55 protein-coding genes, 2 tRNA genes and 2 pseudogenes (2 of these 59 running past the window's edge) are annotated in these 54,930 nt (G+C 66.7%); 17 read left to right on the top strand and 42 right to left on the bottom strand.

Annotated elements, in window-relative coordinates:
* From QO058_RS26530 to QO058_RS26495, 8 genes are all read left to right on the top strand, one after another.
* On the top strand, window positions 1-1,788 hold the 3' portion of the coding sequence (locus QO058_RS26530) for an acyclic terpene utilization AtuA family protein (RefSeq protein ID WP_284169205.1). 36 nt of this gene lie to the left of the window's left edge; 1,788 of the gene's 1,824 nt are visible here — the last part of the coding sequence; its start codon lies beyond the left edge, outside the window; it ends in the stop codon at window positions 1,786-1,788.
* Entirely contained in the window at window positions 1,785-3,281 is a 1,497-nt protein-coding gene (locus QO058_RS26525; RefSeq protein ID WP_284169204.1) for an acetyl-CoA carboxylase biotin carboxylase subunit, read from the top strand. Before QO058_RS26530 ends, QO058_RS26525 begins: the two co-directional genes overlap by 4 nt.
* A 2-nt stretch (window positions 3,282-3,283) precedes the next feature.
* Entirely contained in the window at window positions 3,284-3,781 is a 498-nt protein-coding gene (locus QO058_RS26520) for an acyl-CoA carboxylase biotin carboxyl carrier protein subunit (protein WP_284169203.1), read from the top strand.
* Window positions 3,782-3,785: 4 nt separating this feature from the next.
* On the top strand, window positions 3,786-5,393 hold the full coding sequence (locus QO058_RS26515; RefSeq protein WP_284169202.1) for an acyl-CoA carboxylase subunit beta: 1,608 nt from the start codon (window positions 3,786-3,788) through the stop codon (window positions 5,391-5,393).
* Complete coding sequence (locus tag QO058_RS26510) at window positions 5,393-6,013, top strand: 2-hydroxychromene-2-carboxylate isomerase (protein ID WP_284169201.1); 621 nt, start codon at window positions 5,393-5,395, stop codon at window positions 6,011-6,013. The genes QO058_RS26515 and QO058_RS26510 overlap by 1 nt, the downstream gene beginning before the upstream one ends.
* On the top strand, window positions 6,010-6,669 hold the full coding sequence (locus QO058_RS26505; RefSeq protein ID WP_284169200.1) for a transglutaminase-like domain-containing protein: 660 nt from the start codon (window positions 6,010-6,012) through the stop codon (window positions 6,667-6,669). The genes QO058_RS26510 and QO058_RS26505 overlap by 4 nt, the downstream gene beginning before the upstream one ends.
* A gap of 280 nt (window positions 6,670-6,949) precedes the next feature.
* A complete protein-coding gene (locus QO058_RS26500) occupies window positions 6,950-8,668 on the top strand; it encodes a Na/Pi cotransporter family protein (RefSeq protein ID WP_284169199.1) in 1,719 nt (572 codons plus the stop codon).
* A gap of 124 nt (window positions 8,669-8,792) precedes the next feature.
* Window positions 8,793-9,851, top strand: a complete 1,059-nt coding sequence (locus QO058_RS26495) for an NAD(P)H-dependent flavin oxidoreductase (RefSeq protein WP_284169198.1) — start codon at window positions 8,793-8,795, stop codon at window positions 9,849-9,851.
* On the opposite strand, the gene QO058_RS26490 is transcribed toward QO058_RS26495, so the two are convergent.
* The 6 genes from QO058_RS26490 to QO058_RS26465 all read right to left on the bottom strand — a co-directional run bounded on the left by QO058_RS26490 (window position 9,837) and on the right by QO058_RS26465 (window position 14,145).
* On the bottom strand, window positions 9,837-10,529 hold the full coding sequence (locus tag QO058_RS26490; protein ID WP_284169197.1) for a DUF2161 domain-containing phosphodiesterase: 693 nt from the start codon (window positions 10,527-10,529) through the stop codon (window positions 9,837-9,839). The two genes, QO058_RS26495 and QO058_RS26490, sit on opposite strands and share 15 nt — an antisense overlap.
* A gap of 259 nt (window positions 10,530-10,788) precedes the next feature.
* A complete protein-coding gene (locus QO058_RS26485) occupies window positions 10,789-11,715 on the bottom strand; it encodes a lipid kinase (protein ID WP_284169196.1) in 927 nt (308 codons plus the stop codon).
* A gap of 115 nt (window positions 11,716-11,830) precedes the next feature.
* Window positions 11,831-11,921 (bottom strand) — tRNA-Ser (locus QO058_RS26480).
* A 95-nt stretch (window positions 11,922-12,016) separates the two neighbouring features.
* Window positions 12,017-12,211, bottom strand: a complete 195-nt coding sequence (locus tag QO058_RS26475) for a hypothetical protein (RefSeq protein WP_284169194.1) — start codon at window positions 12,209-12,211, stop codon at window positions 12,017-12,019.
* A gap of 126 nt (window positions 12,212-12,337) precedes the next feature.
* Window positions 12,338-13,450, bottom strand: a complete 1,113-nt coding sequence (locus QO058_RS26470) for a branched-chain amino acid ABC transporter substrate-binding protein (protein ID WP_284169193.1) — start codon at window positions 13,448-13,450, stop codon at window positions 12,338-12,340.
* 251 nt (window positions 13,451-13,701) lie between these two features.
* Window positions 13,702-14,145 carry an SRPBCC family protein gene (locus tag QO058_RS26465; protein WP_284169192.1) on the bottom strand — a complete coding sequence of 148 codons (444 nt, stop codon included), beginning with the start codon at window positions 14,143-14,145 and terminating at the stop codon, window positions 13,702-13,704.
* A 118-nt stretch (window positions 14,146-14,263) separates the two neighbouring features.
* On the opposite strand from QO058_RS26465, the pseudogene QO058_RS26460 reads away from it, so the two are divergent.
* Together QO058_RS26460 and QO058_RS26455 are read left to right on the top strand one after the other, a co-directional pair.
* Window positions 14,264-15,484 (top strand): annotated as a pseudogene (locus QO058_RS26460) (helix-turn-helix domain-containing protein).
* A gap of 38 nt (window positions 15,485-15,522) precedes the next feature.
* On the top strand, window positions 15,523-16,149 hold the full coding sequence (locus QO058_RS26455; protein WP_284169191.1) for a Vgb family protein: 627 nt from the start codon (window positions 15,523-15,525) through the stop codon (window positions 16,147-16,149).
* Window positions 16,150-16,285: 136 nt separating this feature from the next.
* On the opposite strand, the gene QO058_RS26450 is transcribed toward QO058_RS26455, so the two are convergent.
* The 12 genes and pseudogenes from QO058_RS26450 to QO058_RS26390 form a co-directional block, all read right to left on the bottom strand.
* On the bottom strand, window positions 16,286-16,780 hold the full coding sequence (locus QO058_RS26450; RefSeq protein WP_284169190.1) for a hypothetical protein: 495 nt from the start codon (window positions 16,778-16,780) through the stop codon (window positions 16,286-16,288).
* A 7-nt stretch (window positions 16,781-16,787) separates the two neighbouring features.
* Window positions 16,788-17,267 carry a hypothetical protein gene (locus QO058_RS26445; RefSeq protein ID WP_284169189.1) on the bottom strand — a complete coding sequence of 160 codons (480 nt, stop codon included), beginning with the start codon at window positions 17,265-17,267 and terminating at the stop codon, window positions 16,788-16,790.
* On the bottom strand, window positions 17,218-18,420 hold the full coding sequence (locus tag QO058_RS26440) for a DUF4150 domain-containing protein (protein WP_284169188.1): 1,203 nt from the start codon (window positions 18,418-18,420) through the stop codon (window positions 17,218-17,220). The genes QO058_RS26445 and QO058_RS26440 overlap by 50 nt, the downstream gene beginning before the upstream one ends.
* Window positions 18,420-19,466, bottom strand: a complete 1,047-nt coding sequence (locus tag QO058_RS26435) for a DUF2169 family type VI secretion system accessory protein (protein ID WP_284169187.1) — start codon at window positions 19,464-19,466, stop codon at window positions 18,420-18,422. Before QO058_RS26435 ends, QO058_RS26440 begins: the two co-directional genes overlap by 1 nt.
* Before the next feature lie 6 nt (window positions 19,467-19,472).
* On the bottom strand, window positions 19,473-20,717 hold the full coding sequence (locus tag QO058_RS26430; protein WP_432211982.1) for a type VI secretion system Vgr family protein: 1,245 nt from the start codon (window positions 20,715-20,717) through the stop codon (window positions 19,473-19,475).
* A 97-nt stretch (window positions 20,718-20,814) separates the two neighbouring features.
* A pseudogene (locus tag QO058_RS31535) lies at window positions 20,815-21,744 on the bottom strand (type VI secretion system Vgr family protein); the annotation flags it as partial.
* Window positions 21,745-21,924: 180 nt separating this feature from the next.
* Complete coding sequence (locus QO058_RS26415; protein ID WP_284169183.1) at window positions 21,925-23,031, bottom strand: helix-turn-helix transcriptional regulator; 1,107 nt, start codon at window positions 23,029-23,031, stop codon at window positions 21,925-21,927.
* A 49-nt stretch (window positions 23,032-23,080) separates the two neighbouring features.
* Window positions 23,081-24,157, bottom strand: coding sequence for a helix-turn-helix transcriptional regulator (locus tag QO058_RS26410; protein WP_284169182.1), 1,077 nt, complete (start codon window positions 24,155-24,157; stop codon window positions 23,081-23,083).
* A gap of 44 nt (window positions 24,158-24,201) precedes the next feature.
* A complete protein-coding gene (locus tag QO058_RS26405) occupies window positions 24,202-24,747 on the bottom strand; it encodes a hypothetical protein (protein ID WP_284169181.1) in 546 nt (181 codons plus the stop codon).
* Window positions 24,748-24,854: 107 nt separating this feature from the next.
* Entirely contained in the window at window positions 24,855-26,795 is a 1,941-nt protein-coding gene (locus QO058_RS26400) for a hypothetical protein (RefSeq protein ID WP_284169180.1), read from the bottom strand.
* Between the two features lie 183 nt (window positions 26,796-26,978).
* Complete coding sequence (locus tag QO058_RS26395; RefSeq protein WP_284169179.1) at window positions 26,979-27,605, bottom strand: transglutaminase-like cysteine peptidase; 627 nt, start codon at window positions 27,603-27,605, stop codon at window positions 26,979-26,981.
* A gap of 317 nt (window positions 27,606-27,922) precedes the next feature.
* Window positions 27,923-28,393 (bottom strand): MgtC/SapB family protein, encoded by a 471-nt coding sequence (locus QO058_RS26390; RefSeq protein ID WP_284169178.1) that lies wholly within the window; start codon window positions 28,391-28,393, stop codon window positions 27,923-27,925.
* Between the two features lie 106 nt (window positions 28,394-28,499).
* On the opposite strand from QO058_RS26390, the gene QO058_RS26385 reads away from it, so the two are divergent.
* The gene (locus QO058_RS26385) at window positions 28,500-28,784 is read left to right on the top strand and encodes a TilS substrate-binding domain-containing protein (RefSeq protein ID WP_284169177.1); all 285 of its coding nucleotides are present in this window, start codon (window positions 28,500-28,502) and stop codon (window positions 28,782-28,784) included.
* A 269-nt stretch (window positions 28,785-29,053) separates the two neighbouring features.
* Here the strand turns inward: QO058_RS26385 and QO058_RS26380 are convergent, their stop codons facing one another.
* The 6 genes from QO058_RS26380 to QO058_RS26355 form a co-directional block, all read right to left on the bottom strand.
* The gene (locus QO058_RS26380) at window positions 29,054-29,296 is read right to left on the bottom strand and encodes a hypothetical protein (RefSeq protein ID WP_284169176.1); all 243 of its coding nucleotides are present in this window, start codon (window positions 29,294-29,296) and stop codon (window positions 29,054-29,056) included.
* A 361-nt stretch (window positions 29,297-29,657) separates the two neighbouring features.
* A tRNA-Phe gene (locus QO058_RS26375) sits at window positions 29,658-29,733 on the bottom strand.
* A 697-nt stretch (window positions 29,734-30,430) separates the two neighbouring features.
* Complete coding sequence (gene yacG, locus QO058_RS26370) at window positions 30,431-30,640, bottom strand: DNA gyrase inhibitor YacG (protein WP_284169175.1); 210 nt, start codon at window positions 30,638-30,640, stop codon at window positions 30,431-30,433.
* The gene (locus QO058_RS26365; protein ID WP_284169174.1) at window positions 30,630-31,454 is read right to left on the bottom strand and encodes an SDR family NAD(P)-dependent oxidoreductase; all 825 of its coding nucleotides are present in this window, start codon (window positions 31,452-31,454) and stop codon (window positions 30,630-30,632) included. Before QO058_RS26365 ends, yacG begins: the two co-directional genes overlap by 11 nt.
* Window positions 31,455-31,578: 124 nt before the next feature.
* Window positions 31,579-33,006, bottom strand: coding sequence for an L-lactate permease (locus QO058_RS26360; protein WP_284169173.1), 1,428 nt, complete (start codon window positions 33,004-33,006; stop codon window positions 31,579-31,581).
* 22 nt (window positions 33,007-33,028) lie between these two features.
* Window positions 33,029-33,679, bottom strand: coding sequence for a Maf-like protein (locus tag QO058_RS26355; RefSeq protein ID WP_284169172.1), 651 nt, complete (start codon window positions 33,677-33,679; stop codon window positions 33,029-33,031).
* Window positions 33,680-33,957: 278 nt separating this feature from the next.
* Between QO058_RS26355 and QO058_RS26350 the strand changes: the two genes are divergently transcribed.
* Window positions 33,958-34,335: a hypothetical protein gene (locus QO058_RS26350; RefSeq protein ID WP_284169171.1), complete on the top strand. Its 378-nt coding sequence runs from the start codon at window positions 33,958-33,960 to the stop codon at window positions 34,333-34,335.
* On the opposite strand, the gene QO058_RS26345 is transcribed toward QO058_RS26350, so the two are convergent.
* The 3 genes from QO058_RS26345 to QO058_RS26335 all read right to left on the bottom strand — a co-directional run bounded on the left by QO058_RS26345 (window position 34,332) and on the right by QO058_RS26335 (window position 37,857).
* Window positions 34,332-35,189, bottom strand: coding sequence for a CDP-alcohol phosphatidyltransferase family protein (locus tag QO058_RS26345; protein WP_284169170.1), 858 nt, complete (start codon window positions 35,187-35,189; stop codon window positions 34,332-34,334). The two genes, QO058_RS26350 and QO058_RS26345, sit on opposite strands and share 4 nt — an antisense overlap.
* 167 nt (window positions 35,190-35,356) lie before the next feature.
* Window positions 35,357-36,103, bottom strand: coding sequence for a phosphatidylserine decarboxylase (locus tag QO058_RS26340; protein WP_284173032.1), 747 nt, complete (start codon window positions 36,101-36,103; stop codon window positions 35,357-35,359).
* 98 nt (window positions 36,104-36,201) lie between these two features.
* Window positions 36,202-37,857 (bottom strand): FAD-binding dehydrogenase, encoded by a 1,656-nt coding sequence (locus QO058_RS26335; protein WP_284169169.1) that lies wholly within the window; start codon window positions 37,855-37,857, stop codon window positions 36,202-36,204.
* Window positions 37,858-38,001: 144 nt separating this feature from the next.
* On the opposite strand from QO058_RS26335, the gene QO058_RS26330 reads away from it, so the two are divergent.
* The gene (locus tag QO058_RS26330) at window positions 38,002-39,003 is read left to right on the top strand and encodes an SDR family oxidoreductase (protein ID WP_284169168.1); all 1,002 of its coding nucleotides are present in this window, start codon (window positions 38,002-38,004) and stop codon (window positions 39,001-39,003) included.
* A gap of 112 nt (window positions 39,004-39,115) precedes the next feature.
* Entirely contained in the window at window positions 39,116-39,508 is a 393-nt protein-coding gene (locus QO058_RS26325; RefSeq protein WP_284169167.1) for a hypothetical protein, read from the top strand.
* Window positions 39,509-39,569: 61 nt separating this feature from the next.
* Here the strand turns inward: QO058_RS26325 and QO058_RS26320 are convergent, their stop codons facing one another.
* From QO058_RS26320 to QO058_RS26295, 6 genes are all read right to left on the bottom strand, one after another.
* Entirely contained in the window at window positions 39,570-40,073 is a 504-nt protein-coding gene (locus QO058_RS26320; protein WP_284169166.1) for a hypothetical protein, read from the bottom strand.
* A gap of 81 nt (window positions 40,074-40,154) precedes the next feature.
* Window positions 40,155-41,045, bottom strand: a complete 891-nt coding sequence (locus tag QO058_RS26315; RefSeq protein WP_284169165.1) for a DMT family transporter — start codon at window positions 41,043-41,045, stop codon at window positions 40,155-40,157.
* A complete protein-coding gene (locus tag QO058_RS26310) occupies window positions 41,042-41,695 on the bottom strand; it encodes a class I SAM-dependent methyltransferase (RefSeq protein ID WP_284169164.1) in 654 nt (217 codons plus the stop codon). The genes QO058_RS26315 and QO058_RS26310 overlap by 4 nt, the downstream gene beginning before the upstream one ends.
* The gene (locus QO058_RS26305) at window positions 41,692-42,546 is read right to left on the bottom strand and encodes an AraC family transcriptional regulator (RefSeq protein ID WP_284169163.1); all 855 of its coding nucleotides are present in this window, start codon (window positions 42,544-42,546) and stop codon (window positions 41,692-41,694) included. The genes QO058_RS26310 and QO058_RS26305 overlap by 4 nt, the downstream gene beginning before the upstream one ends.
* A gap of 92 nt (window positions 42,547-42,638) precedes the next feature.
* Complete coding sequence (locus QO058_RS26300) at window positions 42,639-44,549, bottom strand: ABCB family ABC transporter ATP-binding protein/permease (protein WP_284169162.1); 1,911 nt, start codon at window positions 44,547-44,549, stop codon at window positions 42,639-42,641.
* A gap of 211 nt (window positions 44,550-44,760) precedes the next feature.
* On the bottom strand, window positions 44,761-45,363 hold the full coding sequence (locus tag QO058_RS26295; RefSeq protein WP_284173031.1) for a nucleoside triphosphate hydrolase: 603 nt from the start codon (window positions 45,361-45,363) through the stop codon (window positions 44,761-44,763).
* A 200-nt stretch (window positions 45,364-45,563) separates the two neighbouring features.
* Between QO058_RS26295 and QO058_RS26290 the strand changes: the two genes are divergently transcribed.
* On the top strand, window positions 45,564-45,896 hold the full coding sequence (locus QO058_RS26290) for a hypothetical protein (RefSeq protein ID WP_284169161.1): 333 nt from the start codon (window positions 45,564-45,566) through the stop codon (window positions 45,894-45,896).
* Between the two features lie 110 nt (window positions 45,897-46,006).
* Here QO058_RS26290 and cimA read toward each other — a convergent pair whose 3' ends face one another.
* From cimA to cysS, 3 genes are all read right to left on the bottom strand, one after another.
* Window positions 46,007-47,614 (bottom strand): citramalate synthase, encoded by a 1,608-nt coding sequence (cimA, locus tag QO058_RS26285; RefSeq protein ID WP_284173030.1) that lies wholly within the window; start codon window positions 47,612-47,614, stop codon window positions 46,007-46,009.
* A gap of 248 nt (window positions 47,615-47,862) precedes the next feature.
* Entirely contained in the window at window positions 47,863-48,417 is a 555-nt protein-coding gene (locus QO058_RS26280; RefSeq protein WP_284169160.1) for an endonuclease domain-containing protein, read from the bottom strand.
* Window positions 48,414-49,883, bottom strand: a complete 1,470-nt coding sequence (gene cysS / locus QO058_RS26275; protein WP_284169159.1) for a cysteine--tRNA ligase — start codon at window positions 49,881-49,883, stop codon at window positions 48,414-48,416. Before cysS ends, QO058_RS26280 begins: the two co-directional genes overlap by 4 nt.
* Window positions 49,884-50,264: 381 nt before the next feature.
* Here cysS and QO058_RS26270 point away from each other — a divergent pair, with 381 nt between their 5' ends.
* Window positions 50,265-50,594 carry a hypothetical protein gene (locus QO058_RS26270; RefSeq protein WP_284169158.1) on the top strand — a complete coding sequence of 110 codons (330 nt, stop codon included), beginning with the start codon at window positions 50,265-50,267 and terminating at the stop codon, window positions 50,592-50,594.
* Between the two features lie 6 nt (window positions 50,595-50,600).
* Here the strand turns inward: QO058_RS26270 and QO058_RS26265 are convergent, their stop codons facing one another.
* Complete coding sequence (locus tag QO058_RS26265) at window positions 50,601-51,296, bottom strand: hypothetical protein (protein ID WP_284169157.1); 696 nt, start codon at window positions 51,294-51,296, stop codon at window positions 50,601-50,603.
* Window positions 51,284-51,802, bottom strand: coding sequence for a CreA family protein (locus tag QO058_RS26260; protein ID WP_284169156.1), 519 nt, complete (start codon window positions 51,800-51,802; stop codon window positions 51,284-51,286). The genes QO058_RS26265 and QO058_RS26260 overlap by 13 nt, the downstream gene beginning before the upstream one ends.
* A 114-nt stretch (window positions 51,803-51,916) precedes the next feature.
* Here QO058_RS26260 and QO058_RS26255 point away from each other — a divergent pair, with 114 nt between their 5' ends.
* Entirely contained in the window at window positions 51,917-52,459 is a 543-nt protein-coding gene (locus tag QO058_RS26255; protein WP_284169155.1) for a GNAT family N-acetyltransferase, read from the top strand.
* Between the two features lie 66 nt (window positions 52,460-52,525).
* Here the strand turns inward: QO058_RS26255 and QO058_RS26250 are convergent, their stop codons facing one another.
* The 4 genes in view from QO058_RS26250 to QO058_RS26235 are tightly spaced (at most 34 nt apart) and all read right to left on the bottom strand, a layout consistent with a single transcriptional unit that may run on beyond the window.
* Window positions 52,526-52,918, bottom strand: a complete 393-nt coding sequence (locus QO058_RS26250) for a lysozyme inhibitor LprI family protein (RefSeq protein ID WP_284169154.1) — start codon at window positions 52,916-52,918, stop codon at window positions 52,526-52,528.
* Window positions 52,919-52,920: 2 nt separating this feature from the next.
* Window positions 52,921-53,454 (bottom strand): hypothetical protein, encoded by a 534-nt coding sequence (locus QO058_RS26245; protein ID WP_284169153.1) that lies wholly within the window; start codon window positions 53,452-53,454, stop codon window positions 52,921-52,923.
* Window positions 53,455-53,488: 34 nt separating this feature from the next.
* Entirely contained in the window at window positions 53,489-53,710 is a 222-nt protein-coding gene (locus QO058_RS26240) for a DUF2783 domain-containing protein (RefSeq protein WP_432211981.1), read from the bottom strand.
* Window positions 53,707-54,930: the 3' portion of an FAD-dependent oxidoreductase gene (locus QO058_RS26235; protein ID WP_284169152.1), read on the bottom strand. It continues 345 nt past the right edge of the window; 1,224 of the gene's 1,569 nt are visible here — the last part of the coding sequence; the start codon falls outside the window, past its right edge — the gene reads right to left on this strand; its stop codon occupies window positions 53,707-53,709. Before QO058_RS26235 ends, QO058_RS26240 begins: the two co-directional genes overlap by 4 nt.

Raw genomic sequence — 54,930 nt, 5'->3', positions numbered from 1 at the left:
TTCTGGGGCGACAGCCCGGAGGGGCCGCGCCAGCTCGTGCGCCAGGGCGGCATCGACTATCTCGTACTCGACTATCTCGCCGAGATCACCATGTCGATCCTCGCCCGGATGAAGGCGAAGAACCCGGCACTCGGCTACGCCACCGACTTCGTCTCGCTGGTGATGAAGCCGCTCGCACGGGAGATCGCCGAGAAGCGCATCCGCGTCGTCACCAATGCCGGCGGCGTCAATCCGGAAGCCTGCCGCGAAGCGCTGCTCGCAGCGTTCAAGGAGGTCGGGGTCGACCTCAAGGTTGCGATCGTTACCGGCGACGACCTTTCGGGCGAAGCCGAGCGTCTTCGGACAGCCGGCGTCACCGAGATGTTCTCCGGCGTGCCCTTCCCCGACAGGATCGCCAGCATCAACGCCTATCTCGGCGCCTTCCCGATCGCGGCGGCGCTCGCAGCGGGCGCCGATGTCGTGGTGACCGGGCGCTGCGTCGACTCCGCTGTGGTGCTCGGCCCGCTGATCCATGAATTCGGCTGGGCGGCCGAGGATTACGACCGGCTCTCGGCCGGGAGCCTCGCCGGCCACATCCTCGAATGCGGCGCGCAGGCGACCGGCGGCATCGTCACCGACTGGCGCGAAGTCGCCGGCGACTGGGCCGATATGGGCTTCCCCTTCGCCGATTGCCGCGCCGATGGCAGCTTCGAGATCGGCAAGCCGGAGGGCACCGGCGGGCGCATCAGCCCAGCCACGATCGCCGAGCAGGTCGTCTACGAGGTCGGCGATCCCGCCGCCTACATGCTGCCGGATGTCACTTGCGACTGGTCGCAGGTGAGGCTCGATGCCTCAGGCCCTGACCGCGTCCGGGTATCCGGGGCGCGCGGACGCGCACCGTCCGCGAGCTACAAAGTCAGCGCCACCTATGCCGACGGCTACCGCTGCGCGGCAACGATGATGATCGTCGGCGATGACGCGGCCGAGCGGGCCGAGGCGGTCGCGAAGGCCATCCTCGCCCGCTGCGGCCGGCTGATCCGCGAGGCCGGTTTCCCGGATTTCGCCGAGACCTCGGTCGAGACGCTCGGCGCCGAAGCGAGCTATGGCGCCCGGAGTCGGGCCCGGGCGACGCGCGAGGTCGTGCTCAAGATCGGCGTGCGCCATCCCAGCAAGGAAGCGCTGCAGATCTTCGCCCGCGAGATCTATCCGGCCGCGACCGCGATGGCGCAGAGCCTGACCGGCTTCGCCGGCGGCCGGCCCGAGCCGCAACCGGTGATCCGGCTGTTCTCCTTCCTGATCGACAAGGCCGAACTGCACCCGACCGTGAGCCTCGGCGAGACGAACCTGCCGATGCCAGCGCATATTCCTGCGGCGGCCACCAACGCGCCCTCACCTGCCAGCGCAGGCGTGGATATCGCGGAGGCAGCCGATGAGACCGCCACCGTCCCGCTCGTCGCCCTCGCCTTCGGCCGCAGCGGCGACAAGGGCGACATCGCCAATATCGGCGTGATCGCGCGTGAGGCCGCTTTCCTCCCCTGCCTCAGGCGGGCGCTTACGCCGGAGGCGGTCGGCCAGCACTTCGCCCACCATGTCGCGGGCAATGTCGAGCGCTTCGACTGGCCGGGCCTCAATGGCTTCAACCTCGTCATGCACCGGGCGCTCGGCGGCGGCGGCATCGCCTCGCTGCGCCATGACCCGCAGGGCAAGGCGATGGCGCAGGTGCTGATGAGCCTACCGGTGCTGGTGCCCGTTGCCTGGCTCGCACCAGGCGGCCCCCTCCACGGCTTCAAGACCACGGACGACGCATGATGGCTCCGGACGACAACCCGCCGTTCCGCAAGGTCCTGATCGCCAATCGCGGCGAGATCGCCTGCCGGGTGATCCGGACGCTGCGCGAGATGGGCATCGCCTCGGTCGCGATCCACCATCCGGTCGAAGCCCGCGCCCGACATGTGCGCGAGGCTGATCAGGCGATCGAGATTTCCGGCGAGACGCCGGTCGCGGCCCATCTCGACATCGCCCAGATCATCGCAGCCGCCCGTGCGGTCGGGGCCGATGCGATCCATCCGGGCTATGGCTTCCTCTCCGAGAATGCCCGCTTTGCCCGCGCCGTCGCCGAGGCCGGGCTCACCTTCATCGGTCCCGACGCCGATACCATCGCGCTGATGGGCGACAAGATCTCGGCGCGCCAGTTCGCCGCCGATCACGGCGTCCCGGTCGCGCCCTCGGTGATGCCGACGCAGGACCTCGCCGAGTTCACCCGCCAGGCGACGGCAATCGGCTTCCCGCTCCTGATCAAGGCTGCGGCGGGCGGCGGCGGCAAGGGCATGAGCATCGTGCGCTCGGCCGAGGAGCTGGAGGGCGCGGCGCGCCTCGCGGCGAGCGAAGCGCAACGCTATTTCGACGATGGGCGCGTCTATGCCGAGGTCTTCGTCGAGCGCCCCCGCCATATCGAGGTGCAGGTCTTCGGCGACGGCAAGGGCGGCGCCATCCACCTGTTCGAGCGCGAATGCTCGGTGCAGCGCCGCTTCCAGAAGATCATCGAGGAGGCGCCAGCCGCGAACCTGCCGGCGGACTTACGCGACGAGATCTGCGCCTCGGCCGTCAGGCTCGCGGCCGCCTCGAACTATCGCAATGCCGGCACGGTCGAATACATCCTCGGCGCCGATGGCCGCTTCTTCTTCCTGGAGATGAACACCCGCCTGCAGGTCGAGCATCCCGTCACCGAGATGATCACCGGGCTCGACCTCGTCAGGCTACAGATCGAGATCGCCGCCGGACGCGACCTGCCCTTCGCGCAAGACGCCGTCACTGCCAACGGCCACGCCATCGAATGCCGGATCTGCGCCGAGGATCCCGAGCGTGACTTCCTGCCGGAGACCGGCACGATCCTGCATCTCGAGGCACCGCAAGCGGCCTATCTGCGCTTCGAGAACGCGCTCGATCGCGGCCAGCGCGTCACTGCCGATTTCGACCCGATGCTGGCCAAGCTCGTCGCCCATGGGCCGGATCGCGCCGTGGCGACGGACCGCGCCATCGCGGCGCTGCACGAGCTCGCTCTGCTCGGGGTCAAGACCAATATCGACTATCTCGCCCGGGTGCTCGGCCATCCCGCCTTCGCCGCCGGCGAACTGCACACCGGCTTCGTCGTCCAGCACAAGGCGGCGCTCGCCGCCGCCGAGCCGGATGATGCGACGCGCGACAAGGTCCTGATCGCCGCGGCGCTCGGCCTGCGCGATTTCCGCGACCTCGTCCTCGGCGTGCCCGAGCCGCATGCCTCGATCGGGCACTGGAGGAACTGAGCATGGTCCTCAAGCTCGATCTCGACGGCACGGTGCATCACGTCACCATCCTGGCGCGCCGGCCGCACCTCGTGCTCTCGGTCGATGGCCGCCAGCATGTCGTGGAAAGCCTCGATGAGGCCGGCGACGGCAGCCGCGCGCTGACGCTCGATGGCGGGCCCGTCGCCTTCGCCCGTGCCGGCAGTGCCGACGGCGTCATCGTCCGATTGGGTGGGCGCAGCTTCGCGCTGTACCGGCGCGATGCCGCGGCCGATGCCTCCGCCGCCGGCGGCGCGAACGTGGTGCGCGCGCCGATGCCGGGCACGGTCATCGTGGTCCACAAGCGCGTCGGCGACAGCGTCCAGCGCGGCGAGACCATCGTCACGATCGAAAGCATGAAGCTGCAGATGAAACTCGATGCGCCGCGCGACGGCGAGATCGCCGAGATCGCGGCGCGCGAGGGCGAAGGCTTCGACAAGGACACCGTCCTCGCCCGTCTCGTCGCTCCGGCGGAAGGCTGACCCGATGTCCAGACTGCAATCGTCGATCAACACCTCCTCCGCCGATTTCCGCCGCAACGAGGCTCATAACCGGCGTCTCGTCGCCGAGTTCAAGGCGAAGCAGGAGGCGGCGCGCCATAGCCGCCCGCAGCGCGATCTCGACCGGCTCGCCCGCCAGCAGAAGATGCCGCAGCGCAAGCGCATCGAGATGCTGCTCGATCCCGGCACGCCATTCCTGGAGCTGTCCTCGCTCGCGGCCAACATGGCCTATGGCGGGGAATCGCCTTCGGCCAGCTCGATCGTCGGCATCGGCATGGTCTCCGGCCGCGAGGTCATGATCCGTGCCGACGATCCGACGGTGAAGGGCGGGGCCTGGTATCCCCTCACGGTCAAAAAGATCGTCCGCGCCCTCGACATTGCCATGGAGAACCGGCTGCCGGTCGTGCATCTCTGCGATTCCGCCGGCGGCTTCCTGCAGCTCCAGTCGGAGCTGTTTCCGGATCGCTACATGGGCGGGCGTATCTTCCGCAACCAGTCGATGCTGTCGAAGATGGGCGTGAAGCAGCTCGCTCTGGTCTTCGGACATTGCACAGCCGGCGGCGCCTATATCCCCGGCCTCTCCGATTACAGCGTCATCGTGCGCGGCACCGGCGCGGTCTTCCTGGGCGGTCCGCCTTTGGTGAAGGCGGCGACGGGCGAGGACGTCACGGTCGAGGAACTCGGCGGCGCCGAGATGCACACCAGCGTCTCGGGCACCTGCGACTACCCGGCCGACAGCGAGGAGCACGCGATCGAGATCGGCCGCGACATCGTCGCGCAATGGGACCGGCAGCCACGCTGGGAGGCGCAGCGCGAGGCGCCGGAGGAGCCGTTCTACGATCCCGCCGAGATCTACGGGATCGTGCCCGACGACATCAAGAAGGCCTTCGACATGCGCGAGATCATCGCCCGCATCGTCGATGGCAGCCGCTTCCATGAATACAAGCCGGCCTATGGCACGACGCTGGTCTGCGGCTTCGCCAATATCTGGGGCTTCAAGGTCGGAATCCTCGCCAATAACGGCGTGCTCTTCAACGACTCGTCGATAAAGGGCGCGCACTTCATCGAACTCTGCAACCAGAACAACACGCCACTGGTCTTCCTGCAGAACATCACCGGCTACATGGTCGGGCGCGAATACGAGCGCCGCGGCATCACCAAGGATGGTGCCAAGATGATCATGGCGCAGAGCTGCTCGCGGGTGCCGAAGTTCACCGTGATGTGCAACGGCTCCTTCGGCGCCGGCAATTACGGCATGTGTGGGCGCGCTTTCGACGGGCGCTTCCTGTTCTCATGGCCGAACCATCAGATCGGCGTGATGGGCGGCGACCAGGCGGCGAACACGCTGGCCGAGGTCAAGGCCAACCAGATGAAGCGCAATGGCGGCTCGGTCGATAAAAGCGAGATCGACCGGCTCTGGGACGAGACGCGCAAGGCCTATCAGGAGCAGCTCTCGGCCTATCACTCGACCTCGGAACTCTGGGACGACGGCATCATCGACCCGCTCGACACCCGCAACGCGCTCGGCGTGGCGATCTCGGCCTCGCTCAACGCCCCGCTCGGCCCGCCCGGCTACGGCGTCTTCAGGTTCTGATGGCGATGCCGGGAGCGATCCGCCTCTATCTCGATTTCGCCTCGCCCTATTCCTATTTCGCGCTCGGCCCGCTGGCGCGATTGGCCGGGGAGCATGGCCGGGCGCTGGAGCTCCGGCCGATCCTGCTCTGGGCGGTTTTCAAGCAGCAGGGCGTCGTCAATCCGCTGGAGACGCCAGCGCGGCGACGCTATTTCCTCGAGGACGTGACCCGCTCGGCCGAATTCTTCGGCCTGCCGTTCCGTATCCCTGAGCCGCTGCAGATCTCTGCGCATCTCGCCGGCCGGCTGTACCATGCCTGGACCGCGACACGGCCGCAGGACGGACTGCGGCTGGCGAGCGATATCTTCGAGGCCTTCTTCGCCAGAGCAGACAACATCGCCGACCCGGCCGTGCTCGCCGCCCTGCCCTGCCTCTCAGCCGAGACTCCCGAGACGATACGCGCCATGATCGATGGCGCCGAGGGCCGCCAGCGCCTCAGCGAGGCAGTGGATGAGGCCAACGCCGCCGGCGTGACCGGCGTGCCGTTCGTGACGCTGGACGGCGAGAGCTTCTTCGGCGCCGACCGCCTGCCGCAGATCGCCTGGCGGCTGCAGCAAGACGTGAACAGGAGGGTGCGATGAGCGACGACAGGCTCGCCGGGGCTCTGAAGGCCACGCCCTTCATCGACGCCAATGCGCCGGCGATCCGCGCCTTCGTCGAAGACCATGCCGGCACCGGCCCGGACCGCTACCGCGCCGTCAGGCTCTATTACGCCGTCCGCGACGCGATCCCTTACGATCTGCGCTATTTCGGCATCGAGCGCGACCTCTTCGTCGCCTCGCGCTGCCTGGAAGCGAAGGGCTCGTTCTGCGTGCCCAAGGCGGTGACGCTCGCCGCGGTCTGCCGCGCCGCCGGCATTCCCGCGCGGGTCGGTTTCGCCGATGTCCGCAATCACCTCGCCTCGCCGCGCATCCTCGAATTGATGGGCAGCGACGTCTTCCGCTGGCACGCCTATACGCTGCTCTATGTCGAGGGCCGCTGGGTCAAGGCGACGCCGGCCTTCGACCTTGCCTTCTGCTCCCGCTTCGGCGTCGCGCCGCTCGATTTCGATGGAAGCACGGATTCGATCTTCCAGCCCTTCGACGCGGAGGGACGCAAGCACATGGACTATGTGCTCGACCGCGGCAACCATGACGACATGCCGTTCGAGGCCTTCCGTGACGCGATGCAGGAGGCCTATCCGCGCCTGATCACGGCCATGGCGGCCGAACGCGCCGCCCTTGCGGGCAAATCCTAGCCGAAGCCTGCTCCGGCCGCTTAGCCATCAGCCGCACAGGCGGTGATCGTAATTCTTCCACACTGACCGGATACGAAGGCGACTTCGCCAGCGTCGTCGTGGATCGCCACGGCCGCTGGCTGCTGCGCTTTTGGGTGCGATGGCCGTTTTCCGTTCGAGAGCACATGCGAGAGACGTAGACCATTTCCGCCGCAGATTTTATAAGACGGCTAACGATTTTGGCGGCATAATCCGCCGCTTCATTCCTTCGATTCCCGCCTAAAGGAGCGCCCTCCCCACGATGAACGCCGCCGAGAGCACCACCGCCATCCTGATCCACCTCGCAGGCTCTGTGGCGCTGCTGATCTGGGCGGTCCGGCTGGTGCGAACGGGTGCGACCCGGGCGTTCGGATCGTCGCTGCGGCAGGCCATCGCGCGCTTCACCGGCAACCGCGTTTCGGCGATGGCGAGCGGGGCGGTGGTCACGCTGATCCTGCAGAGCTCGACAGCGACGACGCTGCTGCTCTCCTCCTTCGCCGGCCAGGCGCTGATCGGCCTGCCTATGGCCTTCGCCGTGCTGCTCGGCGCCAATGTCGGCACGGCGATGGCGGCGTTCGTGATCTCGTTCGACCTCGGCTGGATCTGGGGCGCGTGCCTCGCCATCGGCGTGACGCTCTATCTCGCCAACGAGGCGATGAACCGCGCCCGCAATATCGGCCGCTTGATCGTCGGCATCGGGCTGATCCTGCTCTCGCTCGCCGAGCTCAAGACCGCCTCGGCGCCGCTGGCGCAGTCGCCGGTCTTCCGCACCGTGTTTGAAGCGCTGGCCAGCGAGCCCCTGCTTGCCATCGCGCTCACCGTCGCCGCGACCTGGCTGACCCATTCGAGCCTCGCCATCGTCCTGCTGATCGCCTCCTTCTGGGCCGGCGGGCTGTTCCCGGCGCCGACAGCGCTGATCCTGATCGTCGGCGCCAATCTCGGCAATGCGCTGGTGCCGGTGATCGACCAGCTCGGCGCGCCGGTCGTGCAGCGTCGTGTCGCGCTCGCCAACCTGCTGACACGCATCATCATCGCGCTCGTCGTGATCCCCTTCGCCAAGCCGCTCGCCACCTGGTTCTCGCAGCTGTCGCACGATCCCTCGCGCCTGGCGGTCGAAATCCATCTGGCGCTCAATATCTTCGGTGCCCTCGCCTTCCTGCCCTTCACCGGTCCGATCGCCGCGCTGGTCACGCGCCTGACCCCGGCCGCGCCCGAAGCGGAGACACGCACGCAGCCGCTCTATCTCGACCCCAGCCTGCTCGACAGCCCGCCGGAAGCCCTCGCCAGCGCGATGCGCGAGACGCTGCATCTCGGCGACCGCGTCAGCGCCATGCTGAAGGACCTGCTGATCCTGCTGGAGCAGGACAAGTTGGCGCTCTCGCGCGAGATCGCTGCGGCCGATGACGGCGTCGACACCATCCACGAGGCGATCAAGCTCTATCTCGTCCAGCTCTCGCGCCGCCCGCTCTGCGAGGAGGACAGCCGGCGCCTGTTCGAGATCATCACGGCGACTACCAATCTCGAGCATATCGGCGACATCATCGACAAGAACCTGCGCGAACTCGCGGAGAAGAAGATCCGCAAGCGCTACCGCTTCTCGGAAGAAGGCCTCGCCGAAATCCGCGATTTCCACGCCAGGGTCAGCCACAGCCTGCAGCTTTCGCTCAACGTGCTCGCCTCGCGCGACATCACCCTCGCCCGCCAGCTCTTCGACGAGAAGAGCGCGATGCGCGTGGCCGAGCGCATGGCAACCGAGAAGCATTACGAGCGCCTGCGCAGCGGGGTCGCTCAGTCGCTTGAGACCTCGTCGATCCATCTCGACGTGCTGCGCGACCTGAAGCGCATCCACGGCCACATCACCTCGATCGCCTATCCGATCCTGGAAGCTGCCGACGAGCTCAGCGAGACCAGGCTGCGCAAGGCCGAGGAGCAGCCTGCGGATGAACGCTACGGCCTCGCTCTGCCGCATAAGCCGGCCTGACCGCGAGACAGGCCCGCACCCGGCGCTGGATGGTTTCTGCACTCCGGATGGGCTGACCTTCGCCTTGCAATCACCGGGCGGAGCCGGAGAGTAGCCGTCGAACCGGCCCGCGTGAGGAACGACGATGACCAGCACCGCACAAGCGCGACTGCTCGACCTGTTCGGCATCGAATTGCCGATCATCCAGGGGCCTATGGCCCTGGCGTCGACACCGGAGATGGCCATCGCCGTCAGCGAAGCCGGCGGACTCGGTTCGCTGGCGGGCGCGCAATATAACGAGGCGGGGCTCAGGGCCGCACTCGACAAGGTGCGGGCCGGCACGCGCCGGCCGATCAACCTCAATTTCTTCTGCCATACGCCCCCGGCCGACGACCCGACCCGCCAGACGGCTTGGCTGAAGCACCTCTCCGGCTATTATGCCGAGGCCGGGCTCGATCCGGACATGCCGAAGACGCCGAGCGGCCGCACGCCCTTCGACGCCGCCCTTGCTGGTGTCGTGGAGGAGTATCGGCCGGAGGTCGTCAGCTTCCATTTCGGCCTGCCCGCGCCCGAACTGTTCGAGCGGGTCAAGCGTAGCGGCGCCAAGGTGATCGCCTCGGCGACCACCGTTCCCGAGGCGCGCTGGCTCGCCGAGCACGGCGTCGATGCCGTCATCGCCATGGGCGCCGAGGCCGGCGGCCATCGCGGCATCTTCCTGAACGACCGGATCTCGGAGCAGGTCGGCACCTTCGCGCTGGTGCCGCAGGTCGTCGATGCCGTCTCTGTCCCGGTGATCGCCGCCGGCGGCATCACCGACCGACGCGGCGTGGAAGCCGCCTTCGCGCTCGGAGCGTCCGCGGTCCAGGTCGGCACCGCCTATCTGTTCACGCCGGAAGCGAGCATCTCGCCGATCTACCGCAAGGCGCTCGGCATGGGCGAGCGGCCGACCGCGATCACCAACCTGTTCACCGGCCGGCCGGCGCGCGGCATCGTCAACCGCGCCATGGCGGAGATCGGGCCGCTCTCCGAGCTCGCCCCGGCCTTCCCGACCGCCGGCACGGCGCTGGGGCCGCTGCGCAGCGCGGCCGAGGCGGCAGGCCGCGACGACTTCACCCTGCTCTGGGCCGGGCAGGCCTACCCGCTCGCCAGGCCGATGTCGTCGGCGGAGCTGACGCGGATGCTCGCTGGGCTAGGCGGCCGATAAACCACCCCGATCGGGCTCGGCTGGAGCAAGGGTCGGCTCCCACCGCTCCAGAGCGCTCCGGCCGGCCTCGGTCAGCCCGTAGACGCCGCGCTCGGCCTTCTCGAACCAGCCATAGACATTGCGGTGCAGGATCTTCTGCGCGTCGGGGCATGACGGCCTGAGGTCGCGCGGGCGCCTTGGCTCGGCGCTCATCGCCGCGGCGCAGGCGAGCGCCTGCTGGCGATAGGCGGTCATGATCGGCTGGCGCGTGCTGCCGCCGGCCGCCGGATCGCCCTTGCGCCGCCGATGCTCGTCGACCAGTCGCGAGCGAGCCCGCGGGTTCTTGCGCGGCGTCGGCGCGGTCGGCGAAACCAGCACCTCGACGCGGCCAGTGCTGCTTACGCCGAGCAGGCCGAAGCCGAGACGCCGGCAGAGATCGCGATAGCGCGGATCGCTCTCCCGCCCCTTGCCCCTGGCCGAGAGCTGCGCCGCCAGCCAGATCTCGTCGCCGAGACGCAGCCTGTCGACGCCCTGCAGGATGAGCTCCAGGTTGAAGGCGAGCTTGAGCTCGCCGATCACCACCACGGTGGCATCGCCCTCCCGGAGGCCGACGAGATCGCAGCGGCCGATCTCGCCCTTCACGACATAGCCGAGCTCCTCGAGGAAGCGTTTTACGGGCGGATAGAGCAAGGTTTCCAAGCAGAATCTCCTGGCAGCTGCGCAGGAGCGTAACGCCGAGAGGTTTCCGAGAGCCGAACAGGCGGACGCCCTGCCTGCCGGTCTGCAGCAATCTCAGAGCCCGTTTGGAAATTCTCTCAGCCCTCATCCTGAGGAGCCGTTCCGCGAGGAACGGCGTCTCGAAGGACGCTTCAGGAGGTTCTGGAGACATCTGGAGCATCCTTCGAGACGGCCCATTCGGGCCTCCTCAGGATGAGGGCTCTCATTCCCGAACGGTCTCTCAGCGGTGATACAAATGCGGCCGCGCCGCCGCATCGCCCGCCCCGCTCGGCGTGAAGATCGAGATCGCCTTGGGGTGGACCTTGAAATGGGCCGGGGTCGCGGTGACGATCTCGCCATCGGTGTTCACCGGCATCGGACGCTTGGTCTCGATATCGAACTCGACGCAGCGCGCCGTGCGTACCTCGCGCCAGGCGCCATGCGTGCCCGACCTGAACGAGCGCAACATCAGCGCCAGCTTCCAGAGATTGCTGATCTCGAGGCTGTAGAGATCGAGATGGCCGTCATCGATCTCGGCCGTTTCCTCGACGACATTACCGCCGCCATAATGCCGGCCGTTGCCGATCGCGACCTGATAGGTCTCGACCTCGGTCGCCGTGCCCTTCTCGGTGATCTTCGCCCTGAAACGCGCCGCCCGCGTCATGACCTTCATCGCCGCGAGCGCATAGCCGAGCCGCCCGAAGCGCTTCTTCATCGCCGGATCGAGGCTCTGGGCCAGATCGCTGCTCAGCCCGATGCTGGCGACATTGAAGAAGGCGTGGCCGTTGACCGTGCCGACATCGACCGGCCGCGTCTCGCCACGGGCGATCACCTCGGCAGCGGCGACGAGGTCGGACGGGATGCCGAGCGTCAGCGCGAGGTCGTTGGCCGTGCCCATCGGGATGATGCCCATCGGCAGGCCGCTCTCCATCGCCGCGAGCGCCGCCGACGAGACCGAGCCGTCGCCGCCGCAGACGATGACGAGATCGGCGCGCTCGCGCAGCCGCACGATGTCGCGGGCGATCTCCGGCAGCGCCTCGAAGGTCTCGATGGTGACGTCGAGACCACCGACCTCGAGCCGCTGCAGGAGCGGCTCGATCGACTCACTGCCGCGCCGCGCCTTGGGATTGCGCAGCAGCAGAGCGCGCTTGCGGGTGGGTTGAGTCATCAGGTCCTGCAGCAAAGCGTGATCGGCTCAGGCAGGTGGGGACGGGACAGGCCTGTTTCAATCGCGCGGCTGTCTGCGGCTGCGCCGGCGAAGGGCCGATTTCACAGGAAATGAATGGCGGAGACGGAGGGATTCGAACCCTCGATACCCTTGTGGGGTATGCTCATTTAGCAAACGAGTGCCTTCAGCCTCTCGGCCACGTCTCCGTTGGAAGGCTCTATGCCCGATCGCGACCCGCTTTGACAAGCCGTCAAGACGTGCGATCGACAGGGATCGGGCAGATCGCCCCGATCGGGCCGTTTCAATGGCCGCGGGCGCGGTCGATGCGCTCGATCCAGGCCATGGCTTCGCCCAGCGTCGGAAAGACCGGGCCCGGCATCGCCGCATCCTCGGCCTCGTTCAGGCCGAAGCGGATGCCGTAGCCGTCGACCTCGCGCCGAATCGCGATCAGGGATGGCTTGGCGAGGACTTGCGTGGCGGGTTCGGCGGTTGGCATGGGCAATTCCCGTTCGATCGCCGGACTGAACGGCCCGGCGCCTGAACAGTTCCCGAACGGCGCGTTCATACGAAAAAGGGCCCGCGACAAGCCGCAGGCCCTTCCCTTCCGTCCGATACGGCTTCGTCAGTCGGCCGCGACGATCTTGCCGGCTTCCCACTTGTACATCGAGAAGCTCGGCGAGCTCAGATCGCCGGTCTTGCCATAGGTCAGCGTGCCGATCGCGGTCTTGACCTCGAGACCGGCCTTCAGCGCCTTGGCGACCGCATCGGCCTTGGCGTCCTTGCCGGCCTTCTCGATGCCGGCCTTCAGCACCTCGACGGCGGCATAGGCGTTGAGCGTGAAGGCCTCAGGCGGGATGCCCTTCTCCTTGAGCTGGGCCACCGCCTCGGCCGAGGCCGGGTTCTTCAGCGCGTCGGTCGCGTTGGTGAAGAGCGTGCCGGCCGCGGTGTCGCCGCCGATCGCCCAGAGCTCGGTGTTCGAGAGGCCCTCGCCGCCGATGATCGTCGCCTTGACACCGGCATCGTGCAACTGGCGGGCAAGCAGGCCGCCTTCCGGGTGGTAGCCGCCGAAATAGATCAGCTCGGCGCCGCCCGACTTCAACCGGGTGATCACCGCCGCGAGATCCTTGTCGCCGGGGTTCAGGGTGAGATAGGCGACCTCGGTGATACCGCCGGCATTGATGCCCTTCTTGAAGGAATCGGCGAGGCCTTTGCCATAGGTGCCCTTGTCGTGGACGATGGCGACCTTCTTGGCCTTCAGGTTCTTCAGGACGTAGTTGGCGGCGACTTCGGCCTGCTGGTCGTCGCGGCCGCAGGTGCGGAAGACGTTGCTAAGGCCGCGATTGGTCAGGGCCGGCGAGGTCGCGGTCGGCGTCACCATCAAGACGCCGCTCTCGGCGAAGACGTCGGAGGCGGCCATGGCGACGCCGGAGGTCACCGGACCGACGACGAAGCGGACCTTGTCGCCGACCAGCAGGTTGGCGGCCGAGACGCCCTGCTTGGGATCGCCGGCATCGTCGGCGAGCTTCAGGACGACCTTCTCGCCGGCGATGCCACCCTTTTTGTTGATAGCGTCGACGGCGGCCTGGGCGCCGTTCTTGACCTGGTCGCCATAGGCTGCGACGGCGCCGGTCAGCGGCGCGAGCAGGCCGATGGTGATGTCGGCGCGCGCCGGGGCGCCCGCGAACACCGCCGCGGCGAAGGCTGCTCCGATGAGGAATCGGGCTTTGAGCGTCATGTGCGTCTCCTCTTTAGCCATACACTTTTTGCGTGCGACCCGACCCACGGATCGCCTGCGACCTGTATAGGCCAGCGCGAGGCGGCGCGGCACTGCGTGGCGCGTTTCTGAGCAGATGCAAAAATGCATGGCAGACATGGCGACCGCCGCCGCCACCGTTGGATCCGCCAAACTGCCCGCACCAACAAAAACCGCGGTGGCATGGGGCCACCGCGATTATGCTGAGAATGCTCCGGTGCGAGCCGGGCGCGTCAGTTCCAGTCGTCGATCTTCACGTCGTTCGGGTAGGGCGCGCCCCGGCCGGTTTCGACCAGCGACTTCATGCTGAGCAGGAACACGCCCCATTTCGTGCTGCAATGGTGCATGAACTCGATCGGCTCCTTCCAGCCTTCGTGCTTGAAGAGCACGATCGTGTATTCGCCCTCCTGCTTGATATCGAAGGCGACCTTCGTGCCGATCCATTCGGCGGGACCATCGACGACCTGCCAGAGCACGCGCTTGCCCGGAGCGAGTTCGACCACTTTCATGTCGAAGAAGCCGCGCTCGCCGAACTGGAAGTGGACGACGCCGTCAAGCTTGCTGTCGCCGCGCGTTTCGTCCGTCCACCAGTGCGAAAGGCCGTCGATGGTGGCGAGCGCCTTGTAGACTGCCTCGGGGGAAGACTTGATTCCGACTCTGTGCAGGATGTCCGGCATGATGATCTCCTCTTGTCAGGTGCCAGCGACGTGCCGTCCGGCCGTCGTGAGGAGATGAACTAGAGGCAGGGCGACAGGGAGCGGGAGTGACAAGTTTGGCGGGATTCGAAAGCTCGGCATGGACTCGCTGATCATCGCTGCCGGGCGGGCGCTGGCCGCGGGCGATCCGTTCGCCGCGCTCAACCGCATCGCCCTGCGCGAGGATGCGCCGGCGCTGGCGCTGCGCGGTATCGCCATGGCGCAGCTCGGTGATCTCATGCGCGCCAAGGCGCTGCTCAAGCGCGCCGGTCAGGCCTTCGGGACCCGCGAGCCCTGTCGCGCGAGCCCGCTGCATCGTCGCCGAAGCCGAGATCGCCCTGGTCTCGCGCGATCTGTCCTGGCCGGTGAAGGCGCTCGATGCGGCGCGCACGACGCTGGAAGCGCATGGCGACCGCCTCAACGCCGCCCATGCCCGCACGATCGAGGTGCGCCGGCTGCTGCTGATCGGCCGGCTCGGCGAGGCCGAGCGTGTGCTCGCCGGCTTCGACGGGAAACCGCTGCCGCCAGCGCTGGAGGCGGCGCGGGCCTTGGCTGCGGGCGGCATCGCGCTGCGGCGGCTGCAGGCGGAGCAGGCCAGCGCGGCCTTTGCGCAGGCGGCCGAAGCGGCAGAGCGCGCCCGTATTCCGGCACTGGTGGCCGAAGTCGAGGCCGCTGCGCGCGTGCTGGAGGAACCCGCAGCACGATTGATCGCCCAGGGTCAGGAGCGCCCGCTGATGCTGGGCGAGGTCGCGGCGCTGCTCGCCTCGGGAAGCTTCGTCGTCGATGCCTGCCGCAATGTCGTGCGCGAGGGCGCCACTGCCGTGCCGCTCGCGACGCGGCCGGTGTTGTTCGCCCTCGCCCGCGCGCTCGCCGAAGCCTGGCCGGCGGATGTCTCGCGCGAGGTGCTGCTGGCCCGCGCCTTCCGGGCCAAGGAGGCCGACGAGTCGCATCGCGCCCGCCTGCGGGTCGAGATCGGCCGGCTGCGTGCCGAGCTGCACGGGCTCGCCGAGATCAACGCGACCAAGCGCGGCTTTGCCCTGAAGCCGCACCGGGCGGGCACGGTCGCGGTGCTGGCGCAGCCGCTGGAGGAGGCCCACGCCGACGTGCTCGCGCTGCTCGCCGATGGCGAGGCCTGGTCGAGCTCGGCGCTGGCGCTGGCGCTCGACGTCAGCCAGCGCAACATGCAGCGCGCGCTCGAGGCGCTGGCCGAGACCGGCAAAGTCCAATCCTTCGGCAAGGCGCGGGCGCGGCGTTGGCTGACCCCGCCAGTGCCCGGTTTCCCGACAGCCTTGTTACTCCCGGCCCGCTGCCGGATGGCTAGACCTCGTCTCGGTCCAACCGAACAGAGGAGATCATCCCATGACCAGGACAGCCACCATCCTTCGCGAATACGGCCCCTTCCCCAGCGTCGAGGCCGTGCACGGCGTCAGCTATGACGGCAAGAACGTCTGGTTCGCATCCGGCGACAAGCTCAACGCCTTCGATCCGGAGAGCGGCGACACCGTTCGCAGCCTCGACGTACCCGCCCATGCCGGCACCGCCTTCGACGGCAAGCACCTCTACCAGATCGCCGAAGACCGCATCCAGAAGATCGATCCGGAGAGCGGGCGCGTGCTCTCGACGATTCCCGCGCCTGCCGGCGGCGGCGATTCCGGCCTCGCCTGGGCGGAGGGCACGCTCTGGGTCGGTCATTATCGCGAGCGCCAGATCCGTCAGGTCGACCCCGAGACCGGCAAGGTGCTGCGCACGCTGCAGTCAAACCGCTTCGTCACCGGCGTGACCTGGAGCGATGGCGAGCTCTGGCACGCGACCTGGGAGAACGAGGAGAGCGAGATCCGCCGGGTCGATCCCGAGACCGGCAAGGTGCTGGACAGCATGCGCATGCCGGAAGGGACCTTCATCGCCGGCATGGAAGCTGGCGGCGACCGCTTCTACTGCGGCGGTGGCGGCAAGAGCGCCGTGGTCAGGGCGGTGAAGCGGAGGTGAGGACACAGACCGGCCTTACGGTCCGTCTGATCCATCCGGTTCCAGAACGGCGTGCACAGCGCCGCTCTGGAGCCCATCGCTCCATCGGCGGCAAGATACGAATTGCGGCCTCGTGAAAGCGAGGGCCCATCTCGGGCTAGAACACGACCATCGTTCCGGTAGCGGGATCACCATCGATGCCGCACGGAAAATGCCCCTTCACGTAATAATACGAAATCGCGTGGAAAAATCCCGGATCGACAATATCCAGATGCTCCGCTTCCATACATAATCCAAGCACATCCCATTTTGCGCAGTCGATAATTATGCTCGGCAGATCTTTCAGAGCAGGGCTTTCTCTAAATTTATCTTCAACAAGAGCGTTCGAAAATACCTTCACGGAAGCGACAATATCGTTCCATCGATTGAATCGCGCCTTGTCGATGGTCAGGATTTTCTCTCTCAAATTGTTGAACGCCTCAAGCCCAATATTTTCCCACTCCGCCGCAGAGGCACTGCGCGCCGCATCCTCCCAAGAAGAGAGCACAATAGCATCGCTCAAATCCTTGGTGCCGACTCGCTCAAACCAATTGGTGGCATCCAATTTGTCGAGCGTCGCTATCGTTTGAGGCTGCGGTTCCATCTCACTCATCTCGATTCTACTTGGATTGGTTTATCCGTCCGGGGACTCTCGGAACTAAATCACCACCGGTCAAGCCGTAAGCGCCCCGATTGGCCGCAGCAATATCTGCCAGGTACGAAACATCCCCCGGCGCGTATCCGCCGGCAGTCAACGCGTTTCGCAATGCTGCATCATATTGAGTGACGGTCGGCGTCTGCCCGAACAACTCGCCACCTTTCCGGTACTGGTCCCAGAACCCTTCGAGGGATTGATGGAAATTGTAGTGCGGGCTTCCAACATCCTTGAATGCATTACCCCGCATGGCATTGGCAGCCCCTTCTTCGGAAGGAATTTTTGCTTTGAAAGCAGCATCCTGATTAAGGTGGTTGGCTTGCTCGTCCGTTCCCTTGAGGGTCTTTTTCAGGTCCTTGTACGATCCGGTCGCCGGCTTCGGCAGCGCCGTGCTTCTAGCTCCCTGAACTCCGGTTGCGGTCGCGACCTTTCCGCCACTGCGCATGGTCGCGGCAATCGTGCCTGCGCCACCCGCGGCACCTTGCGTAACCCCCACGACGTTTTCGACGGTTTGAGCCGTTTCCGGGGACGCACCAAACGCGGTCGCCACCTGGCCGGAGGTCTGCGCGATGATCGTTGGCGTGGATTGACCGCTCCACAACTGCCGCAAGCCAGCTTGAAAATTGTCGTAGCCGTTCACGGCGAGAGCAGCGCCGCCAATCATCGCCGGGACGCCGGGGGCCGCCCCCCACCCCCGTCGTACTCGCGGCTCCGCCGACGCCGGCAAGACCGGCGCCCGCAACAGCTTCAGCAGCGCCGCCGACAGCCTGGAGACCTCCTAAGCCGCGGGTAACGACGTTGTAATTGTTGCGGTCGAATTCCCAGACCGCATCGTTCGCCTGACCCAGCTTGTCGCCTGTCCAGTCGTAAGCCTTCTCATACCAGGCGCGCTTGTCCTGCTCGTCATTCGCATCGGGCGCCTCATGCGTCTCCGTCGATTTGACGTGGGTATATTCGCCAGGGTTGTTGCCGTTGTTCAGCCAGCAGGTATCGGAATGGCGCTGAACCCAGATGCCATTGACCTTGACCAGGCCGGAATGTGAATTCGGGATGACTTTCGAACTGACCGTATTCGACTTGACGCCAAGCCCCGTTCCCGGCTCATCCCCTCGCGTGTACCAGATCCGCGATTGATTGTGCTTGATGGCGAAGCCGTTCGAGAAAACGCTGGGCGAATAGTTCTCGTCATCGCTACCCAAGGCATACGACATGAACGGCGTCGGCGTGCTGCCGACGCGGCACACATCCGGCGCGGTCGAAATCGCGATCGCAGCGCCATCATCTACGATGAACTCCGGTGGATGCGGGTTTGGGCTGGTCGGCGGAGGGGACTTCTTCTTTTCGCTGTCTTCCTTTTTCTTCAGCCGCTCTTCGAGAGTGGCATTCGATGCTCCCTCCCCCTTCCCGACAAGACGTTCGTCAAAGACTTCATTGTCGAGCGTCTCTGAGCCGGCCGGCCCATAACCCACATAGCCGCTGCCGCCAGGGTAGGCATCGAAAAGCGTATCGGCCGGAAGACCGTGATCAGCGGCAAATCCGGGATTCGTAACCGGAGGCGCAATGATGATCGGATCAAGGAGGATCGGCTCGTCACTCATCACGCCGCCTCCGCCAGCGCGCCGAAGCACTCCAGAACCGGCTGGCCGCGCCGCTCGGGCCAGGGGAAGCCGGTGCGCCAGGTCAGGGTGACGCGGGCGATGCCTGAGCGCAGATCGAAATGCACGCCGTCGAGGACCAGGGGCGCGGATTCGGGACCGCGGCCCTGGTCGAGTGTCACCGCGAGCTTCAGCCCCGGCAGCCAGCCCCGCACCAGCGGGTAGCGATAGGCCAGGTTCTCCAGCTCGAAGGGCTCGTCGCCATTCAGCCAGGGCGCGGCGATCAGGTCCGGATGGGCGCATTGCCAGAAGCGGAAGTCGAAATCCTCCGGCAGCAGCGGATGGCGCCTGGCGAGCCATTCGTCGGTGTAGCTCCCGGCATATTGGTGGCGCTGGCGCCACCAGGGCGAGAGCGGGCCGAAGCCCTGGGGCTCGATCTCGCCATGCGGCGTGGCGAGCAGCCGCGTGGGATCCTCGATCTGCGGCGCAGGATATTCGTCACCGTCGCGAGCACGGCTCTCGCCGACGATGCCGCGGCCGAGCGGATTGAAACGATAGCGGCCATCGAAATCGGGGCCTGAATGGCCCGGCAGAAGCCCGCCATGGGCCAGGCGCCAGTCGATCGGCACATAATGGACCGGCGCCGGCGCGGTCAGCTCCCAGTCGACTTGAGCCCTGCCCCGCCGGCGCGCCCGCCAATTGCGCGGACCGGTGACCCGCAGGGCCTTCTGCACCGGACCGACCCCCAGGCGGCAGCCCCAGCTCGGCCGCGGGACCTGGCCCGGGCTATGGGCCGCGCCGATGAAGGTCACATCGGTTGCGGGCTTGAACGGGACGAGGTCGCCTTGCGTGAGCAACGGCCCCTCATGCGGATCGCCGTCATAGACATCCGCCAGTTCCAGCGGCAACTGCTTCTCGGCGGGGGCGAGTGGCCCTGCTGCCGTGAACTGGAACGTCCCGCGCACGGCGACCACGCCAAGAAGCTCCCCGGCGAGGTTGTATTGCCGGAAGGCGATGGCCGGGAACGGCGTGCGGTTGTCGACCGACATGCCCGGTCAACCCTTGGCCGAAGAGTCCGCCGACGTCGCTTTAGCCTCGGCGGTGCCGCCGCCGGGCTTGTTGAGGTCGACCACCTTGCCGTTGATCTGCGTCGGTCCAGACGCCGTGAAATTGAAGTTGGTGCCGAGGATGATCACCGTGCCGTCCTTGCGCATGATGAACTTCGAGGCGCCGCACTCGATGACGAACTCCTCGCCGACGATGGTCTTCGAGAACTTGCCGACATTGGTCACCATGGTCTGGCCGACATTGGTGACCTTGCTCATGCCGATCTGCTCGACCTGGGCGACGCCGACGCTGGTCGACTGGAACGACTGGACGACCGTGTTCATGATGCCCGGCAGCGGGAAGAAGCCGCCGGCATCCTTGCCGATCCCGGTGCCTGACGCCGTCAGGTCGACGCCGGCATCGGCGCGCGGAGTGGGGCCCGAGACGACGCCCTTGCGCGACTTCTGGCCACCGCCGGAGAGAAAGCCGAGTGCGGATGACGCCAGCGTCAGGCCGAAGGCGCCGAGCGTTGCACCGCCGCCGCCCGCGATATCGCCAGATTGCTTCAGCAGGTTGGCTGTCTGGCCGGCCAGGCCCATGACCCCGGTCAGCGCCTTCATCGCGTTGGACCCGGTCCCACCGACGACCATGTTCAGCGAGCCGCCGATCTCGTGCTTCTGGTTCTTCGCGACCTCGACCGCACGATTGCCACCGACCGAGTAGACGTCGTGGCTGTCGACCCGCGCCGTGCGGTTGTTGAGCACGCGCGTGGTGTGGTCCTTCTGGGCGTGGAAGAACATGATCTCCTGCCCGGTCTTGTCCTCCAGGGTGAACTCGTTGAAGCCGGTGCCCTTGTAGGTGTTGGAACGCAGGACCGAGCGCGTCTTGTTTGCCGGCAGATCGTAGGGCACGCGGTGGTTGACCGGATCGGGCACGCAGCCGGTGACCAGCGGCCGGTCGGGATCGCCTTCGAGATAGACCACCGAGACCTCCATCCCGATGCGCGGAATGATCTGGCCTCCCCAGGTCTGACCGCCCCAGACCTGGGCGACGCGCAGGCGGCAGCTCTGATCGCCGTGCCGGTCCCAATGGAAATGGACGAGGACGCGGCCGTGGTCGTCGCAGTCGATCTCCTCGCCCTTCTGGCCAACGACGATCGCCGTCTGCGTGGAGTCGATGCGCGGCTTTGGCGTGGTCATCGGCGTGCGGAAGGGCACCTCGACAGGCAGCAGATCGTATTCGGCGCGATACACGGCCTCCTCCGGGCTCCCATGCGCCCGGTAGGTCTGCGGTCCGGAAGCTGAAGCGCGTGCCGACGAGGAGGTACTGCCCGTTCTCGCCGCTGCGGGGATGTCGGCTGAGCGTCAGGAAGGCGCCGGCGAAGGCCGACACGGCGTAGCCGATCGCGTTGCGGCGCTTGTCCACGGCCTGCTCGGCCTCGAGCCGGATGCGGGCATAGCGCTCGCCATCGGCCTGGACGACATGCGGCCCGGGATAGTCGAAGAGCTCGAGCGTGGAATGGCTGTATCGCTCCGTCGCCGCGGCATCGGCCAGCATCTGCGTATTGGGCGTGAGATGGTTGAAATCCTGGAGACCGGAACGGCCGGACCGCAGCGTCCGGCGCATCCGCCAGTCCTGGATCGTCGGCCGCCGTAGCAGATGCCCGGCGTCCTTCGCCGTCACATAGACGACATTCTCCAGACCCGGCGCGGGCGAGTGGGAGGCGCGGCCGTCGCAGAGCACCAGGACATGGCGGTCCGCCGTGTGCTCAAAATAATAATAGATGCCGTGCTGCTCCATCAACCGGCTGAGGAAGTTGAAATCGGTCTCGCGATACTGAACCGTGTAGTGGAGCACCGGATAATTATGGGTCGTCGCAACGCGGAAATCTGAAAAGCCCCGCCGCCCGAACGTCTCGCGAACGATGTCGAGCACGGTCTTGTCATGGAAGATCCGGCAATCTGCGATCTTGTCGAGCAGCCAGAACCATGGCCGCAACACCAGCCGGTAATGCGTCAGCCCATGCTCGATACCGAGCCACTCCCCTTCCGCAACTATACCGTGCATCATCCGCTTGCCGGACGGCCCACGATCGAGTTCGACATGGCAGGCTTGGCCGATAAGCTTATCGAAGTCTATATCGGCATCGTTCGACACCGCGTGAATCTCACCGACGAATAGCTGTCCCAGACTTTCCGTTACGGAAACATCAACCAGACACAACACGTCGGAACCGAGAGGGGTAAACAATTTCGCCGCGCGATTTACCTGAGTAAGCATATGCAAATCCAAGAATCAGCCTGAAATAAACTTTGGTAGGCTTAGAGATTGTTTCGACTGATCAGGCAGAGCATTGCGGCCTTTTCGTGAGAGGCGCTAGAATCGCAGGCTCATACTCCGAGATGGCGGCCCCACCTGCGCGAAGCCGGCAGGAGTGGCGGCGAGACGCAGAAGCCCCGGTCAGAGCAGCTGCGTGCCCTTCAGCAGGGCGACGAGCTGGCCCTGGCGGCTCGTTCCGGTCTTGCGGAAGATGCGGTCGAGGTGAGTGCGCGCCGTGGTCATCCGGACGCCGCTCTCGGCGGCGGCCGCCTCCAGCGACGACCCGCCCGCCAGGGCCGTGGCCAGCTTCGCCTCGGCGGGCGTCAGGTCGAACAGGCCGGACAGGATGCTGGGCGACGGCACTGCGGCACTCGCCGAGACCGCGGTCGCAACGACCAATGTATCCGCACCCGAGAAGATATCGGTCGCCGACCGGCGTAGCGGAATAAGGTGAACGATCAGCGCCGGCTGCTGATCCTTCGCCGGAACCGGGATCGAGCGCGCCGCAGGTTCGATCTCGCTCCGTGCAGCCGCGACAGCTTCCTGGAACAATCGGTTCGCCTTGGCGTCCGCAATGGCCATGCGACCCAGCGCCGCCGGCCGGAAGATCGAAGCCATCGCTTCCATCAAGGCGTTGACTGCCAACGCTCGGCCCGCGCTCGTCAGAACCGCCGCCGGCAGCCCCATTGCCTGGAGAGCCGACACGGTCGTGTGGGCGCGTTCCAATCCGAGCCGCGCCGCCACCAGGCCGGCACGCGCAAGGTGCGGCCGAAGCCCGTCCAGCCGGTCGATCTCGCTCTGGCCATAGCCGCCGGCCTCGTTCCAGCGCTGGAAGACGTAGGTGACGAGCTCTCCGCTCGGCATCGGCACGGCCGCGCAAAGATGAGCACCTATTCCGAGTGCCCGCAGGCGCAGCCTTTGGGTATCGCGCTCAATGTCCTCGGGCGTCATGAACGCTTCGACATGGACGAAACGCGCGGGCTGCAGGGTGTACATCCGCAGCACACCGGGAAACTGCCAATGGTCGCCGTTCACGAACTCGTCGAAGATGCGCCGGACGCCCTCCAAGGCTTCGCCGTGGTCCGAAGACGCGAAACTCAATCTGCCGCGAATAGGCGCCGTGTCGCTCAGAACACAAATCGAGCCGCTGGCGGAGCCCGACAGGCCCGAGGCCATCGTCAGAACAGCCGACCATTTTTCGGGGACGAAAGCTGCCTCGTAAATCCGCTCCACCAGATCCTGAGTCATCGACAGCTATCCCAAGCCTGCCTGCAAGGCGCTGCGTGGGGCATGGCCATCACAGAAGCTGCGTGCCCTTCAGCAGGGCGACGAGCTGGCCCTGCCGGCTCGTTCCGGTCTTGCGGAAAATGCGGTCGAGGTGAGTGCGCGCCGTTGTCATCTGGATGCCGCTCTGGAGCGCAGCTTCCTGCAGCGATAATCCCTGCGCCAGGACCGCGGCGAGCTTCATTTCGGCGGGCGTCAGGTCGAACAGGCTCATCAGCACCTGCAGCGACGGCACGAGGCGGCTCGCATTCACCGTGACGGCCGCGACCAGCGTGGTAGCGCCGGAGAAGATGTCGCTCGCCGAGCGCTGCAAGGGCACGACATGCACGATCATCGCCGGTCGACCCGCTTCGGCCGGCACCGGGATCGAGCGGGCAGCGGCTTCAGGATCGCCCTGCGCGGCCGCGAGCGCCTCCTGCAGGAGCTTGTTGGCAGCGGGCCGCGCCAGGCCGAGGCCGCCGAAGGCGAGCGGAACCAGGGTTTCCGAGACATCCTGGATCAGGGCGTTGTTCGCCATGACGCGGCCCTTGCCGGAGAGCACGGCCGCCGGCACGCCGAGCGCCTGCAGCGCCGATACCGCCGAGTGCGCCCGCTCCATTCCGAGCCGCGCCGCCAGATAGGCGCTGCGCGCGAAATGAGGATGCAGGCGGTTGAGCGTCCCGATTACCGACGGATCGAAACGCCCGTCTTCCCGCAAGCGATTGAGGATGAAGACGACGAGCTCTCCGGTCGGCATCGGAATGATCGTGCCGACCTGCTGATCGAGGCCGAGCGTCCGCCCCACCATGGCGGTCTCATCCTGGGCGATGTCCGGCGAAAAATACTCGTCCGCGACGACGAAGCCCGAGAGCGGATTGGCGAAGAAGAAGGGAATGCGGCGATCGGCCTTCCAGTAGCCGGCCTCCGACACCTTCGCCCAGAGCTCGGCCGAACGTCCGGTCGCGAGACTCTTGATCGGCCGGATGCGGTCGAACACCATCATCCCGCCGGACTCGGCACCGCTGCGCAGGCTGATCTTGTCTATGACGCGCGGCCATCTCTCGGGATCGAAAGCGGCCTCATAGACATCGTCGGCAACGTCATTCAGCATCGACAAACGCGGGGCGTCCTCACGGCGATGCAGCCGCAACGCATTCAACTGCAGATTGGTTCGGGAAGACAAGCCTCGCGGGACCTTGGCGTGTCTGGTCGCTGGGCAGTTGCAAGGGCCGGCGATCGGCAGCGTTCTCCCGGCTGACGCACCCGCATCCTAACGAACGACGCGCCCGCGCACCCGCCCCCATTCGACAGCCGGCAGAGGCAGCGGGCACCGGCAAGAGCCCGGCTGGACGCAGCGCAGGTCCGGCGCGGCGTCTTGCAATACGCCACGAGCACGCCTCGGGGCGATGGAGCTTCCACCGCGCCATAGCGCGGCATGTAGATCGGGTTCGGTGAGCGCGGCGCTGCCCGCGGCGTCCCGCCATAGTCGACCGGCGGGCCCGCGCCGGGCAGGCCCCCCGCCCCCGGTGCATGCAGCCTGAGGTCGGGCGTGTGATCGAAGATCGAGGGCGGGCCCAGGCCCTGGCGCGGTCCGCCCGGCGTCAGCGGCGCATTGCCGGGCGTGCCGATCTGGGCGAGCGCCGGATGGACGAACAGCAATGCGGCCAGCGCCGCCATCGTCTGCTTCCAAGACGTCATCATCTCTCACCTTCTCTCCCCATGCCTCGTCGAGCAGTAATCCCATTGGACTAGTTCGAGCGACCTAAAGCTTTCACTCGAATAGAATAAAATCAAGTCAATACCGCATGCTATTCCTCAACGTGCCGGATTGGCCCTGTTTGGAAATCTAAAACAGGCCATCCCGAAATACATCGTTTTTGCGCTGGGCAGCTACTGGCTTTCCGGGCGGGAGGTACGTCATGCGATACCTGCAGAGCAAGATCTTTATTGCCGGACTTCTCGCTACCACCTCGAGCTTTGCTTACGCTCAGGGGGCTGGCCCGTGGCCAGAGTATCATGCGGGTGCCGCAATGGACGGCACCGCGACAGCGCGTCCTCACGGCGCCTGCGAACGCAAGCTCATCAGAAACAACTGGCTGTGGGAATGCGATCCGGCAGCGCGCGGCAACCCGTTCCGCCCGAGCGCGGCCCCGTCGGGGGCCGGGCCGACGCTGGCGGACGCCGGTGGGGTGCGATACTACAACGCCGTATCCCCGAATGGCCGTAGAACGCGGGCGCCGAGCCGGGATTGCATCGTCGTGCAGTATGCCAGCGAACAGCTGTGGACGTGCCCGCCGCTGACCACCGCGTCGATCGGCGCGCCCGCTCCAGCACCTCAGGGAGCCGCGGCCAGCAATGTCCAATATTACAACGCGGTTGCCTCCAATGGCAGGCGCACACGCGCACCCAATACCGCGTGCACTCTGGTTCAGCAGGGCGGCAGTCAATACTGGATGTGCCCGCCCCTGACGACGGGAGCCTTGTCTTCGGGTGGCGCTCCGAACTCCGGTGGAAGCGACCGCAACGGCGGTGAAGGTTCCACCGGCGGTGTAGGAAACGCCTCGAGCGGCAGTTCGGCAGGCAACTCGAATAGCGGCGGCAGCGGCGGTGGCGGCCAGAGTGGTGGCGGTCAGGGCGGTGGCGGCCAAGGCAGCGGTGGTGGCGGTCAGGGCGGCGGTGGCGGTGGCGGCGGCCAGGGCGGCGGTGGCGGCGGTCAGGGCGGCGGCGGCCAAGGCGGTGGCGGTCACGACGGTGGCGGCCATGGCGGCGGCGGTCACGGCGGCGGCGGTCACGGCGGTGGCGGTCATGGCGGTGGCGGCCACGGCGGCGGTGGTCACGGTGGTGGCGGTCAGGGCGGTGGCGGTCATGGCGGTGGCGGCCACGGCGGCGGTGGTCACGGCGGCGGCGGTCACGGCGGTGGCGGTCATGGCGGTGGCGGCCACGGCGGCGGTGGTCACGGTGGTGGCGGTCAGGGCGGCGGCGGTCACGGTGGTGGCGGCCATGGTGGCGGCGGTCACGGTGGCGGCGGTCACGGCGGCGGTGGTCATGGCGGCGGTGGCCACGGTGGCGGCGGCGGTGGCGGCCATGGTGGCGGCGGTCACGGTGGCGGCGGTCACGGCGGCGGTGGTCACGGCGGTGGCGGCCATGGTGACGGTGGTCACGGCGGCGGCGGCCATGGTGGCGGCGGTCACGGCGGTGGCGGTCATGGCGGTGGCGGCCACGGCGGCGGTGGTCACGGTGGTGGCGGTCAGGGCGGTGGCGGTCATGGCGGTGGCGGCCACGGCGGCGGTGGTCACGGTGGTGGCGGTCAGGGCGGCGGCGGTCACGGTGGTGGCGGCCATGGTGGCGGCGGTCACGGCGGCGGTGGTCATGGCGGCGGTGGCCACGGTGGCGGCGGCGGCGGCGGTCACGGTGGTGGCGGCCATGGTGGCGGCGGTCACGGTGGCGGCGGTCACGGCGGCGGTGGTCATGGCGGCGGCGGTCACGGCGGCGGCGGTCATGGCGGCGGTGGCCACGGTGGCGGTGGCCACGGTGGCGGCGGCGACGGCGGCGGTGGTCACGGCGGCGGCGGTAATGGCGGCGGTGGCCACGGTGGCGGTGGCAACGGCGCTGGCGGCGGCGGTAATGGCGGTGGCGGTGGCCACGGCGGCGGCGGTAATGGCGGCGGTGGCAATGGTGGCGGTGGCCACGGCGGCGGTGGCGGCAACGGCGGTGGCGGCAACGGCGGCGGCAATGGCGGTGGCGGCCACGGCGGCAGCAGCCGTTGAGCCCGGAGACCTATCCGATCAGGCTGCGCACCAGCCTGATCGGATCACGCGCGCTCCAGTACGCCGGATGACCCTGGTCTCGACCAGCAGCCGACGCAAAGCAAAGCGAGCACGTCCTCATATGTCCCGGCTTCTCGGAACAGCCATCCTCGGCAATCAGGCCGGTCAGGGCCGAGATGGGCGCCGGGTCGCGGCGGTGACGGCGATCGTGCCGCCATCGATCGCTTCCCAGGCACGCGGATTGGCCTGCGACATGCGCGTGAAGAACAGGTATCCGGTTTGCGTCCAGTTCAGGAGGCGGGAGGTCTTGTTGTCGAGAACGAGATCCCCTTCGGAGGTCGCGGCCATCAGCACCGCGTGGCCCTCGCCGGCGGGCGTGCCGACGACCGCGATCAGCAGGGCCGAGGACGGCCAGCCACGCTCGATCAGCTGCCTGCGCTTCAAAAGCGCGAAATCCTCGCAATCGCCCTGCCCGTCGGTCGGGATGCTCCAGACATCCTCGCGGCCATGATGCTCCCGGTCGGAGATCTCGGAGATGGCGGAATTCACCCGCGCATTGACCTCCTGCAGGTCGCGCTGGCGCTCCGGGGTCAGGACGACCTGCCGCGTCACGGCCCCGGACTTTCGACATTCCGCCGGGTTCTTGGCGCAGAAACTCACGAATGCCGGCGGCGGCGACGCCGATCCGCGGGTCCTCGCCGCGAGTTGCTCGGCCTGGGCAGGGCCTGGCAGAGTTCCGACCAGCAGCGCGACGCCGATGGTCCATATCGCGATGGAGGCAGGCATCGTCATGGTCGAAACCACATCGTCATGGTCCGCCTTGCGGTGGGAGATCGCGGGAAAGGCAGGTGAAGGATGGGGGCGTTTGCTTAAGAAAGAAGGCAATTCTGTGATGAGAAAGCGCGGGAGATTCGCACGGCCAGCTTGAATGCTGTGCCGAATTCCCGCAGGTCCGCCAAGGCTGAAAGCGCCCCCGCGAACAGAACGCCGCAGCGCAAGCTCTCGCGCGCAGGGTGAGCCGTTCGCGTCAATGGCCGGGTTTCACTCGCAAAAGCGAGCGGCTTTCCGACGCTGAAATCGGACTGCCGACGCGACGGTTTTCAACAGGATCAGCCGGCTCCCTCGTCGCCGCTGCCCTCTGCGGACGGCGCCGGCCGCCCGGCCCGGCGCTCGATCGAATGATCGACGATCAACAAACCCAGGCCGAGTACCGTCGCCGAGAGCACGATCGCATGGTCGCCGAGACCGGCGGCGCAGCCGAGCGCCGCGGTGACCCAAATCGCCGCCGCCGTGGTCAGGCCCTGCGGCGTGGTCTGGCCCTTGCGCAGCACGATGACGCCGGCGCCCAGAAAGCCGATGCCGGTGAGGAGCCCCTGCACGACGCGGCTGGCGGCGTCGATCTGGTCCGGCTGGCTGAAGATCGTCGCCGCGGCGGCGGTGCCGAGGCCGACGAGGCCGAAGGTGCGGATACCGGCCGCCTGCTGCCGGCCGGTGCGCTCCCAGCCGACGACGATCCCCGCCGCCATCCCGGCCAGCAGGCGCAGCAACAGATCGATCTCGGCCCAGATGTCGAAGTTCATGCCACTATCCCCACAGCGATTGATCGTGGGGCGTCAACGCGCGAAGGAGCGAGGTGTTGCCGCGCGCCGCTTGTCCGGCCCAGATTGGCGAAACAAGGTTCGACAGATGCCCTACACCGACCCGCTCGAGCCGATGCTCCAACGCGCAGACGAACTGCGCCGCCGGATCGCCCTGCGCATCGTCGAGGAGGCCGGCGCCACGCCACCGCCCTCCCCGTCAGCCGATCACCTCGCTGCCGCCGACGAGGCGATCGCCGCCTGGGACGAGCAAGGCGAGGAAGAGCAGGATCAGCGGGCTTTCCGGAATATTGGGCCGTTGCAGGAGCTGCTGGCGGAGTATCAGGCGACGATAGAGCGGATCGTTGAGGAGCGTGATCGGCGGCTGGGGTGACAAATAAAGGGAGCGGCGGCGTTGGAGATGCGGCAACCTGCCTCGGCGCCGCGGTTCAAGCCTTGTTCGATCTTCGCTCACTCAATATGACCCAAACAATGACTGACCCGGCAGAGGGTGTACTTTGAATATTATGGATGTCAGGATTTTTGGCCCATTCTTTGCTTTGATTTGATACTGCCCAGATTCCTGATACGGCTTATTTCCAGAGGCCTTTCCCCAACCCGCCCCGCTAGGATATACTCTTAGATAAGCCTTGCTATTCTTTTTTAACTGCACAGTCCCGCCGGGATGCTGGGTTTGATTGCCATCTCCCCCATGAGATATATTTTTACGTTCGTGTTAGCCGAATATTGGAAGATCGCCAATTCATACCCGAGCGACCTAAGCTCAATTACAACATGATTATCTTGATAAACACCGACAACGGCAGTTTCTGAATTGATCATAACAACGGCATTATGAAGAGAGCCAAAATCGACCGCGGATGTTATCTGCATTATCTTGCTCATGACTGCCTCTCCGATCTAAAAATATCCTTTGTGCTCGGCAGTTTCCTGCTTTCGCCGGAAGGGCGCATCATCCATATGAAGGAACTTTTTGGGTGGCGGCCAATACGCGACCGGTGATCCGCAGGGGGAATTTGGCCACGCGGCCAGAGGTGGCCGCCACGATCACCATTGGACCGCCAGCGGCTTCAGAGGAGAGCATTAGCACTGCCTGCCAACGTCTCGACCGCGCCTGTAGGTCGGCTAGGCGCGCGAGTCAGGACCGTTCCAAGCCGCTGGTCTACTCCGGGCGCGCGGCAGCTTCATAAACGAAGCCGATGAGCGCCAATCATCTCTAGGACGTAAAGGTGCGCCGAAATGCGAATGGTGCCCAGGGCTGGAATCGAACCAGCGACACTGCGATTTTCAGTCGCATGCTCTACCAACTGAGCTACCTGGGCGTCCCGCGAAGCGCGCTGCGCTTCGGTTGGTGGGAGGCGATATAGATGCATGGGCACGGGCTGTCCAGCCGACAAACGATCCGGCCCGTGTGAAATTTTCGTCCGGGACTGCGCAGGCGTCAAAACAGCGAGCTGCGCGGGCGTTTTGCTGCGCCAAAGCGGATGGCGCCGCCGATCCGGCAGGCTGCGAGCGCGGCCGCCCTTCCGGCGTGAACAAAGCCTGGAACCAAAGCGCTGTGGCCGGGTTTATGCGGCGGCGCCGGTAACGGCGCCGTGCCTACCGCCGATCTGGAGCAAGCCGCGGATGTACCGGTGGCTCGATCGCGCGGCAGGCGGAATTCAGGGCGATCAGCCCACCGGAAAGTATCTGACCCGTCGCGCGGCGGTCAGTGAACGGCCCGGCGTCCTCCCGAGAGGGAAACGCCGGGCCTTTCTTTGTCGAATGCCAACGGCTCTAGGCTTTGACCGATGGTACGACTGGCTCGCCGTCATTCCGGGGCAGCCCGCAGGGCTGAGCCCGGAACCCAGAACCGATGCCGACCATCATTGTGGCGCAGCAATGGCAACGCCTTTCCGGCACCCGATATCGGTTCTGGGTTCCGGGCTCTTTGCTATCGCAAAGCCCCGGAAAGACGGCGCAATGCTGGCCCGAAGCCCAAGCCCTCAATCGATCAAAGCGAGGGGCCGGTGGTCCGGATCAATTCTCTTCATCCCGCCGCATCGGCACTTCCTCGGCTTCTTCCACCGGCTCGCCCGGAATCACGTAATTGCCCTTGAGCCAGCGGCCGAGGTCGATGTCGGAGCAGCGGCCCGAGCAGAACGGCTTGAAGCGCTGCACGGCGGGCTTGCCGCAGATCGGGCAGGGCCGCGCAGGCGTGACGGGATTCTCGGGTTGTTCAGGCGCCATATTGCAAGGTCACTCCGCCATCGACTGGAAGCTCGATGCCGGTGACATAGCGCGCTTCGTCGCTGGCGAGGAAGAGCGCCGCCCAGGCGACGTCCCAGGCCTCGCCCATATGACCCATCGGAACCTGCCGGTCGCGCGCCGCCCACATCGCCGCGACGTCGCCCTTGCCATAGGTCTGGGCGAGCCCGGCCGAATGCTCGACCATCGGGGTCTTCATCAGCCCGGGCAGCACGGCGTTCACCCGGATCTTCTCGGGGGCGTATTGCGCTGCGGTGGTGCGGGTGAGCTGGTTCATCGCCGCCTTGCTGGCGCCATAGCTGGCATAGGGCACGCCGGTGTGGCGGATCGAGGCGATCGAGGAGATGTTGATGATCGAGCCGCCCTGCCCGCTTTCGGCGAACTGGCGCTGCATCACCGGGATGACATGCTTCATCGCCAGGAAACAGCCAGTCAGGTTGACCTTGAAGACGCGCTCCCAGGTTTCGAGCGGCAGGTCGACGACACTGCCGACCTCGGCGATGCCGACATTGTTGTCGAGCACGTCGATGCGGCCATAGGCCTTGAGCGTCGCCTCGACGAGCGCGGCGAGATCGTCCTGGCTGGTGACGTCGGTACGGATCGCGAAGGCCTCGCCGCCCTCGCCCTTGATGATGCTCGCGGTCTCCTCGGCGGCGTCGAGATTGCGGTCGGCGCAGACGACCCTGGCGCCTTCGCGGGCGAACACGGTCGCGGTCGCCTTGCCATTGCCCCAGCCCGGGCCGACCGAGCCCGCGCCCGCGACGATCGCGACCTTGCCTTGAAGACGTCCAGCCATTCCAACGTTCCCTGCCCCGCGCGCCATCTGATGCCGGCGCCTCCTGATCGCGACAGCATCGGCACTCGCAGCGGCCTCGGCAAGCGCGCGGCGTGCAAGCCGGCATGCGCCCCGGCGCCCGGCCTCAGGCGAGCTGCGCGGCCATGAGCGCGATGGCGACCGTGAACCCTGCGACCAGCGCGAACCAGGGCCAGAGCGAGCGCATCGCCTGGCCGGTCTCGGCCGTCGTCGCCTTGATCAGGACCTGGCCCATGGTGACGCGGACCGGGCTCACCGCAGTGAGCAGGCTGCCGGCGACGACCGCGGCGGCGATCACCAGAAGCCTCGCCTCGCCGGCCGGGACGAGCGCGGTGGCAAGCGGCATCGAGACGGCGCCGGCGCCGGTGTTCGAGCCGGTGAGATAGCCGCCGAGCGCACCCGCGACCGGCACGACGCCGGCCGACCAGGAGCCGAGCACGCTGCTGACGGCAAGGCCGATGCCGGCGGCGAGGCCGGAGCCGACCATGATCCAGGCCATGCCGACGAGCAGGAAGGTCAGCAGCGCCGCGCGCCCTGAGCGCTGCAGCGTCAGCTTCATTAATGCCGTGGCCTGCCTCGCCCCGCCCCGGCTGATGGCGACGACGAGCGCGATGGCGATGAGCGGCAAGGCCGGCGAGAGCAGCGGCGCAAAGGCCGAAGCGTCGGCGAAGGGCTTGAAGGACGGGATCTCCAGCCGATCATGGATCGCCGGCACCAGCCGCATCAGCGCCAGCGCGATGACCAGCGCGATATAGGGCGCAAGGCGCGCCAGCAGCGTCCGGTCGAGCCCGGCCCAGCCCCTGACCCGCAGGAAGCGCAGCAGCATCACCGGCGCCAGCGCCGCGATGGCGGCGAGCTCCAGCGGCAGAGTGAGATTGGCTGCGACGAGCAGGGCCATCAGCAGCAGGATGAGGCCGGCCCATTCGGCGCGGTCGGCGAGTGCGGGCGGTAAGCCCGCCTGCCGCGACAGCCGCCAGAACAGCGGCAACAGCGCGGCGCAGAGCAGCGCCGTCACGACCGCGATCCGCCAGATCAGCGCCGTCAGTGAAACACCGGCGATGTCGGCGCTGATCCTGGTGCCGATGCCGAGCGCGCCCCAGGGCACCAGGATCTGGCTGAAGGTCGCGAGCGCCAGCGCCGGCGCCTTGTCGACCCCGAGCCGGCGGGCATCGGAGACGGCAACGACATAGCCGACGCCGAAACCGGTCGCGGTTTCCAGGAACGGCCCGCGCAGCAGGCAGGCCTCGGCGAGCGCGCCATGCTCTGGCTTGGCGGGGTCGGCATCGGCCTGCGCCCGCTCCAGGCTGAGCGAGAAGGCGAGTCCGGCGACGATGACGAGGGTCGCCGGCAGGCCGATCCAGGCGCCGGCGGCGAAATGCCTGATGATCGCAGCGGCGTCCGGATGGTTGGGGCCAGCGATATAGGCGACGAGCGCGGCGCAGAGGGTGCCGACCAGCCCGGCGGTGAGCGCCGAGCGGCCCGACAGGATCAGCCCGAGGAACAGGATGAGCGGCGAAAGCCAGATCAGCACCATGGTCGTCTGGCTTTAGGTTCGCTCAGCCGACATTCAGCCAGCCCAGGCGGATCGGGAAGCCCTCGCCGCCGAGCAGGTTGACCGTCTCGTAGAGCGGCAGGCCGACGACGCCGGTGTAGGAGCCGACGAGCTTGACGACGAAGGAGCCGGCGATGCCCTGGATCGCATAGGCGCCGGCCTTGCCGCGCCATTCGCCCGAGGCGAGGTAGTTCTCGATGTCGTCGTTGGAGAGCCGCTTGAAGCGCAGGCGCGTCTCGACGATGCGTTCGCGGATCGTGCCCGACGGCGTCGCCAGCGCGACGCCGGTATAGACCCGGTGGGCCCGGCCGGAGAGCAGGCGCAGGCACGCGGCCGCCTCGTCGACGATCTCGGCCTTGGGCAGGATGCGCCGACCGACCGCGACGACGGTGTCGGCGGCAAGGATGTAGGCGCCCTCGAGATCGGGCCGGCCCTTGAGCCCCGCGAGCCCGGCCTCAGCCTTGGCGCGGGCGAGCCGGCGGGCGAGATCGCGCGGGCGCTCGCTCTTGAGCGGGCTCTCGTCGAGATCCGACGGCAGCAGCGCGTCGGGCTTGAGGCCGGCCTGTTCGAGCAGAGCCAGCCGGCGCGGCGAGGCCGAGGCCAGGACCAGCTTCGGCCGCCAGCCCGGCGGTTTCTGGGAGCTGAAGAGATTCAAGTGTCGGCTCGCTGCGCGTCCCGGACGGTTTCCCGCAAGGCTTTAGAGCCAGTTGCGGAATATCCCAAGCCCTCTCCTGAGAAGCTTTCCGCCCGGTTGTCCTGCCGCTCGCGCATGGGGTGGCTGCATCTCCTGTGCAATGCGTAGAATTTGAGCGTGGCCATGCATGGTTCCGGATTGCACTAACTCGTTTAGCTTGCCACATCAGACGAGCGGGCGTGGCGGCGACCCGCAAGGCTCGGCCCACGCGGCCCCCTTCTCACCGGAGAGTTTTCGCCATGGCGTCACGAACTGGATCTGCCTCGACCGTCGCGCTGGCGGCGGACGCGCAAAGCGTCCTTGCCCAGATGGTGGCGATGCAGGTCGACGCCGGGCTCACCATCGCCATGCGGATGCCGATCCTGGCCAAGGGCGCGCTCGGCGACGCCAGGGGCCAGCGCGAGGCAAGCAAGGCCGTGGTCGAGAAGGCCGCAGCCATGGCCGAGAGCAGCTTCGCCATCGGCCATGCCGCGACACTGTTCTGGTGGAGCATGGCGTTCAACCCGCTGACCCCGAACGGGCTCGGCGAAGCGACGGCAAGGGCCGTCCACAGCACGCTGGAGCCGTTCTCGCGGCGTACCCGCGCCAATGCCAGCCGGCTGTCGAAGCGCCGTTAAGCCTTCGGTTCGGAGCCCGTCTCAAGCACCGGCTCGGCGACCGTCGGCAGCGCGGCCGTGGCGTCGTACTCGCGCTCCAGCTTGCGGTAGCGCGCGACGCTGAGCGGGATCAGCGCGAGATAGGCCGCGACGACCAGCGCCAGCATCTCGAACGGGTAGGCGAAGAGCAGGCCGGCGATGACGACGACCGCGACGAAGATCGGCAGCACCTGGTCGCGCGGAACGCGGGTGCCGAGCGTCTTGCCGGCATAGCAGGGGATGCGCGAGATCGTCAGGAAGGCGATGAACAGGATGTAGAGCCCGACGAAGGGGGCGCCATACTCCCGCACCGGCACGCCGACGAACTCCAGGTAGAACGGCAGCATGGCGGTGATCGCGCCGGCCGGCGCCGGCATGCCGACGAAGAAGTTCTTCTGCCATTCGGGCCGGTTCGGATCGTCGATCATCACGTTGAAGCGCGCCAGCCTGAGCGCCATGGCGCAGGCCAGCGTCAACACGATGATCCAGCCGAACGAGCGCAGATCGTGCAGGACGAAGGTCCAGAGCACGAAACCGGTGGCGACGCCGAAGCAGACGAAATCCGAGAGCGAATCGAGCTCGGCACCGAAACGCGAGGTGCCCTTGAGCAAGCGCGCGAGGCGCCCGTCGATGCCATCGAGCAGGCCCGCGACGAGGATGCAGACCGTCGCCGATTCGAATTTGCCGTCGACCGCGAGCCGCATCGCGGTCAGGCCGAGGCAGAGGGCGATCAGTGTCACGACATTGGGCGCGATCAGCCGGAACGGGATCGCCTTGAAGCGGGCGCGCTTCGATTCGACGCGCTCAGGCTCGAAAGGGGGAAAGAGGTCGCTCATACCAGCCGGAATACGTGGTTTTGGGGCGGGAGGCTAGCGTGGGGCGAAGCGCATAGCGTCGTGCTCGGGCTTGACCCGAGCATCTCAGGACCAGTGGGCGGCATTGCCTTCTTGTCACGAGATTCTCGGGTCTGCGCTTCGCTCCGCCCGAGAATGACGGCTTCAGCTCAAATTCCCCGGAACGCCCTGGCGATGTCGTTGCCCGAAAAGTCCGCCAGCACGGTCTCGCCGGCGATCGCAGTCTGGCCCTCGCCGACCAGCGGGGTCACGCCCTGCGGCAGGTAGACGTCGACGCGCGAGCCGAAGCGGATCAGGCCGAAGCGCTCGCCCTGCCCGAGCGGATCGCCCTCCTTGACGAAGGGGACGATGCGGCGCGCGATCAGTCCGGCGATCTGGACGACCGCGATGGTCCCCGCCGGCGTCTCGATCGCCAGCGCGTTGCGCTCATTGTCCTCGCTCGCCTTGTCGAGCTCGGCATTGAGGAAGAGGCCGGGCGTATAGGCCATCTTGAGGAGGCGCCCGGCGACGGGGCTGCGGTTCACATGGCAGTCGAAGACGTTCATGAACACCGAGATGCGCGTCATCGGCTCGGCCGGCAGGTCGAGCTCCGGCGGCGGCACGGCGGTGGCGATCTGGCTGATGCGGCCATCGGCGGGCGAGATCACCAGCCCCTCGCGCTGCGGCACGATGCGGACGGGATCGCGGAAGAAATAGCAGATCCACAGCGTGATCAGCGTGCCGATCCAGCCGAAGGGCCCCCAGAGCTGGCCGAGCACGAGCGTCGCCACCACGCCGATGGCGATGAAGACATAGCCTTCCTTGTGGATCGGCACGATCGTCCGGCGGACGGAGTCGACGAGAGACATGGGCGTTAGTCCTGTTGCTCTTGTTGGCGCGGCGCGCGCATCTGGCAGCGCCTTCACGGCGGGGTTGAGGCCGCAAGACGGCGAAGCTGTTTAGGCTTTTGCGGGCTTTTGCGAAAGAGGCGTGGGGACAGCGCGACAATCGATCCTTACCGAACCGCCTTCGCCGCCGCCCTGCCTGCGACCCTCCCTGAGAACAGGCAACCGCCGAGGAAGGTGCCCTCCAGCGCGCGATAGCCGTGCAGGCCGCCGCCGCCGAAGCCGGCGGCCTCGCCGACCGCGTAGAGCCCGGGCACCGGTGCGCCGCCTGAGCCCAGCACGCGCGCCGAGAGATCGGTCATCAGCCCGCCGAGCGATTTGCGCGTCAGGATGTTGAGCCTGACCGCGACCAGCGGACCATGGGCCGGGTCGAGGATGCGGTGCGGCTTCGCTGTGCGGATCAGCCGGTCACCGATATAGGCGCGGGCACCGCGCAAAGCCGTGACCTGCAGGTCCTTGCCATAGGGGTTCTCGGCGTCGCGGTCGCGCGCCTCGACCTGTGCTCGCAGATGCGCCTCGTCGATCAGCCCGACACCACCGAGCTCGTTCATCCGGGCGACCAGGCGCGAGAAATCGGTCTCGACGATGAAGTCCTTGCCCTTGTCGAGGAAGGCCTGGACCGGCGCCGGCATGCCGGCGCGGGCGCGCTGGATGACCTGGCGCCAGCTCTTGCCGGTGAGGTCGGGGTTCTGCTCGGATCCCGAGAGCGCGAACTCCTTGGCGACGATGCTGCGGCTGGTGACGAACCAGGAATGGTCGAAACCGGTCTTGCGCAGATGCTCCAGCGTGCCGAGCGTGTCGAAGCCGGGGAAGAGCGGCACCGGCAGGCGATTGCCGCGCGCATCGAACCAGAGCGAGGACGGGCCGGGCAGGATGCGGATCGCATGCGCCGGCCAGATCGGCGCCCAGTTGGCGATGCCCTCGACATAGTGCCACATCCGGTCACCGTTGATCAGCCGGCCGCCGGCGGCCTCGGTGACGGCGAGCATGGCCCCGTCGACATGGGCCGGCACACCGGAGAGCATTCGCTTCGGCGGCTCGCCGAGCCGCTGCGGCCAGTTGCGGCGGACGAGGTCGTGATTGCCGCCGATGCCACCGGAGGCGACGATCACCGCCTGCGCCTTGATGGCGAAGCTGCCGATCACCGCGCGCGAGCTCGCCTGCCCGCGCTCGACCGCGCTGTCCTCCAGAACCTCGCCCTCGACGCCGTCGATGGCGCCGGTACTGCGCGTCAGGCCGGTGACGCGGTGACGGAAGCGCAATTCGATCAGGCCCTTGGCTTCCGCCTCCGCGACACGGCGCAGGAAGGGCTCGAGCACACCCGAACCCGTGCCCCAGGTGACGTGAAAGCGCGGCACCGAATTGCCGTGGCCGGTGGCGAGATAGCCGCCGCGTTCGGCCCAGCCGACGACCGGGAACCAGCGCATGCCCTGCTGGTGCAGCCAGCTGCGCTTCTCGCCGGCAGCAAAGTCGAGATAGGCGTCTGCCCATGCCTTGGGCCAATGATCCTCGTCGCGGTCGAAGCCGGCCGAGCCGAACCAGTCCTGCTGCGCCAGGGCGAGCGAATCCCTGATCCGCAGGCGGCGCTGCTCGGGCGAGTCGACCAGGAAGAGCCCGCCGAAGGACCAGTGTGCCTGGCCGCCCAGGCAAGCGCGCGGCTCCTGCTCGACGACGATCACCTTGCGGCCGGCATCGGCCAGCTCCGCGGCGGCGACGAGGCCGGCAAGGCCAGCGCCGACGATGACGACGTCCGCCTCAAGCGCCATGTGCCCTCCAAGCTGCCGGATTCCCGTTGCGGTTGAGCTTGCCGAGAAATCGTCGGACCGCAAGGGCGCATCTGGCGGGCGGCGGAACAGGGGCTGCGGCAACACGTTGCCCAAGCAACCGGGCAAGCGCGCAAGGAGGCGATGATGGCGAAGACCGCGACGAAACGAAAAGACGACAAGCTACCTAAATCGGTGAAGGCCGCAGCCAAGCAGCAGCGGCGCATCCAGAAGGGGATTGCCCGCGCCGACGCCCGGCCGCTGAAGAAGAAGGATGGCGCGGTGCAGGCCGGGGCGCGGCTCTATCCCGTGCCGCCGTTCAAGCGCCAGCATCAGGCCAAGCCCGGTTCGGAAGCGGCGCTCGATCCGGCGCCGATGTATGACGCGCCCTACTACAAGGGCTCGGGCAAGCTTCAGGACAAGGTCGCGCTGATCAGCGGCGGCGATTCCGGCATCGGCCGGGCGGTCGCGGTGCTGTTCGCGCGCGAAGGCGCCGATGTCGCGATCCTGCATCTCGGCGAGGATGAGGACGCGAAGGAAACGCTCGCGGCGATCGAGCGAGAGGGCCGGACCGGCGTCGCCTTCTCAGGCGACATCCGCGACTCGGGCTTCTGCCGCGATGCCGTGGCGAAGACCGTGAAGGCACTCGGCGGGCTCGACATCCTCGTCAATAATGCTGCCTTCCAGGTGCATGCACCGCGCTTCGAGGATCTCACCGAGGAGCATTTCGACACGACGATCCGCACCAACCTGCATGGCTATTTCCATCTGACGCAGGCGGCGCTGCCGCATCTCGGCAAGGGCAGTGCGATCGTCAACACCGGTTCGGTGGTGGGCTTGCAGGGCAGCAAGGAGCTGATCGACTACGCCACCACCAAGGGCGGCATCCACGCCTTCACCCGCTCGCTGGCGGCGCATCTGCTGCCGCGCGGGATCAGGGTCAACGCAGTCGCGCCCGGCCCGGTCTGGACGCCGCTCAACCCGTCCGACCGGCCGGCCGAGGCGGTGGCGGAATTCGGCTCGCAGGTGCCGATGAAACGGCCGGCGCAGCCCGAGGAGATCGCGCCGGCCTATGTCTTCCTCGCCTCGTCGCACTGCTCCAGCTACATCACCGGTGAAATCCTGCCGATCATCGGCGGGCATGGCTAGATCGCTGGGCGGATCAAATATTTGCCGCAGAATGGTCACGAAAGACTTTGGAACGCCTGGCTCCCGCGGCAGTTCTTTCTTCAGGACACATCATCAACCCTGGAGGATGAGGATGAAACCGCTGAAGATTGGACTGGTTGCTGGCGCACTTGCGCTGTCGTCGGTCGCGGCTATGGCGCAGGGCGTCGATCTGCGGCCGGAGAACAGCATTCCGAAGTACGAGCGCGGGCCGACGAGCAATGACAATGCGCCCTATCGCGGCGGCACTTACAAGCCGGACGATGTCCGCAGAGGCTATGACCGGGGCGGCTATGACGGCGCGCGCTACGAGATGATCTCGCAGCGCGAGGCGATCAGGATCGCCCGCCGCAACGGTGTTTCCGAGATCGACCAGGCCCGCTGGAGCGGCAATGTCTGGGTGATCGACGGCTCCGACAGGCGCGGCGACGAGCTGCGCGTCGAGATCAACGCGCGCGGCGAGATCGTCGACGTCGACCGCAGCTGACACGTCGTCAAAGAACGACATGGCGAGAACTGGGCGGCCTTCGGGCCGCCCCTTTTTTGTTTCAAGCCGAGCGCAGCGCTGCGACCCCGTTGCCGAAGCGCCGCGTTGCCAGCACCGTCAAGGCGAGGAAGATCGCGAGCACGATGCCCTGGGCGATGGCGAAGGGCGGCTCGCTCTGCGTCGGCGCCATAGTGTGCAGCACCGTCACCTTGAGGAAGAGCTGCGCGATCAGCACGAAGATCAAAAGGTAGAACGAGAGCACCGCCGTGATCGCGTAGGTTCGGCGCCATCCTCCCCGCAGCCCCTTGCCGTAGAGGGCCACCGCGGCGATCGCCAGCAGCAGGAGCGAGATCGCCCCGACGATATGCGACGGCAGCACACCGCTGAACGGAAAGACGTAGCCGGTGATATCGGTCGCGGCCGATGTCGACAGATAGACGCCGTTCCAGCGCTGGCTGAGATGGCCCTTCAGCAGCGCCGCTGTCATCGGGATTCCAGCGACGATGGCGATGATGCTGAGCCAGGTGTGGAAGCCGACCAATGTGGTCGGATCGAGCACGAACATGATGAAGCCCCCCGCTTCAAATGCAGTGCGCCATACTGGCAAATCCTGGGCCATCCTGGCGAGAGCTTTGTGGAAGCTTTCTCAACTGGAAGGCTCGATGACCCGCGCTGCGCTCTCCGAGCGCTCTGGCCGCCGGGCCGTGGAGAAATAAGAGCCGGCAACGATCAGGGCGAAGCCGGCCAACAGCGCCAGGGAGAACGGCTCGCCCAGCACTGCCACCCCGAGCAGCACCGCGACGGCCGGATTGAGATAGGCGATGACCGTCGCGCGCGACGCGCCGACCTCGGCGATGAGCGCGAACAGCAATTGGAAGGCCAGAGCCGTACAGAAGACAGCCAGGGCGATCACGGCGAGAGATGCATCCAGCGGGAAACGCGCCGGCCAATAGGCGGGGACGAAGGGTAGATAGAGGACGGAAGCGACGATGAGCGAGCAGACTACCACCGCACCATCGTCAGTGTCGGCGAGCTTGCGCGCCACGATGATCGGGCCGACCGCGTAGCCGAGTGCGCTCGCGCCCAGGGCCAGCACCGGCAGGAGCTCCACCGGCTGCTCGTCGAAGCCAAGCAGCGCGACGACGCCGGCCAAGCCAAGGCCGAGACCAACGAGCCGGCCTGCCCCCAGCTGCTCGCGCGAGAGCACGACGCCCAGGATCGCGGCGATGATCGGCGTCAGCGCGATGATCAGGCCGGCGAGCGAGCTCGTGACCCGCGTCTCGGCAAAACCGATCAGGAACCATGGCCCGCTGATCTCGGCGAGCGTGAACAGGATCAGCCAGCCCGGCTTGCGGAAACCGGCCATGATGCCCTTGCCGCGCAGCGCGAAGGGCAACAGCACGAAAGCGCCGATGGCGGCGCGGCCGAAGGCGACGATGATCGGGTGATAATCGACGAGTGCGACCTTGATCAGCAGATAGGGCACGCCCCAGATCACGCCGAGGGCGAGGAAGAGGACCAAGGCTTTCCGGCTCATTCCGGCGCGCCCTTCCTGAACAGTGCAATCAGCCAGCGGCCTTCGCTGCCCTCGAACGAGTGTGACCAGAACAGACCGAGGCCGAGCGCGGCCAGCACGGAGACGAGCTCGGAGCGCTGCCACTGGGCGACGTAGTACTCGTTGCCCTTCGAGCCGATTTCGACTGTCTCGCCCTCCCCCTCGCGGATCGAGAACAGGAATGCGCCGTCGTCGCGAAGCGCCTGCGCAATCTTCTCCAGAACCGCGGGCAAGACGCCCCGCTCGACATGCTGGAGCACATAGAGCGCCAGAACGCCGTCATAAGGACCGCCCAGCGGATCACGGATCACGTCGAGGCGCTCGGCATTGCGGCCGCGCGAAGCCTGGAAATGCACGAAGGACTCCGCGCCGTCAGTGCGCCTGACGGCGAGCCCCCGCTCCTCCAGCCAGTCCGCGTCCCAGCCAGGGCCGGAGCCGATCTCGAGCAGGCAGTTGCCCGGTTCGACAGCTTTCAGCAACTCGACCAGTGCCGGCTGATCACCCGCCTCCGGCTTGGGCGCGGTCGTTTCAGCATAGTCGTCGGCGCAGCCTTCATAGCCGGCGAGGGTCGATGTGTTGGAGGCCGAGCGGCTCGCCGCTCCGCTCTTCTTGGATGCGTCCGATGCTGTCATGTCGCACTCCCGTTCCCATTGCGCTCCAACGGGATCCAGATCGTCAATCCGCCAAGCCCGGTGCCCGGGTCGAAGGCTTCGTTGTGGAATTCAAGGACGGGGCCGTTCGCAGCATTGAGGCCTGCGGCAGGCAGCGCCTCGTTCCAGATCGCCGTATAGGTGTCGAAGATCGTCGAGACATGGTCGCGATGGTCGAAGACCGCGCAGGTCTCCGGTTCGATGTCCAGAGCGGCAAGCGGCTTGCGGGGCGAGGAGACCGAGCTGACCTCGGCGGCGCACATATATTCAAAGCAGCCGTCCTCATCCGGCGCACGGCAAACGCCGATCGGTATCCCCGGGGCCTTGTCGGGGATGTCGGCATAGTGGTCGCACATGAACGCCTGCCACTGTGCCGGAATCCCGATCGCCGATTCATAAGAGCACGGCGCGGAGAGGCCGACGAGGCGCAGGCGACGTAGCTCCCGCAGGGTCGGGATCGGCGTCCGCGCCCTGCCGTTCGTCAATCGCAGCGGCGCGACCAGACCGAGCCTGTCAGTGCTGCCGCCGTTGCGGACCTCCTCAGGCGTGGTTCCGAACTGGTCGCGAAAGGCCCGTGTGAAGGCTTCGTGCGAGCCGTAGCCGAATTCGAGCGCGACGGAGAGGATGTCGGGCGCGCCGGCAGCCAGACGCTTGGCGGCCTCGCTCAGCCGCCGCGCCCGGAGATAGGTCATCACCGGCCAGCCGCTGGCGGTTCCGAAGGCGTTGGCAAGATGCGAGCGCGAGACCTTGCAGGCGGCCGCGATCGAGCCGAGCGTCAATTCCCGGCCCGAGTTGCGCTCGATCACCCAAAGCGCCTTGTCGGCAAGCGACATGCCCCGGCTCCTCCCCGTGAGAGCCCCGTGCATATCATCGGCTTTAGTCCGTCGCTTGATCGTTCGTCCACAAGCGGCGCGGAGCGATTACGTCACTGCGTCAGGCTGACCCTGACGCTCTCGCCCTCTTCCGCAGTCGCGCGCTGCAGTGTCGCCTTGGCCTCGTCGACCTGGCGCTGGCGGTTCCAGAGCGCAGCGTAGACGCCGTCGGCGGCAAGCAATTCGCGATGGTGGCCGCGCTCGACGATCAGCCCCTTGTCGAGGACGATGATCTCGTCGGCGTTGATCACGGTCGAGAGGCGGTGGGCGATGACCAGCGTGGTGCGGCCCTCGCTGACCCGGTCGAGCGCGTCCTGGATTTCCTTCTCGGTGAAGGAATCGAGCGCCGAGGTCGCCTCGTCCAGCACCAGCACCGGCGGCCCCTTCAGGATGGTGCGGGCGATGGCGACGCGCTGCTTCTCGCCGCCGGAAAGCTTCAAGCCGCGCTCGCCGACCGAACTCTGGTAGCCCTCCGGCAGCGACTTGATGAAGCGGTCGATCTGGGCGAGCCGTGCGGCTTCCTCGATCTCCGCTTGCGTTGCCTCGGGGCGGCCATAGCGCAGATTGTATTCGATGGTGTCGTTGAACAGCACCGTATCCTGCGGGACCATGCCGATCGCCGAGCGCAGGGAGACCTGCTGGATTTCGGCGATATCCTGGCTGTCGATCAGGATGCGGCCGGCTTGCGGCTCGTAGAAGCGGAAGAGCAGGCGCGAGATCGTCGACTTGCCGGCACCCGACGGGCCGACGATCGCGATGGTCTTGCCGGCCGGCACCTCGAAGGAAATGCCGCGCAGGATCGGCCGCTCCGGCACATAGGCGAAGTGGACATCCTCGAAAGTGACGGTGCCAGCACGGACATCGAGCGGGGCCGCGCCCGGCTTGTCCTGGATCTCGGGATCGCGGCCGATCAGCTGGAACATCTGCTCGATGTCGAGCGTCGCCTGCTTGATCTCGCGATAGACGGTGCCCATGAAATTCAGGGGGATGTAGAGCTGGATCAGCATGGCGTTGATCAGCACGAAATCGCCGACCGTGTTGGTGCCGGCCTGGAAGCCGCGCACGCACATCACCATCGAGATGGTGAGACCGGCAGCGAAGATCGCGGCCTGGCCGAAATTGAGCCAGGCGAGCGAGGTATAGGCCTTGATCGAGTTGCGCTCATAGCGCGCCATCGAGACGTCGTAGCGGGCGGTCTCGCGCGCCTCGGCGCCGAAATATTTCACCGTCTCGTAGTTGAGCAGCGAGTCGATCGCCTTGGCGTTGGCGTCGGTGTCGGATTCGTTCATCTGGGCGCGGATGGCGATGCGCCATTCGGTGGCCTTGATGGTGTAGGCCATGTAGCCGACCACCATCACCACCAGCACGACGACATAGCGCCAGTCGAACAGCCAGAGCAGCACGCTGATGATCAGCGTGACCTCGATGATCACCGGCACCAGCTGGTTGAGGCCGAGGCGGACCATCTCCTCGATACCGTTGCGGCCGCGCTCGAGGACGCGCGTCAAACCGCCGGTCTTGCGCTCGAGATGGAAGCGCAGCGAGAGATGGTGGAGATGGCCGAAGGTCTGCAGCGCCAGCGTCCTGACCGCATGCATGAAGACCGGCGCGAAGATCGCATCGCGCAATTGCACGAAGGCGGCCGAGCCGACGCGGGCAAAACCGTAGATCACGGTCAGCGCCAGCGGCGCCCCGACCAGGAAGGGCAGCCAGTTCGACAGCGTCGTCGGGTTGTTGGCGAGTGCGTCCGTCGCCCATTTGAAGGCGAAAGGCACGCCCATCAGCACCAGGCGGCCGATCACCAGCAGCACGAAGGCGGCGACGACGCGCTGGCGCAGATCGGCCCGTTCCGGCGGCCAGAGATAGGGCCAGAGCGCCTGGAAGGTGGCGATAAAACCGGAGCCGGGCTGGAGCACGGTGGGGCGCGCGAGAGGCGCCGAGACCGGCGTGGCAGGCGAGGACATTGAAATGCTTCCAAATGGAACCGCCGATATAGGCGGATTCTCCGGGGAATGCAGGGGGCGGGAGAAGAAATCGCCGAGAGGTATGAAAGACGGCCCGAAGATACACAGCCCTCATCCTGAGGAGCGATCCTACAGGATCGCGTCTCGAAGGATGCTCCAGATTGTTCCAGAGCCTCATGAACCATCCTTCGAGACGCCGCTCCGCGGCTCCTCAGGATGAGGGCTGTGGGAAATTGCTCCAAACGACATCCGCCCGCCGGCTGCTTTCGATCACCAGTCGCGCATTGGGCAGATCGTTGCCCTCGACCCAGGCGCGCGCAGCCTCCTCGCTGCGGCCAAGATCGGTCCAGCGTGTCAGCAGGCGGCGCTCCAGCTCGACAATCGGCACATCGATGAAAATAGTGAGGTCGAAGAGCGGCGCGAGCTCGGTCCAGGGCGCCCGGTCGAGCAGGAGATAATTGCCCTCGACCAGCACGAAGCGAGCGTCGGCCGGGACGATCGCCGCGCCGGCACGGGACAGATCGGCCTCGCGGTCGAAGACCGGCACTGGAACACCACCCTCGCCCGAACGAATGCGCCGCAGCGTCGCCACGAGCCCGGCGCAGTCGAAGGTCTCGGGTGCGCCCTTGCGATGGCGCAGCCCCATCGCGTCCAGCATGGCATTGTCGAAATGGAAGCCGTCCATCGGCACGAGAGCCGCCTCGCCGGCGGGCAATGCGGCGAGGAGATGCTCGCTCAGCGTCGACTTGCCAGCTCCCGGAGCGCCTGCGAGCGCAATGACGATACGGCGCAGATCACCGGCCCGCTCGACGATCTAGGCAGCGATTTCTTTGGCAGTCTGCATGGTCAAGGGCCCGGCTTTCCCAATCTTTCGCCGCAAGATCGGCGAGGCCTGCAGCAGCTGCAACCGAACGCTACCGCCATGAAGCGGCACCTATCAGGCCTTGTTCTCGTCGCAACTGCGATGTCAGACTGACCTAAAGCCTTTAAAGGCTGAGCCTTGGAGAAAACGCCATGACGCTTCGACGCATTCTGCCCGCCACCTGCGCGCTCGCGCTTCTGACGACCCTGCCAGCGCTGGCGCAGTCCCGGCCACCGGCGCAGGTCAAGATCACCAATGGCCGCACCGTCCCGCTTGAGACGCTGGAGATCACGACCACGGGCGAACAGGCCCGCCTCGTCGGCAAGCTCGCCAAGCCGCTCGCTCCCGGCAAGAGCATCATGATCAAGCTCAACAAGCCGGCAGGCTGCAGCTACTACCTGCTCGGCAAGTTCAGCGACGAGAGCGAAAGCGACAATGACGGCATCGACCTCTGCAAGGAGAAGTCGCTGCGCCTGACGGAGTGACGGCCGAGCGTCATGGTCGGGCTTGACCCGACCATCTCGGAAACCAGCTAGCTGGTCATGAGATTCTCGGGTCTGCGCTCCGCTTCGCCCGAGAATGACGGCTGTGTTTGCTACGCCGTCGCGCCCTCGCGCATCAGCTTGTAGGTGATCGAGTCGACCAGCGCCTGGAACGAGGCGTCGATGATGTTGGCGCTGACGCCGACAGTGGTCCAGCGCTCGCCGGTCTCATCGGCGGATTCGATCAGAACGCGGGTGACGGCATCGGTGCCGCCCTGGAAGACGCGGACCTTGTAGTCGACCAGCCTCAAGCCGCCGATCAGCGACTGGTAGCGGCCAAGATCCTTGCGCAAGGCCAGGTCGAGCGCATTGACCGGGCCGAGCGCGCTTTCGGCAACCGAGATCAGCGATTCCTCGCCCACCTTCACCTTGACGATCGCCTCCGAGAAGGTGACGAGCTCGCCCAGCGCATTGTAGCGGCGCTCGACATTGGCGGTGAAGCGCTCGATCTCGAAATAGGCCGGCAGCTCGCCCAGGATGCGCTTGGCGAGCAGGTAGAACGAGGCATCCGCCCCCTCGAAGGCATAACCCTGCGCCTCCTTCTCCTTCAGCTCCTCCAGCACGCGCGAGAGCCTTGGATCGTCGCGGCCGATAGTGACGCCGATGCGTTCCAGCTCGGCGACGAGGTTGGATTTGCCGCCCTGGTCGGAGACCAGCACTTTCCGGACATTGCCGACCAGATCGGGCGCGACATGCTCGTAGGTGCGCGGGTCCTTCAGCACGGCCGAGGCGTGGATGCCGGCCTTGGTGGCGAAGGCGGAGGCGCCGACGAAGGGCGCGTGCCGGTTCGGCGCGCGGTTCAGCATCTCGTCGAGCGCGCGCGAGACATGCGTGAGCTCGCCGAGCTCCGCTTCGTCGACGCCGAGCGTGAAGCGGCGGTTATAGCGGTCCTTCAGCTTCAGCGCGCCGATCAGGGTGACCAGATTGGCGTTGCCGCAGCGCTCGCCGAGGCCGTTCAGCGTGCCCTGGATCTGGCGCGCGCCTGCCTCGACGGCGGCGAGCGAATTGGCGACGGCGCAGCCGCAATCGTCATGGGCGTGGATGCCGAGATTCTCGCCCGGAACGACCTTCGCGACCTCGGCGACGATCCGTCCGATCTCGTCCGGCAGCGTGCCGCCATTGGTGTCGCAGAGCACGACCCAGCGCGCGCCGGCCTCATAGGCGGCGCGGGCGCAGGCGAGGGCATAGTCGGGATTGGCCTTGTAGCCGTCGAAGAAGTGCTCGCAATCGAGCATCACCTCGCGGCCGGCGGCCTTGGCGGTGGCGACGCTGTCGCGGATGCCGTCGAGGTTGTCTTCCAGCGAGATCTCGAGCGCGACATGGACATGATAGTCCCAGCTCTTGGCGACGAAGACGATGGCGTCGGCCTTGGCATCGAGCAGCGCGGCGATGCCGGGATCGTTCGAGGCCGACCGCCCTGCCCGCTTGGTCATGCCGAAGGCGGCGAACTTCGCGCGCTTCGTCGGCTTTTCCGCAAAGAAGGCAGTGTCGAGCGGGTTGGCGCCGGGATAGCCGCCCTCGACATAGTCAATGCCGAGCTTGTCGAGCATCGCCGCCACCGCCCGCTTGTCGTCGAGCGAGAAGTCGACGCCCGTGGTCTGGGCGCCGTCGCGCAACGTCGTGTCGAAGAGGTGGATGCGGGCGAGCGCCTGCGCCGACAGGCCCTCTCCCCCCTTGTGGGGGAGAGTTGGAAAGGGGGGCGGCCCGCTTGGTGAGCGGTCGACCCAGTCGTTCGCCCCCCTCCCTTCCCTCCCCCACAAGGGGGGAGGGTTGCGTCGCGGATGTTGGTATCGTCATCGCCTCACCCGCAGTCGGTAACGCAGCACCTTCGGCATCACCATGGCGAGCATGACGAGCTTCATCGCGATCGAGAGCGAACCACGCTTGCGGATCTTCGGGGCCTGGGTGGTCATTGTTGTTGGTCTTTCAGGATATTGACTTCATGGATGGTCGCGCCGTCGAGGTCGTACCAGAGCGTGTCGCTGACCTCGTCCGGGTGATGAATGATCTGGTGGTTCCAGAGGCGGCGAATGCGAAAACCCTGCGCCTTCAGCCAAGAATCCCGCCGCTCATCGTAGCCGTTCTCGGCATGCTGCCCGCCATCGGCTTCGACGATCAATCGCTTCGCAGTGCACACGAAGTCGACAATGTAAGGCCCGACCTGCACCTGCCGTCGGAATTTGAAGCCACTGAAACGACGATCGCGAAGCAGATGCCAGAGCTTCCGCTCGGCCTCAGTTGGTTCACGCCGCATGATGCGGGCTCGCGACTTCAGAACCTCCCGGCGCGTCGGCTCGGGCTCCCCTTCTCCCCCTGCGGGAGAAGGTGGCCGCGCAGCGGCCGGATGAGGGGTCGCGCCGACGTTTCCGGTTTGCGTTTCAAGAGGCCCAAGGCCGGCAGCGTCGCGCGACCCCTCACCCCAACCCTCTCCCGCAAGGGGAGAGGGGGTTGCGTCGCGGTTCACCGCTTCACCTCCCAACTCGTAATCAGCTCGCCGGTGGCCGGGTCCTTCCCGTCCATGAGCACGATACCCATCGCGACGAGCTCGTCGCGAAGGCGATCGGATTCGGCGAAGTTCTTCGCCTTGCGGGCGGCCAGGCGGGCGGCGATCGACGCTTCGACCTTTGCCCGCAAGGCATCATCGATCTCGGCAACTGCCACCTGCGGCAGAGCGATCCCGAGCAAGGAGAGACTCCCCTTCAAGCCGGCATAATCCCCAGCCTTGCGCAGGGCGTGCAGCTCGGCGAGCACCTGCGAGGTGTTGAGATCATCAGCCAGCGCTTCGATCACCGCGGCGGGGGCCTGCCCGGCCTCAGCCTCTCCGGCTGCAGCCGCCCAATCGGCCAGCGTCTTCTCCGCCTCCTCCAGCGCCTTCACCGTCCAGTCGATCGGCTGGCGGTAATGGGTCTTGAGCATGGCAAGCCGCAGCACCTCGCCGGGCCATGTCCGCCCGCCGAAAGTGTCGGTCGCCAGCAGCTCGTTGATGGTGACGAAGTTGCCGAGCGACTTCGACATCTTCTCGCCTTCGACCTGCAGGAAGCCGTTGTGCATCCAATAGTTCGCCATGCGCGGCGCACCGCCGGCCGCGCCGAAGGCGCAGCAGCTCTGGGCCAGCTCGTTCTCATGGTGCGGGAAGACGAGATCGATGCCGCCGCCATGGATGTCGAAGACGTTCCTGGCGGGATCGTCGCATGTGAGGCCGCCGCCGAACGGCTCGAGCAGCGTCTTCATCGACATGGCCGAGCATTCGATGTGCCAGCCGGGCCGGCCGGGCGTGGCGATGCCGGCCGGCGACGGCCAGCCCGGATCGATGCCGGCGCGGCTCGGCTTCCACAGCACGAAATCCATCGGGTCCCTTTTATAGGGAGCCACATCCACTCGTGCCCCGGAGATCATCTCGTCGAGCGAGCGCCGGGCGAGCGAGCCGTAGCGCGGCGCCTCCTTCAGGCCAGCGACGGCCGGCACGTGGAACAGCACATGCTCCTCGGCGACATAGGCGACGCCGCGGGCGATCAGGCGCTCGATGATCGCCTTCATCTCCTCGATATGGCCGGTGGCGCGCGGCTCGTCATCGGGGCGCAGGTTGCCGAGCGCGTCGACATCGGCGTGGAACTGCGCCGTCGTCGTCTGCGTGACCTTCGCGATCGCCTGATTCAGCGGCAGATCGGGAAAGTCACGCGCCGCGCGGGCGTTGATCTTGTCATCGACGTCGGTGAGGTTGCGGGCATAGCGGACATGGCCCTCGCCATAGAGCTGCCGCAGCAGCCGGTAGAGCACGTCGAAGACGATGACCGGCCTAGCGTTGCCGATATGGGCGTAGTCGTAGACCGTCGGGCCGCAGACATACATGCGCACATTCTGGGGATCGACGGGGGTGAAGACCTCCTTCGTCCGCGTCAGCGTGTTGTAGAGCCTGAGGGTCGGCTGCATCGAAGCGGTATCCTGACGAAAAGGCGACAAAAACGGCTTATCCTGGCCGCTGGCCGGGGCGCTGTCTGTCTTTTCGTTGGGACGAGGACGTGAGCAGCCGGCCAGCGAAAGCTAGCGGCAAATCAAGCAAATAATGGCGAGGGCTCGCGTCATCCAGCCGTGATGCCTGTCATGTGCGCTTACGTCAAGTGGCAGCTGCGCAACGCTTGCGCGCCATCGCCCTGCCCTCCCGCGATTTCAGCTCTCTTCGCCGCAATGCCGCCACAAGCGAAAGACGGTTTGCGCGCAACCAAGATTGCCGTGGTTCACGCAGTCTTAATCATTTGGAACCAGTTTGACATGTCGAAGGTTCAGCCCCGGTCGGGTCTCAGGGACAGTATCATGCGCCGCGCCGTTGCTCTGGTCGGGCTCTTCGGAATCCTTGGCGCCGGAATGTCGCTGGCCCTGCTGCCCGCAACCGGTACCGTCGCCGCCCCCAAGGCCGAGCGCACCTATCTGATCCCGGCCGGAGACGGCTACGGCGTCGCCGACTGCATCGCCAGCAAGTCGGAATGCGGCCAGATCGTCGCCGACGCCTGGTGTGAATCGCAAGGTCACCGCATCGCCACCGCCTATGGCCTGGCCGCCCGCGAGGACATCACCGGCTCGACGCCGCGCCCCGCGAACGTGGCGCAGACCGAGTTGCCGCTGACGATCACCTGCGGGGGCTGAGCCAACCTATCCGCCTTGGCCCTTGCCAAGGCGATGAGCCTCCCACCAATCGCATTGCCACTCTTCGTAGCCGAGGAGCAGGCCCTGACGGCGCTCCTGCACCTCACCCCAGCCGTCCCTATCTGGGTCATCAAAAAGCTGGATGTAGGCGTCGATCCGCCACAGCTCTTCCGGCAAGGCAACATAAACGTGCCTGACGCCGTCGAAGCACTCGCCGTCCGAGGTGCGGGGCTTTGAAAACGGCCTATCGACGATGCGTCTGACAAAACGGCCATCAGCGACATAGGGGTCGAATCGCGCCATCCACTCATCAAACCAATCGGCAGGATAGGCATCAGCAAACACTGCGAGCGGCTTCCTGCCCTCCAGCATGAGCGCGAGCTCGTATTCGGTATGGATGAGATAGGGAATTTCTCGAAGCCCGCTCCACGGAACAATCTGCACCGGGCCGAGATCGCGAGGAAATGGCAGGCCCGTCAATCGCTGGAGCGCATCAAGATCCTCACCATCAAGCTCATAGATACCGCTGAAATCCGGATCTTCTCCGTGCTCGACTCGAAGTACTCCGCGAAGAGCGCCAAGGTCATCGATCGAGACGCGCGCCTCCAGAATGGGGCAATCCGTCACCGGGTCGCGTGCTTGCAAGATGAAGCGATGGGCGCCGCAGTCCGCAGGCGCCCCGGCAGCGCTCACCTCACCCATTCCGAGCATTTCGGCACCTCGCCCATCCCGCCCCAGGGCATGATCGGCACGCTCGAAGTCGAGTTCTGCGGCGAGCCGTCGATCAGCTTGTCGGTGTAGACCATGTAGATCAGGACGTTGCGCTTGGTGTCGCAGCCGCGCACGATCTGCATCTTCTTCCAGATCAGCGAGCGGCGCTCGCGGAAGACGACGTCGCCCTGCGAGAACTTCTCTTTGATCTTGACCGGGCCGATCTGGCGGCAGGCGAGCGAGACCTCGGAGACCTCCTCGGCGACGCCGAACATGCCGGAGACGCCGCCCTTCTCGGGCACGGTGTAATGGCAGGCGACGCCCTCGACGACCGGGTCGTCGACGCCGTAGACGGCGAGCTTGTCGTCCGGGGTCAGCATCTTCCAGACCGTCGACTTCCTGAAGATCAGGTCCTCCTGCGCCGTGGCCGGCGCGGCAAGCCCACCAGCGAACGCGAGAACAGCCGAGACGGCGAGAAGGCAACGACGAAAGCTCATTCAGATTCTCCCAGAGCGTTCCCGCGGGACAGCGGGCAGGATATGGGATGGCGCGCCGTCCCGCGCCAGTGCAGGCGGCGATCGATAAGCACATCACGCAACAAGGCGACGACCATGCTGCCGCAGCTGGAAACCGAGCGACTCCTCCTGAAGCCGCGCTCCGAGGCCGATCTCGACTTCGTCGCCGCGCTCAATGCCGATCCGGAGGTCATGCGCTATATCGCGGCAGTCGGCGATCCGGCGATGGGCCGCGAAGGCGTCGCCGCGCGCAGCTTCCTGCATGTCGAGCGCGGACTCGGCTACTGGACCGTGTTCGCCCGCACCGACGAAAGCGAGCCGCTGGGCTATGTCGGGCTCATTCCGGACGGCGACGACGCGGAGCAGGCCCAGCAGGCCCAGATCAGCTATCGCTTCGCCGCCCGTCATTGGGGACTGGGCTTCGCCCGGGAGGCGGTGGACCGGCTACTGCGCTACGGCTTCGAGACGCTCGACCTGCCGGAGGCCCTCATCATCACGCATCCGCAGAACGCAGCATCGTTGCAGCTGGCGGCGCGGCTCGGCTTCGAATCGTCACCGAGCGAGACCGAGATTCTGATCGGCGCAGCGCCGGTGCCCGCGGTGCGCTTCCGCCTCCGGCGCGTTTACATCGCGGCCTGATGATTCAGCGCTTTGGTTTGACGCATTTTCTTCACGCGAACCGGATCCACTTCGCTCGAAAATGCTCTAGCGCCGATCGGCGCCGTAGCTGTCCAGCGTCGCGGTGCGCTGGGCGATGAGCTCCGCCCGGCAGCTCGGGAAATGCAGCACCTGCCCTTCCCGGCCGAAGTCGCCATTGGCGTAGAATTGGCAGGCCTTATCCTTGAAGGCGTTCCAGGCGCGCTGCTCGTCGAGTAGGTCCTTCTTCGTCGCCGGCTCGCTCGCCGCATAGAGCCGCTTCCAGGCGGCGTTCAGCTTGGCGTCCTCGCGCGCAACCCACTCCCCGCCGCAGGCGGCCCAGGCGGGATTGGTGCCGTCCGATGTGTCGATGCAGCGCTTATAGGCGTCGTCAGCCGCCGCCGGCACGACCAGCGCGCCGAAGACGCCCGCAACCAGCAAGGCACGCGCGACGCCGCACATGCTCAGGCAGCGATCGGCTTGAAGGCGAGATAATAGGCCGCGATCGCGCCGACGAAGCCGAGCCCGGTCAGCACCAGCTTCAGCCGGGTGAAGCCGCTGGCGAAGGCGACCGTGCCGTCCTCGACCTTCGGATAGCGATCGAGCAGGCGGGCGATGGCGAGGTTCTCGGCAACGTCGCAGAGCCCGCCGAAGAGCCAGCCGCCGCCGCACAGAGCTGCCACCCACCAGGGATAGCCGCGCATCGAGAGGCCGGCGACGATCAGCGCACCGACTATCGTATAGACCAGTGCGAAGGCGAGATCGGCAGGCAGCAGCTTGTTGCGATAGATCGCCCGGCGCTCAGGACCGTAGAGGGAGAAGAGCTTCTCGACGTCGTCCTTGGTGAAGCCGTTGAAATCGCTCTCCAGCGCCCGGTCGACGCGCAGGCTGCGCGCCCAGAGCCAGGACAGGAGCAGCGTCAGCACCACCAGCGCCGGCCCCCAGAAGAAGAAACCGAGCGGGATCAAAGTGGGGTAGAAGGTCGGCAGATCTTCCATCAGGCTCACGTCTCCAGAGCGTCGTGAGCCGAGCCTACCTCGCCTCGTGCGCCAGCGCCACGGCCTCGCGCAGAACCAGCTCGTCGCCGATATGGTTGGCGAGGATCAGGACGAGGCGGGCATTGAGCGCGGCGCTTTCGCGCTCTTCGAGATCGCGATGCGCCTTCGCCAGCAGGCGAAAGGCCGCGTCGGGATCGGCGAAGCGCGATTCGCGGGCAAGCCCGGTCGCGGGGGTCATGGCAGCCGCGGCACTCATCCCCTGCCCTCCATCCGCGCGATCGCAACCTCGATCGCAGCGCGCTCGGGTTTCGGGAAACGTGCGGCGACATGCCCGTCCGGCCGCAGCAGCACGGCTGCGCCGCTTTCCAGGGCATAGCGCTGGCGCAACGTTCTATCGCCGGCAGCCGGCTCGATCGCGAGCACACCGGCAGGCGCCACCCTTGCCGCGCCTTCACCGAGCAGGATCGCCTGACCCGCCGCGAAAGCCTCGCTCAGCCAGGCGGAAGAGACGCCGGCAACAGGCGCATCGAGGAAGGGCGCGCCCGGCGGCAGGTTGCCTTCCCCCACGTCATCCTCGGTCGAGAGCGGTGAACCGGCATAGGCGCTGGCCACCGAAAGCCGGCCGGAATTGACGAAGCGCTTGGCAAAGCCGGTCAGCGGCGCCAACGACAGCGCCGCCTCACGCAGGAGGCGCTCGCCGGGCGACCGTGGCGCGATGAAGTCGGTCGCCCGCGTCGAATTCAGGATGTTCTCGTCGGCCGCGGCGACGCGCTCGCTGTCATAGCTTTCCAGCAACGAGGCCGGGCTCCGCCCCTGCGCGACCAATGCCAGTTTCCAGCCGAGATTGTCGGCGTCCTGGATGCCGGAATTGGCGCCGCGCGCTCCGAAGGGCGAGACCTGATGGGCGGCGTCGCCGGCGAAGATCACGCGGCCATGCAGGAAGCGGTCGAGCCGGCGGCACTGGAAGCGGTAGACCGAGACCCATTCGAGCGCGAACTCGGCATGGCCGAGCATGCGCTCGATCCGGGGCCGCACGATCTCCGGCTGCTTTTCATGCTCGGGATCGGCATCGGGCCCGAGCTGGAGGTCGATGCGCCAGATATCGTCCGGCTGCTTGTGCAGCAGCGCCGACTGGCCGGAATGGAAGGGCGGATCGAACCAGAACCAGCGCTCGGTCGGGAACGGTGCGCTCATCTTCACGTCGGCAATGAGGAAGCGGTCCTCGAAGGCCTCGCCGCGGAACTCCAGCCCGAGCAGGTCACGCGTCGGCGAGCGGGCGCCATCGCAGGCGACGAGCCAGTCGGTTTCCAGGGAGTAGTCTCCCTCCGGCGTCGCGATCGTCAACTTGGCGCCGTCCTCGCGGTTTTCCAGGCCGGCGAGCCGGTTGCTCCAGCGCAGATCGACCAGCGGCTCGGCGAGCACGGCCTCGACCAGCGCCGCCTCGACGTAGAATTGCTGGAGGTTGATGAAGGCCGG

This window comes from Bosea vestrisii, from assembly GCF_030144325.1.
Lineage (GTDB): Bacteria > Pseudomonadota > Alphaproteobacteria > Rhizobiales > Beijerinckiaceae > Allobosea > Allobosea vestrisii_A.
The sequence above is the reverse complement of the archived record's forward strand: the minus strand, read 5'-3'. Positions and strand labels throughout refer to the sequence as shown.

Bases quoted from the DNA above. Each gene is read 5' to 3' on its own strand.
- QO058_RS26525 (WP_284169204.1), top strand. From the start codon at position 1,785: ATGATGGCTCCGGACGACAACCCGCCGTTCCGCAAGGTCCTGATCGCC.
- QO058_RS26520 (WP_284169203.1), top strand. From the start codon at position 3,284: ATGGTCCTCAAGCTCGATCTCGACGGCACGGTGCATCACGTCACCATC.
- QO058_RS26515 (WP_284169202.1), top strand. From the start codon at position 3,786: ATGTCCAGACTGCAATCGTCGATCAACACCTCCTCCGCCGATTTCCGC.
- QO058_RS26510 (WP_284169201.1), top strand. From the start codon at position 5,393: ATGGCGATGCCGGGAGCGATCCGCCTCTATCTCGATTTCGCCTCGCCC.
- QO058_RS26505 (WP_284169200.1), top strand. From the start codon at position 6,010: ATGAGCGACGACAGGCTCGCCGGGGCTCTGAAGGCCACGCCCTTCATC.
- QO058_RS26500 (WP_284169199.1), top strand. From the start codon at position 6,950: ATGAACGCCGCCGAGAGCACCACCGCCATCCTGATCCACCTCGCAGGC.
- QO058_RS26495 (WP_284169198.1), top strand. From the start codon at position 8,793: ATGACCAGCACCGCACAAGCGCGACTGCTCGACCTGTTCGGCATCGAA.
- QO058_RS26485 (WP_284169196.1), bottom strand. From the start codon at position 11,715: ATGACTCAACCCACCCGCAAGCGCGCTCTGCTGCTGCGCAATCCCAAG.
- QO058_RS26475 (WP_284169194.1), bottom strand. From the start codon at position 12,211: ATGCCAACCGCCGAACCCGCCACGCAAGTCCTCGCCAAGCCATCCCTG.
- QO058_RS26470 (WP_284169193.1), bottom strand. From the start codon at position 13,450: ATGACGCTCAAAGCCCGATTCCTCATCGGAGCAGCCTTCGCCGCGGCG.
- QO058_RS26465 (WP_284169192.1), bottom strand. From the start codon at position 14,145: ATGCCGGACATCCTGCACAGAGTCGGAATCAAGTCTTCCCCCGAGGCA.
- QO058_RS26455 (WP_284169191.1), top strand. From the start codon at position 15,523: ATGACCAGGACAGCCACCATCCTTCGCGAATACGGCCCCTTCCCCAGC.
- QO058_RS26450 (WP_284169190.1), bottom strand. From the start codon at position 16,780: ATGAGTGAGATGGAACCGCAGCCTCAAACGATAGCGACGCTCGACAAA.
- QO058_RS26445 (WP_284169189.1), bottom strand. From the start codon at position 17,267: ATGCGCAGTGGCGGAAAGGTCGCGACCGCAACCGGAGTTCAGGGAGCT.
- QO058_RS26440 (WP_284169188.1), bottom strand. From the start codon at position 18,420: ATGAGTGACGAGCCGATCCTCCTTGATCCGATCATCATTGCGCCTCCG.
- QO058_RS26435 (WP_284169187.1), bottom strand. From the start codon at position 19,466: ATGTCGGTCGACAACCGCACGCCGTTCCCGGCCATCGCCTTCCGGCAA.
- QO058_RS26415 (WP_284169183.1), bottom strand. From the start codon at position 23,031: ATGACTCAGGATCTGGTGGAGCGGATTTACGAGGCAGCTTTCGTCCCC.
- QO058_RS26410 (WP_284169182.1), bottom strand. From the start codon at position 24,157: ATGCTGAATGACGTTGCCGACGATGTCTATGAGGCCGCTTTCGATCCC.
- QO058_RS26405 (WP_284169181.1), bottom strand. From the start codon at position 24,747: ATGATGACGTCTTGGAAGCAGACGATGGCGGCGCTGGCCGCATTGCTG.
- QO058_RS26395 (WP_284169179.1), bottom strand. From the start codon at position 27,605: ATGACGATGCCTGCCTCCATCGCGATATGGACCATCGGCGTCGCGCTG.
- QO058_RS26390 (WP_284169178.1), bottom strand. From the start codon at position 28,393: ATGAACTTCGACATCTGGGCCGAGATCGATCTGTTGCTGCGCCTGCTG.
- QO058_RS26385 (WP_284169177.1), top strand. From the start codon at position 28,500: ATGCCCTACACCGACCCGCTCGAGCCGATGCTCCAACGCGCAGACGAA.
- QO058_RS26380 (WP_284169176.1), bottom strand. From the start codon at position 29,296: ATGAGCAAGATAATGCAGATAACATCCGCGGTCGATTTTGGCTCTCTT.
- yacG (WP_284169175.1), bottom strand. From the start codon at position 30,640: ATGGCGCCTGAACAACCCGAGAATCCCGTCACGCCTGCGCGGCCCTGC.
- QO058_RS26365 (WP_284169174.1), bottom strand. From the start codon at position 31,454: ATGGCTGGACGTCTTCAAGGCAAGGTCGCGATCGTCGCGGGCGCGGGC.
- QO058_RS26360 (WP_284169173.1), bottom strand. From the start codon at position 33,006: ATGGTGCTGATCTGGCTTTCGCCGCTCATCCTGTTCCTCGGGCTGATC.
- QO058_RS26350 (WP_284169171.1), top strand. From the start codon at position 33,958: ATGGCGTCACGAACTGGATCTGCCTCGACCGTCGCGCTGGCGGCGGAC.
- QO058_RS26345 (WP_284169170.1), bottom strand. From the start codon at position 35,189: ATGAGCGACCTCTTTCCCCCTTTCGAGCCTGAGCGCGTCGAATCGAAG.
- QO058_RS26335 (WP_284169169.1), bottom strand. From the start codon at position 37,857: ATGGCGCTTGAGGCGGACGTCGTCATCGTCGGCGCTGGCCTTGCCGGC.
- QO058_RS26330 (WP_284169168.1), top strand. From the start codon at position 38,002: ATGGCGAAGACCGCGACGAAACGAAAAGACGACAAGCTACCTAAATCG.
- QO058_RS26325 (WP_284169167.1), top strand. From the start codon at position 39,116: ATGAAACCGCTGAAGATTGGACTGGTTGCTGGCGCACTTGCGCTGTCG.
- QO058_RS26320 (WP_284169166.1), bottom strand. From the start codon at position 40,073: ATGTTCGTGCTCGATCCGACCACATTGGTCGGCTTCCACACCTGGCTC.
- QO058_RS26315 (WP_284169165.1), bottom strand. From the start codon at position 41,045: ATGAGCCGGAAAGCCTTGGTCCTCTTCCTCGCCCTCGGCGTGATCTGG.
- QO058_RS26310 (WP_284169164.1), bottom strand. From the start codon at position 41,695: ATGACAGCATCGGACGCATCCAAGAAGAGCGGAGCGGCGAGCCGCTCG.
- QO058_RS26305 (WP_284169163.1), bottom strand. From the start codon at position 42,546: ATGTCGCTTGCCGACAAGGCGCTTTGGGTGATCGAGCGCAACTCGGGC.
- QO058_RS26300 (WP_284169162.1), bottom strand. From the start codon at position 44,549: ATGTCCTCGCCTGCCACGCCGGTCTCGGCGCCTCTCGCGCGCCCCACC.
- QO058_RS26290 (WP_284169161.1), top strand. From the start codon at position 45,564: ATGACGCTTCGACGCATTCTGCCCGCCACCTGCGCGCTCGCGCTTCTG.
- cysS (WP_284169159.1), bottom strand. From the start codon at position 49,883: ATGCAGCCGACCCTCAGGCTCTACAACACGCTGACGCGGACGAAGGAG.
- QO058_RS26270 (WP_284169158.1), top strand. From the start codon at position 50,265: ATGCGCCGCGCCGTTGCTCTGGTCGGGCTCTTCGGAATCCTTGGCGCC.
- QO058_RS26265 (WP_284169157.1), bottom strand. From the start codon at position 51,296: ATGGGTGAGGTGAGCGCTGCCGGGGCGCCTGCGGACTGCGGCGCCCAT.
- QO058_RS26260 (WP_284169156.1), bottom strand. From the start codon at position 51,802: ATGAGCTTTCGTCGTTGCCTTCTCGCCGTCTCGGCTGTTCTCGCGTTC.
- QO058_RS26255 (WP_284169155.1), top strand. From the start codon at position 51,917: ATGCTGCCGCAGCTGGAAACCGAGCGACTCCTCCTGAAGCCGCGCTCC.
- QO058_RS26250 (WP_284169154.1), bottom strand. From the start codon at position 52,918: ATGTGCGGCGTCGCGCGTGCCTTGCTGGTTGCGGGCGTCTTCGGCGCG.
- QO058_RS26245 (WP_284169153.1), bottom strand. From the start codon at position 53,454: ATGGAAGATCTGCCGACCTTCTACCCCACTTTGATCCCGCTCGGTTTC.
- QO058_RS26240 (WP_432211981.1), bottom strand. From the start codon at position 53,710: ATGAGTGCCGCGGCTGCCATGACCCCCGCGACCGGGCTTGCCCGCGAA.